The following is a 57,671-nucleotide window of genomic DNA, read 5'->3' on the forward strand; positions in this document are numbered from 1 at the left end:
GCTCCTACAGGGGGGGCTGTGTTTAGTCGGAAGGTTTTGCTCTTCGGGCCTTGAAGAACTCACTTAAAACAGCCCCGCACTCCTCCGCCAACACCCCACCCTCATGCAACACCCGGTGATTCAAAAAGCCCTGGGTAAAGAATTGCCCCTGGCTCTGTACAATCCCCGCCTTCGGCTCCAGCGCGCCATACACCACCCGCGTGATCCGCGAGTGCACGATCAGCCCGGCGCACATGCTGCACGGCTCCAGCGTCACATACAGCGTGCTGCCGGGCAGGCGGTAGTTGCTGACGGCCTCGGCGGCGGCGCGAATCGCGACCATCTCGGCGTGGGCACTGGGATCGCTGGTGCTGATCGGGCAATTGAAGCCACGCCCGATGATTTCACCGTCCTGCACCAGCACCGCGCCCACCGGCACTTCGCCCAGGGCCGCGCCTTGGGCGGCCAGGGCCAGGGCTTCACGCATGAATTCGCGATCACGGCTGCGATCGATGATGGCGGCGGGACGAATCTGACGCATCACGCCACCTCGATGGCGGCCATCAGGCCGGTTTCCATGTGATCGATCACATGGCAGTGGAACATCCAGACCCCGGGGTTATCCGCCACCAGCGCCACTTGCGCGCGCTCGTTCTTGCCCAGCAGATAAGTGTCGGTGAAGTACGGAATCACCTTGTGCCGGTTCGAGGCGATGACCTTGAAGCTCATGCCATGCAGGTGAATCGGGTGCTGATACTGGGTCATGTTCTTCAATTCGAAAATGTAGCTCTTGCCCTTTTCCAGCTTGGCAATCGGGCGGTCGGCGCAGGTCTTGTCAGTGATGTCCCAAGCCTTGCCGTTGATCTGCCACAGGCTCGGCGGCTTGCCGTTGTCGACGTTGACCGACACCGAGCCGACCCATTCGAAATTGAAGTTGAGTTTCTCGGCATTGGCCAGGTCCGGTTCGGCGATCGGGTTGGCCGGCAGTGCCGGTGGCCATTCGCTCGGTGCGTCGGTATTGGCCACTGAACGCAAGGTACCCAGGCGCACCGGACCGTTGCGCAAGGACAATTCTTCACCGGCCGCAGGCGCCTTGATTGCCAGGCAAATGCGCATGCCGGGGCCGAGCCAGTATTCCTTGCCCAGCGGGCGCGGTTCGATGGGGTTGCCGTCGAGCGCATAGATCTGCGCTTCGACGCCGGGAATGTTCAGGCGATAGGTCAGGGTGTTATCGAGATTGAGAATGCGCACCCGGGTGATCTGCCCGGCCGGCAAGTCGATCACCGCCTGCGGCACACCGTTGATGGTCGCCAGGCGTCCCGCCGTGCCGCCACGGGCCGCTTCCCGGGGGATGCTGAACTCGACGAAATTGCCGACCTCGTCGACATGCCAGCTCTTCAGGCTCAGGGTCTTTTCGTACTTGAAACCGGTGGGCTCGCGCTCTTCGATGATCAGCGGGCCGACCAGGCCACGGCCGAGTTCTTCGCTGCTGTTCACATGCGGGTGATACCAATAGCTGCCGGCATCCGGTACACGGAATTTGTAGTCGAAGTACTCGCCCGGCAGCACCGGCAATTGCGAGACGTAGGGTACGCCGTCCATTTCCAGCGGCAAACGGATACCGTGCCAGTGAATGGTGGTCGCCACCGGCAGGTGGTTGATGAAGCGCACCCGCAGCCATTCACCCTGGCGCACCCGCAACTCGGTGCCCGGCGCCGACGGACCGAAGGCCCAGGCCTGGGTCTTGTGCCCGGCCACCAACTCCACGTCCAACGGCGCCGCAATCAGCTCATAGTCGTGACCTGCATCCGCATCGGCCATCTTGCCCAGCCAGTAGCGTGACGCACCACCGGCTCCCACGCCAACCACCACAAGACCGGCCAGACCACCGAGTATTTGTCGACGGGAAAAGGACATTAACCAACCACCTCGCGAATCGGACAGGCCCCAGGGACCCGCAAAAGGCGAATACGATACACCTGCGATTGCGAAACAGTAAGGGCAACGCGGCGGATGGACGCAGATGGCCGTGTCTCTACACCCATTTCGCGGATAAAGAGACATAACTATGCAGCGCACCTTCATCGAACGAGGGCAGCATCCTCGGCATTCGAATTCTCAAGGAAAGAGAGTGCAATGAACACGACACACACCCGCCCGCTGCCCAATGCCGCCGACAAGACCGCCCTCAAGGCGATCGCCACCACCGTGATCCAGACCTGCCCGAGCCTGCAGGACACGGCCCACGAAGTCGCCAGCGATTTGCTGAAGAAGTACCACGTCACCGGCCTCGATCCGGACGAGGTCTATTTCCATCGTTTCGACGCTTCCCAAAGCAGCTCGAAAGCCTTCACCGGTTGGGAGCACGTGCACGCAACGCCCACGTCGACCATGACCCTGACGCAACTGGTGATCCAGCGTTTTCGGGTCGGCGACCAGGACAACGCCGACCTGCTCGACGTGTATGGCGGCTTCTACACCGCGGGGCCCCACGCAGAGATCTACAACGAAAGCAATGAAGTGCGCCTGCACGGCAACGACGTGCTGAAGGACTTCTGGAGCATCAATTTCAGCGCGCTGTACGAAGAACGCCTGACCACCTTCTGGACCCGATCCGGCGACGATTTCCGCACCCTGGCCAAATGCAACTTTCTCATCAAAGCCGTTAAAGCACGGGACAAAGGCCAGTTGAGTGACGAGGATTTCCAGTACGTCACTCAAGCCGTGATCGGCCCTGTCACCTGGCCCGTCAGCCTGCCGATGCTGCAAGCGCTGCACCCTTGCACCGGCAATGTTCGCAGCCTCGATGTCGCCGGCTACGTCGCCATCAATGCGCTGCGCATTGTCGCGCCCAAGGGTCGCCAGATCGTTTACCTGCCCGGTGAGATCAATGCGTTCACGGTATTGGAAACCGCGACGGACATGCACTTCTGGGTGTTGCAGCAGATGAACAAAAAACAAGTGCGCCGGCAGTTCATGACGCACTTTTCCCAGGCTGACCGGCAGGCAATCGACGAGAACATCACCGACCTCATGAACCGGCTGGTGAGCTCCTGGGGCCAGTACGATCATCACCTGATCAACCAGGAAGATCAGGTCATCAGCGGCGATGCCTTCACCTGGCTGCGCGACTCGACCAAGGACGCGATGTTCGCCGAAGCCGCGCTCTCGCTGACCTCCAATGGCGACCTGCGCAAAAAGCTCTGGCTCGGCTACCTCAGCGCCGGCGTGAAAGTCTTCGGCCCGATGGCGGTGGTCGGTTGGCCGGTCGCCCTGCCCGTGATCGGCGCCAGCATCGCCAGTATCGGTCTGAACATCGATCAGGCGGTGAATGGCAAAACCGCGCAGGAGCGCAAGGCCGGGATCCTCGGTGCGGTGCTCAGCGGCATTGATTTGCTGTTCAACCTGCTGGTCCTAAAGGGCCCGGGCTCGCTGGAGGAAATCGGCCCTGATATCGAAGCCGCCGAAGCCAAAGAGATGTCCGATCTGCTTGAATCGACCGAACCCGCGGTTAAACCAGCACCGAGGGAAACCGGTCTGCCCACCGAGCGCACGCCAACGGTGCCGGACAACTTCAGGATCGACGTGCCGTTGTCCGAGGACACGCTGATGCGAGAGCCCGGCAAGTTCCAGGGCATTCATCAGCTCGCGTCCAACCCTTCCACCGCGATCGAGCTCAATGACAGCGCGTACTTCGTGCGCTACGAAAGCGATCTCAACGGTCGCGGCCACTGGGCCATCATCGACCCGGCCAACCCCAATGCCTTTTCCGGTTCGATTCCCGTGCGTCTGGCCGCCGATGGCAAGTGGGAAGTCATCCCGCGCCTGGGGTTGCAGGGCGGTATGGACGTGCCACCTGTACCGGATGCAAGCGCAACGGGCGCGCCCGTCGTCGAAGAGTGGGCGCGATCGGAGGGCATTCATGTGCCCGGACTGGATGACCCCGAAATGCGCAGCTGGGCACTCGGCGGCGCCGAGGTGCGCACGGTATTCACCACCGAATCAGGGGCAACAGTGTCGGTGAGCGAGTTCGATCTGGCCCAGGATGTACCTCGCCGAAACCTGATCAGCGATGCCAACGCGTATTACCAGCTTCATCCACCGACGCTCCGCCTGCCGAGGCCTGCTGCCGAACTGATCGAAACCCCGGCGCAATTGCTCGACACTGCATTCGCAAGCAAGCCGGGGCTGGTCTTCGGCGAGAGCCGCGGCGCCATCGGCAGCAAACAGTTCCTGATCGAGAACATGCCCGAACTGGCTCGGCGTGGGGTCAAGACGCTGTACTTGCAGGAACTGCTGGCGAACGCCAATCAGCTCGACCTGGACGCCTTCGCCCGCAGCGCAGAGATGTCCGAAGAACTGGAGAACTACCTGAACAAACTCGACTTGAAGGCGGGCAACGATCCCGAAGGTCAATTCAATCTCAAACAGTTGGTGAAAACGGCCAATGCCCAGCGCATCCGGGTACAGGCCATCGACATGTCCACCACTTACAACGTCAATGACGACCCGTTCGACCCGGAACCGCAGAACCAGATGGTGCGAGGTTTTTTCGCCAGTGAAGTGATCAACTTCAACGAACAATTGAAGGAGTCGTCGAAATGGGTTGCCCTGGTCAATCAAGAAAACATGACGGCATTCAGAGGTTACCAAGGCATCAGCGAACAGACCGATGCATTGAGTGTGCGCATCGCTGACGTCACGCCGGGACAGGCGCAGCCCGTCAGTGCCGATCCCGGGATAGCGGTAGAGTTTGCCGACTATCCGGACTCCCCCGTTTTTGAAACGGACGGTGTGGCCGATCCCGACAGCCTCCAGGCCTGGATCAAAGGCGACTGGCGTGTGCAAGTGGAAACCCCGTGGGCCTACAGAACGCCACAAGACCTGCGGGCGCTGTTGCCGGAACCGGGGATGTTCACCTTCCAGCGCTACCGCAGCAGCGTGCTGGTGGTCTATCGCAACGCCGAGGGGCGCATGGCCGACAGTGTTATCCGTTTGACTCCCGGCGGCAGGATCAATCTGGATACCCCGCTCGCACCGACCTACGAGTCCATGACGGTGGATAGTTACGAGGAACTGAAACAGGCACTGATCGCAAAAGGCATGCGGCCAATGGGCTGGCCGGTACTTCAAGACGTGGCACAGGCGTTGCCTGACATCCCGCGCCCGACCATTCCCTCCAACTGGCAGGCCAACGAACTGCTTGAAGGTGAAACGATGGTTGATGAGCCCGGAAAATTCCAGGGCATCTATCGACTCAACTCCAATCCTTCAACCGCCATCATGCTCGACCACACGCCTTACTACGTGCGTTGGGAAGCGGACCTCAACGGCGGCGGGCACTGGGCCGTCATCGACCCGGAAAACCCTCACGCGTTCTCCAACTCGATCCCCGTGCGCCTGAACGCTCAGGGTGAATGGCAAACCATGCCGCGCGGCGGGCTCAACGGTGGTGGCAAGACACCCATGCTGCGCTTGCCCGCCTCGGAGTACGACATGCCCGAGCAGTTGAAGGCCGAACTGAAAGGTGGCGCGAACGGCCAGGACGACGAGTCGTTACGCGACTTCTACGACAGCCTCAACGAGCACGATCCCTACCGCGACTTCAAGGCGATCAGAAAACGCCTGCATCGCGATGCCGTGCGCTTTTACGCCGAGCTACAACTTCCCGCACGTCCGCCGATCCCGGCGCTTGCTCCCGAGGCCAGTGCCAAAGACATCATCGCGAAAAGCCTCGAACATGCCCGAGGCCTGGTCATCGGCGAAAGCCATAGCTCCATCGCCAGCAAGCAGTGGCTGATCGAGAACATGGAGCTGCTGGCCAACAAGAATGTGAAGACCCTGTACATGGAACATCTGCTGACCGACTTCCATCAAGCGGCGCTGGATACGTATTTCGAAACCGGGACGATGGCGAAAGACCTGGAGAGCTACCTCAACGCACTCGATGTCGGCAACATGACCGACCCGCTGGGGCGCGACACGTTTCTGCAACTGGTCAAACAGGCCCGTCGTTTCAAGATTCGGGTGCAGGCCATCGATTGCATGGCGAGCTACCGGCTCAACGGCATGGAGAAGGTCGGTTCGCTGGAGCCTGCGGTTGAGCCCACGGCGCGACAGAAAATGATGAACTACTTCGCCCGCTCGATCATCCGCAGCGACCAGGCCCTGCGTGGCGCGCACAAATGGGTGGCGCTGATGGGCAACTCCCACTCCAACACCTTCGAAGGCGTGGCGGGCGTCAGCGAACTGGAAGAAGCCATCGGCATACGCGTTGAAGATGTCGCCGAAGGCGCCCCGGTGGGCATCGAGGCCGACCCGGGAAGAATCCTGCCGTTGGGCGGAACCGCGTTCGATCGCAGCGCCTTGGTCAAAGGTGATTTGCTCTTGCGAATGGCAACGCCATGGAAAGCGCAGACCATGCCGGAAATCGAAGCGGCCTTGCCCCACCGCGGGATGTACACCTTGAAACTGCAACCGCGCATGACCTTCCTGGTGCACCGCAGCCGCAGCAATGCAGTCGTGCGTACGCTCATCGAGAACGATAACGGCCGCTTCTACATCGAACGCCCCGAATGGCCTTCGATCAATGGCAAGCGCTTTGGCAGCATGAAAGCGCTATTGAATGGGCTGGATCAGATGGGCATGACACTGGCCGGCTGGTCGCAACCGCTGTAACCGGCGCACAAAAAAACCGTGTGAAATCGGATTTCACACGGTTTTTGTGTTCCAGCCTTCAGAACATCAAGGCTGGCGCGGGATCATTCCCACTCAATGGTCGCCGGCGGCTTGCTCGACACGTCGTAGGTGACGCGGGAGATGCCTTCGATTTCATTGATGATGCGGCCGGATACGGTTTCCAGCAGTTCGTAGGGCAGATGAGCCCAACGCGCGGTCATGAAGTCGATGGTTTCCACCGCACGCAGGGCCACGACCCAGGCGTAACGACGGCCATCGCCGACCACGCCAACCGATTTCACCGGCTGGAACACCACGAACGCCTGGCTGACCTTGTGGTACCAGTCGGCCTTGCGCAGTTCTTCGATGAAAATGTGGTCGGCACGACGCAGCAGGTCGGCGTATTCCTTCTTCACTTCACCGAGGATGCGCACGCCCAGGCCCGGGCCCGGGAACGGGTGACGGTAGACCATGTCGTACGGCAGGCCCAGTTCCAGGCCCAGACGACGGACTTCGTCTTTGAACAGTTCGCGCAGTGGCTCGACCAGTTTCAGGTTCATTTCTTCCGGCAGGCCGCCCACGTTGTGGTGCGACTTGATCACGTGGGCCTTGCCGCTTTTCGCGCCAGCCGACTCGATCACGTCCGGGTAGATGGTGCCCTGGGCCAGGTACTTGATGTTGTCCAGCTTGCAGGATTCGGCATCGAACACGTCGATGAAGGTGCGGCCGATGATCTTGCGCTTCTTCTCCGGGTCGGCTTCGCCGGCCAGGTTGTTGAGGAACTGGTCCTCGGCGTTGGCGCGGATCACCTTGACGCCCATGTTCTCGGCGAACATGGCCATCACCTGCTCGCCTTCGTGCAGGCGCAGCAGGCCGTTGTCGACGAACACGCAGGTCAGCTGATCGCCGATGGCCTTGTGCAGCAGTGCGGCAACCACGGACGAGTCAACACCGCCGGACAGGCCGAGCAGGACGTTGTCGGTGCCGACCTGAGCGCGAACCTGAGCGATGGCGTCTTCAGCGATCTTCGACGGGGTCCACAGCGCTTCGCACTCGCAGATGTCGAGGATGAAGCGCGACAGGATGCGACCGCCCTGCTTGGTGTGGGTCACTTCCGGGTGGAACTGCACGCCGTAGTAACGGCGCTCGTCGCTGAACATGCCGGCGATCGGGCAGCTCGGGGTGCTGGCCAGGATGTGGAAGTCTTCCGGCATCCGGGTGACTTTGTCACCGTGGCTCATCCAGACGTCGAGGCCGAACAGGCCGTCGGCGTCGATGTGGTCTTCAATGCCGTCGAGCAGACGGCTCTTGCCGACCACGTCAACGCGGGCATAACCGAACTCACGCAGCTCGGAACCTTCAACCTTGCCGCCCAGTTGTTCGGCCATGGTCTGCATCCCGTAGCAGATACCGAAGACCGGCACGCCCAGGTCGAAAACGGCTTGCGGGCAGCGAGGGCTGTTGGCTTCGTGAACCGACTCCGGGCCACCGGCGAGGATGACGCCTTTAGGAGCGAATTCGCGGATCGCATCTTCGTCCATGTCGAACGGATGCAGTTCGCAGTACACACCGATTTCGCGCACGCGGCGGGCGATCAGCTGGGTGTACTGGGAACCGAAGTCGAGGATCAGGATGCGGTGAGCGTGAATGTCGAGGGCCATGATTCAGTCTCGTCTAAAAAATTCGGAAACAGTCGTGATTCAGAAACAACTCGGGGCTGAATAAAACAGCCCCGGTCGTTAACTTTTTGCTGGAAGGCTCAACCTACGCGGTAGTTTGGCGCTTCCTTGGTGATCTGCACGTCGTGGACGTGGGACTCGGCCATGCCGGCGCCGGTGATCCGCACGAACTCGGGCTTGGTGCGCATCTCTTCGATGTTGGCGCTACCGGTGTAGCCCATCGAGGAGCGCAGGCCGCCCATCAACTGGTGGATGATCGCGCTCAGGGTGCCCTTGTACGGAACACGCCCTTCGATGCCTTCCGGAACGAGCTTCTCGGCGCCTGCCGAGGAGTCCTGGAAGTAACGGTCGGAGGAACCCTGGGCCTGGGACATGGCGCCCAGCGAACCCATGCCGCGATAAGCCTTGTACGAACGGCCCTGGAACAGTTCGATCTCGCCCGGCGCTTCTTCGGTACCGGCGAACATCGAGCCCATCATCACGCAGGAAGCACCGGCTACGATGGCCTTGGACAGGTCACCGGAGAAACGGATACCGCCGTCGGCGATCAACGGTACGCCAGTGCCTTCGAGGGCAGCGGCGACGTTGGCGATGGCACTGATTTGCGGTACGCCGACACCGGCGACGATACGGGTGGTGCAGATCGAGCCAGGGCCGATACCGACCTTGACCGCGTCAGCGCCGGCTTCGGCCAGGGCCTTGGCGGCAGCGCCGGTGGCGATGTTGCCGCCGATGACCTGCACCTCAGGGAAGTTCTGCTTGACCCAGCGAACGCGATCGATCACGCCCTTGGAGTGACCGTGAGCGGTGTCGACCACCACCACGTCAACGCCGGCGTTGACCAGGGCAGCGACGCGGTCACCGGTGTCTTTACCGGTACCGACGGCAGCACCAACGCGCAGACGACCTTGATCGTCCTTGCTGGCCAGCGGGTAAGCCTTGGCTTTTTCGATGTCGTTGACGGTCATCATGCCTTTGAGGGCGAACTTGTCGTCGACGATCAGCACGCGCTCGATGCGGTGCTTGTGCAGCAGCTCACGCACATCGTTCTTGTCGGCGCCTTCCTTGACCGTGACCAGACGCTCTTTAGGCGTCATCACTTCACGGACAGTGGCTTCCAGACGGTTCTCGAAACGCACGTCACGGGAGGTGACAATGCCGACCAGGTCGCCATTGTGCAGTACCGGAACGCCGGAGATGTTGTGCAGGCGGGTCAGTTCGAACAGGTCGCGCACCGTGGCATCAGCCTCGATGGTGATCGGGTCTTTTACGACACCGGCTTCGAACTTCTTGACCTTGCGGACTTCGGCAGCTTGCTGCTCGATGGTCATGTTCTTGTGGATGATGCCGATACCACCTTCCTGAGCCATGGCAATTGCCAGACGGGCTTCAGTGACGGTGTCCATGGCGGCGGAGACCAGTGGAATATTCAGCTCGATGCCACGGGTAAGGCGGGTCTTGAGACTGACTTCGTTAGGAAGCACCTCGGAATAACCGGGCACTAGGAGAATGTCGTCGAATGTCAGAGCTTCTTGGCTGATACGCAGCATCGCGGGGGCTCCCGAGCGGGAAAATGGAAGCGCGCCATTATAGTCAGACACCCCCTCGGGTTCAATGTAAAACTCTGACTATTATTGGCATTACTGACATACGGGAATTAATGCCCGAATCTACGGTATTCACCACGTTCCTGTAGGAGCTGCCGAAGGCTGCGATCTTTTGATCTTGATCTTGAAAAATCAAAGTCAAAAGATCGCAGCCTTCGGCAGCTCCTACCGTCAGAGTTCGACTTTCACCCAGCTGACCGGCTGATCGAGCCAATCGGCGAATTCGTCGAGAAAGCTTTGCTTGAACCCGGCTTCGGCCCAGTTGTTGAAAATGAACCCGAGGTTGGAGAAGCCGCATTCCTGCAAGAACAGAAAGCCGTTGATGTCGTCTTCATGCCCGCATTCCGGGCAGGTGAAGTTATCGGTGCGCCCCGGCATCCAGTCTTCCAGGCTTTCGAACAGCGCTTCACCGACTTCCTTGCGACACTCGGCGCAACCTGCTTCTTCTAGGAACCCCTTGGCCGGCGTATAGATGCAGCGTTTGGTAATGATCTCCAGGCCATTGACCGGCTCGCCGAACGGCAGGGCTTCGGGGTGCAGGACCACTGCGCGGGCACCGTCAGCGATGGCATGGGCCATGCGATTGCCGGTGCGACCACAGGTGGTCAGCTCTTCCTGGATGATGTTCTTGCGCACCAGCCAGCGCACAACGGCCCGGGCCCGGGGCTCGTGCACCGGCAGGGTGGAGATTTTCGGGACGATGATGCTTTGGGAATTCATGGGTACAGGCCTGGAGCATTGATGAAGGGTCTTGGGCATCCACAAATTATAGGTCGACCCCGACCTGATGCCTGGTACCGATCCTGTGGGAGCGGGCTTGCCCGCGAAGACGGTGGGTCAGTCAACACCTATGTTGGCTGTGCCGACGCCTTCGCGGGCAAGCCCGCTCCCACAGGGATTGCAGACTTGCCCGAGAAGTTTTACAGCTCTACCACAACCGCCTGCGAAGCACGGGTCGCCTTGGCGCGGGCGGCTTCGATCGACTCGTCGCGCGCCAGGGCCACGCCCATGCGGCGCTGGCCTTTGACTTCAGGCTTGCCGAACAGGCGCAGCGCGGTATCCGGCTCGCTCAAGGCGGCACCGAGGTTGGCGAAAGCGGTCTGGGTCGACTGCCCTTCCACCAGAATCACCGCCGAAGCCGATGGCCCGAACTGACGGATCAACGGGATCGGCAGGCCGAGAATGGCCCGTGCATGCAGGGCGAACTGCGACAGGTCCTGAGAGATCAGCGTGACCAGACCGGTGTCGTGCGGGCGCGGCGAGACTTCGCTGAACCACACCTGATCACCCTTGATGAACAACTCGACGCCGAACAGACCACGACCACCCAGGGCTTCGGTCACGGCTTTGGCGACGCGTTCGGATTCAGCCAGGGCAATCGGGCTCATGGCCTGCGGCTGCCAGGACTCCTGGTAGTCGCCCTTCTCCTGACGATGGCCGACCGGCGCGCAGAAGGTGGTGCCGCCGACATGGCGCACGGTCAGCAGGGTGATTTCGTAGTCGAAATCGATGAAGCCTTCGATGATCACCCGACCTTTACCGGCACGGCCACCTTCCTGGGCGTAATCCCAGGCTTTCTGCACGTCATCGACGCTGCGCAGCAGGCTCTGGCCTTTGCCCGAGGAACTCATGACCGGCTTGACCACGCATGGGAAGCCGAGGTCCTCAACGGCTTTGCTGTAGTCCTCGAAGGTGTCGGCGAAGTGGTACGGCGAGGTCGGCAGGTCCAGCTCTTCAGCGGCCAGGCGACGGATGCCTTCGCGGTTCATGGTCAGTTGCGCGGCGCGGGCGGTCGGGATCACGGTGAAACCTTCGGCCTCCAGCTCCACCAGGGTCGCGGTGGCGATGGCTTCGATTTCCGGAACGATGAAGTGCGGCTTCTCGGCCTCGATCACGGCACGCAGGGCAGCGCCATCGAGCATGTTGATCACGTGGCTGCGGTGCGCCACCTGCATGGCCGGCGCGTTGGCGTAGCGATCCACGGCAATCACTTCAACGCCCAGGCGTTGCAGCTCGATCACCACTTCCTTGCCCAACTCGCCACAGCCACACATCAATACGCGGGTCGCGGTGGGCGACAATGGAGTTCCGATACGGGTCATCTGAAGGTCCTCAAGAAGCGGATCATCGAGGGAAGCACGCTTCCCATGGGGAGAAAGCGCGGCATTTTACATGAACTTCAGCTGACGACAGCCTGTTTGCGCAGGCGCCAGGCCATGATCAGCCACACGGCGGTGACCCCGGCGAATTTCGAACCCAGGGCGGTGAGGATCACCCCCGGCGTCAGGGCGTCGATCATGCCGAAAAAGATAAAGGTATCGAGGGGAATGCTCAGGGCCGAACTTATCCACAGGCGATCATGCAGCGGGCGCTTGGTGATGCTGAACACCAGCCAGTCGATGCACTCGGAAACCGCGAACGCCGTGGCGCTGGCCAGGGCGATGGACGGATCGGAGGTGGCGTAGGACAACACCAGCGCCACCAGCATCGCCATGAGGGCGCCATGCCCGAAACGGGTTTGCACCATGTCGCGCAGGATAAACACCAGCCCGCCCCAGGCCGACCAGATGATGTCCAGGTGGGGGGCGGTGGAGAAGGCGAAGTTGATCAGCACGACGCTGCTGATGTAGGTGATCAGGAAGAGCATGGGAGCAGTAGTACCTGTCAATTTTGTGCACAGGGTACTTCATCTTCGGTACACAAATAACCTGTGGCGAAGCGCTTTTGTGGCGAGGGGGCTTGCCCCCGTTCGACTGCGCAGCAGTCGTAAATTCAGCGGGCCAGGTTGGTCAGACAGAATGTGATTGCAGGATTTGGCGCTGCTGCGCAGCGCAACGGGGGCAAGCCCCCTCGCCACAAAAGCGCGACCGACTTAGTTATTGGATTTGGTGGGTAACATCCACACCAGCCCACTGGCCTTGGCCCGCTCATGACACAACCCCAGCACCGTGCGCCGTTCGTCGTTGGTCATGCGGCTCCAGCGGGTGATTTCCTCAACCGTACGCTGGCAACCGGTGCAGATATCATCGTCATCCAGCGCACAAATGCTCACGCAGGGCGATGCCACCGGGCGTTCGGGCGTGCTCATTCTTCCTGCTCGACCAGATCGCGGGCATAACGCTGCGAGTTGTGCACATAGTGGGCAGCGCTGGCTTCCAGCATCCTGATTTGCGGCTCGGTCAATTCGCGCACCACTTTGCCGGGCGACCCCATGACCAGCGACCCGTCCGGAATCTCCTTGCCTTCGCCGATCAGCGAATTGGCGCCGATGATGCAGTTCTTGCCGATCTTCGCGCCATTGAGAATCACCGCGTTGATGCCGATCAGGCTGTTGTCGCCGACGGTGCAGCCGTGAAGCATGGCGTTGTGGCCGATGGTCACGCCGGTGCCGATGGTCAGCGGATAGCCCATGTCGGTGTGCATCACGGTGCCGTCCTGGACGTTGCTGTTCTTGCCGATCAGGATCAACTCGTTGTCGCCGCGCAGCACGGCGTTGAACCAGACGTTGGCGCCCTCCTCCAGCTTGACCTTGCCCACCAGCACGGCATTGGGGGCGACCCAGCTCTGTGGATGGGTTTCGACACGGGCGTCGCCCAGGCGGTATTTCATTGTTGTATTCCTCAGGGCTCGGGCAGTGCCATTCGAACGATGGCTTCAGGTATTGATAAAGCTTTTGGGAGGTTGATGCAGGCTGATTTTGGCGTCATACAGCAGGTTGATCAACTCGACGATCATGATCGCCGTCAGCCCCCAGATCTTGTATTCGCCAAAGCGATAGCTCGGCACGTACCAGCTGCGGCCCTGATAGTCGATGCGATGGGTATGTTCGCGAGGGTCTTTGCGGAAGAATTCCAGGGGCACGCTGAACACCGCGGCGATCTCGGCATCGTTGGCCCGGTATTCGACAAAATCCGGGATCACCCCGACATAGGGCGTGACCATGATGCCATGCAGGCTGATCAGCGGGCTGAGCGGGCCGATCACCTCGACCAGCCCCGGCGGCAGGCCTATTTCTTCTTCGGCTTCACGCAGGGCGGTGAAAATCAGGTCGGAGTCTTCGGGGTCGCGGCGACCACCGGGGAAGGCGACTTCGCCGCCATGGGTCGACAGGCCGCTGGCACGCAGGGTCAAAACCAGCTCGGGCTCGTCACTGCGGGTGATGGGCACCAGCACTGCGGCCTCGGGAAAACGACGATCGGTCTCCAGCGTGCGTGGAGTGTGGTTACTAACCCGATGCAGTAGCTCGTCCAGCATGAGTGTTCTCGATTTGTGCCTTACCCGGCATCATGCACCAATCGCTGCGGTCGCCCAACCCCCGCAACCGCCCCATGTCGCGAAACGACAACTTGCCGACCGGCACCGCAGCACGCCAAGATAGGCGCAGCATTCAGGAACCCCAGCATGAAATTTTGCAGCCAGTGCGGTAACCCGGTGACCCAGCGCATTCCCGAGGGCGATTCACGCCTGCGTTTTGTCTGCGACAGCTGTCAGGCCATCCACTACCAGAACCCCAATATAGTCGCCGGCTGCGTGGCGACCTGGGGCAGCAAGGTGTTGCTGTGCCGGCGGGCCATCGAGCCGCGCCGCGGCTACTGGACCCTGCCCGCCGGTTTCATGGAGAACGGCGAGACAATCGAACAGGCCGCCATTCGCGAAACCGCCGAGGAAGCCTGCGCCCGGGTGCGCAACCTGAGCATCTATACCCTGATCGATGTGCCACACATCAGCCAGGTGCATGTGTTCTTCCGTGCCACGCTTGCGGACCTGGATTTTTCTGCCGGCCCCGAGAGCCTGGAAGTGCAACTATTCGACGAAGCGGACATTCCTTGGGATGAGCTGGCTTTCCGCACGGTGGGCCGTACCTTAGAATGCTTCTTCGCTGACCGGCGGACCGAGGTCTATCCCGTACGGTCTGAATCGATTCCGCCGCTTGCTCAACCTGCCATAATCTGATGCCATATTGGTATCATTCGTAGTCGCTGAAAAATCGTCCGAACGCGGCCCGAGCCTTCGACAGCTCCTACATAAAACATCTATAAATAAATAGTCGCGACACCTCCTGGGGAATCGTTTCAATGCGCTGGTTGCTTGCCCTGTTCTGTTTGTCTTTCGTCGCGGTGTCCCAGGCTTCTGCCTTGGAACCCCTGGACGGCAAGGTCATCGAGAAAATCCTGGTTCTCAAGTCGTCCCATCAATTGCAATTGATCAATGACGGCAAGCCGCTCAAGACTTATCGCATCTCCCTGGGCAAGCGTCCCAAGGGGCCGAAACTGATGGAAGGCGACAAGCGCACCCCGGAAGGCCTCTACTGGGTCGACTGGCGCAAGGTCAGTGATAAATTCAACCTGGCGATGCACATTTCCTACCCGAACATCAGCGATTCGGCCCGCGCCCGTCGTGAAGGCGTCGAGCCCGGCGGCATGATCATGATCCACGGCACCCCGGACACCGAAGACACCCCGGAAGACCTGTTCCACACCCTGGACTGGACCGACGGCTGCATCGCCATGCGCAACATGGACATGCGTGAAGTCTGGAACCTGGTGCCGGACGGCACGATGATCGAGATTCGTCCGTAATTCCCTCGACCATTGGTCGGCATCAAAAAATAAAATCAAAAGATCGCAGCCTGCGGCGGCGCCTACAGGGTGAATACCATTTCGCTCTGTAGGAGCTGCCGCAGGCTGCGATCTTTGTCGTTTTAAAGCCCACCGCTAATACCACTTCAAACCACCACACCTCCAGCCGGCCACAATCAGGCAATTCTTGTAAAACACCCGCGTTGACATGGTATTCAAGTGGTATTAGTTTCGCCTCACAACCGGGCGACAACAATCCTATATCCGCATCGGACAATGCCTACATGAACGACCTACAGGCCCTGCGCCCCGACGACACTCAACCCACGCCGTTGTACCTGCAACTGGCACGCAATCTGGAAGCGGCGATCCATGCCGGCCAGTGGAAAGCCGAACAGGCCATGCCGTCGGAGCGCCATCTGAGCGAGACCCTGGGCATCTCCCGCGTCACCGCCCGCAAGGCGCTGGAAGTGTTGTTCGAACAAGGCCTGATCCGCCGTAACCAGGGCTCCGGCACCTTCATCACGCCGCGCCTCGAACAACCGCTATCGCGACTGTCCGGTTTCAGTGAAATGCTCCGTCTCAAGGGTTTCGTGCCCGGTTCGCAATGGCTGGAGCGGGAAATCACCCTGCCGACCCACGAAGAGCTGATCCGCCTCGGCCTGTCGCCCAACGACAAGGTCGCGCGGCTCAAACGCCTGCGCAAGGCCGACGACACCGTGATGGCCATCGAGATGAGCACCCTGCCCGCCTCGATCATTCCCAAGCCGCAATCGGTGGGCGACTCCCTCTACGAATTCCTCGACGGCATCGGCAAGCCGGTGGTGCGCGCCTTGCAGCACATCCAGGCGATCAACGCCTCGGACGAGTTCGCCGCGCTGGTCGGCATCGCCCCCGGCACCGCCATGCTGCTGATGACCCGGGTCGGCTACCTGGAAGACAACACGCCCATCGAAGTCACCGACACCTATTGCCGCAACGACTACTACGACTTTGTGGCCGAACTGCGTCGCTGACAAAACAGCCGGTCGCTAAAAACCGAGATCCCGACATGTCCGAAGACAACATCCTCACCGCCCGCGGCTGGGTTCGCGGCCGACTGGTCCACGCCCACGGCAAGGTCGTGTCCATCGAAGGCGTCCCTTGCGATCCGGCGGACAACGACCTGCCTTATCTGCTGCCGGGTTTCATCGACCTGCACGTTCACGGCGGTGGCGGCAAAGACATCATGGAAGGCAGGCCCGCCTTCGAAACCATCACCCGCACTCACGTGCGCTTCGGCACCACGTCGCTGCTGGCCACCACCATGACGGCGCCGAGCGAAGAGATCAGCAGCGTGCTCGAAGCCGTCGGCGAATTCTGTGAGCAGCGGCCACAAGGTTGCGCCCGGGTGCTCGGCGTGCACCTCGAAGGCCCCTACATCAACCCCGGCAAGCTCGGCGCGCAACCCAACTTCGCCCATACCGCATTGATGGCCGAGGTCGAAGCGTACCTGGCACTGGCGCCGATCCGGGTGATCACCATTGCCCCGGAAATCGCCGGTCACGACGCCTTGATCCGCGACCTCAGCCGCCGCGGCATCCGCATGCAGATCGGCCACACCCTGGGCAGTTACGAGGAAGGCGTCGCGGCGCTGGAGGCCGGCGCCAGCAGCTTCACCCACCTCTACAACGCCATGAGTCCGCTGCATCACCGCGAGCCGGGGATCGTCGGCGCCGCACTGGCCCACGCCAAATACGCCGAACTGATTCCCGACCTGCTGCACGTGCACCCCGGCGCCATCCGCGTCGCGCTGCGCTCGATCCCGGGCCTGTACTGCGTCACCGACTCGACCGCCGCCGCCGGCATGCCCGACGGCGAGTACAAACTCGGCAGCCACACCGTGACCAAGTGCCTGGGCGGCGTGCGCCTGCCCGACGGCACCTTGGCCGGCAGCACCCTGACCATGGATCAGGCGTTGCGCAACCTGGTGAAAATCGGCCTGCCCATCGCCGAAGCCTCGCAGCGCCTGTCGCAATTCCCCGCCGACTACCTCGGCCTCACCGAACGCGGGCGCCTGCAACCGGGGGCCTGGGCCGACTGCGTGCGGCTGGATCGCTCACTGAAACTGACCGCCGTCATGGTCGAAGGAGAAGACATTGACTTCAAAAATGCTTGAAGAGGCGCTGTCCTCGTTCGAGGCCGTGCAAGCCCAATTGCAAAAACTTGACCCGCAGATGATCGAGATCGCCGGACGCCTGCGTCGTCAGCCGCCGCAAGTGGCCATGACCGTGGCGCGCGGCAGCTCCGACCACGCCGCCAGCTACTTCGCCTACCTGACCATGCAGCTGCTGGGCATCCCGGTGGCGTCGCTGCCGATGTCGGTGGTGACCATGCAGCAGGCACCGCTGAAGGTCAGCGGCCAGGTGGCATTCGCCTTCTCGCAATCGGGGCAAAGCCCGGACCTGGTCAACAGCCTGCGCCTGTTGCGCAAGCGCGGCGCCTTGAGCATTTCGCTGGTCAATGCCGAGGACTCGCCGCTGGAAGCCGCCTGTGAGTTCAGCCTGCCGCTGTGTGCCGGCACTGAAAGCAGCGTCGCCGCGACCAAGAGTTTCATCGCCACCCTGAGCGCCAGCGCGCGGTTGATCGGGCACTGGAAGGACGACGCCGAACTGCTCGAGGCTGGTTTGGCCTTGCCCGACGGCCTGCGCAACGCCGCGCAGCAGGACTGGAGCCCGGCCATCGAGGCCTTGCGCGATTGCCAGCGGCTGATGGTGATCGGCCGGGGCGCCGGTTTCGCCATCGCCCAGGAAGCAGCGCTCAAATTCAAAGAGACCTCGGCCATCCAGGCCGAAGCCTTCAGCAGCGCCGAAGTCCGCCACGGCCCGATGGCCCTGATCGGCGACAACTACCCGCTGCTGGTGTTTGCCCCACGGGGCGCCGAACAGGCCGGCCTGCTGAGCCTGGCCGCCGACATGCGCCAGCGCGGCGCCCGTGTCCTGCTGGCCGCACCGGATGACGTGCTCGAGCGCGACCTGACCCTGACCCGCGCCGAACACCCGGCCCTCGACCCGATTCTGGCGATCCAGAGTTTCTACGTGATGGCCGCCGGCCTGGCCGTGGCCCGCGGCATGGACCCGGACCAGCCGCGGCACTTGAGCAAAGTCACCCGTACGCACTAAATCGAATGGCGATTGATGGACCTGTAGGAGCGAGCCTGCTCGCGATGGACGTGAACGATGACGCGTTCTTCCTGAATGAACGCGTTGTTCTCAGGTTCTTCGCGAGCAAGCTCGCTCCTACAGAGAAGCGCGTTGATCCGAACTGTATTTTTTGATGAGACCGAGCCATGCATAACAACAATAAAGAGCTGACTTTAAGCGCCCCGCTCAGCGGCCCGGTGCTCACGCTCGCCAAAGTCCCGGACCCGGTGTTTGCCAGCGGCGCCATGGGCGACGGTATCGCCATCGATCCGCTCAACGACACGCTCCACGCCCCCTGCGCGGGTGTGGTGGTGCATGTCGCGCGCACCGGTCACGCGCTGACCTTGCGTGCCGACAACGGCGCGGAATTGCTCCTGCACCTGGGCCTCGACACGGTCGAGCTGCAGGGCCAAGGCTTCTCGATGCTGGTCAAGGAAGGCGCGCGCGTCGCCAACGGCCAGCCCCTGCTGCGCTACGACCTGGACAAGGTCGCGCAACAGTGCAAAAGCCTGGTCAGCCTGCTGATCCTCACCAACAGCCAGGACTTTCAGGCGCGGCCCATCACCCTCAAATCGGTGAAAGTCGGTGAGCCGCTGCTGCACATCATTCGTCGACAGACATCGACCGCAGAAGTCGATGTCGAGTTTGCCGGCGCAGAGATTGTCGGCCTCGTACGCATTGCTCACCGTGGCGGCCTGCACGCCCGGCCGGCCGCGTTGATCCGCCAGACCGCGCAAGGTTTCAAAAGCAAATCGCAGCTGCACTTCGCCGGCAAGTCGGCCACCTGCGACAGCCTGATCGGCCTGATGGGGCTGGCCATCGGCGAGCAGGCAGAAGTCCAGGTCAGTTGCCAGGGCCCGGACGCCGAAGCCGCGCTGCAAGCCTTGCTCACCGCGTTATCCACAGCCCTGGCTGAAGACAGTCACACCGCCGCCCCACCGACGATCGCCCAACGCAATCGCCCCGCCGAAGCCGGTGTGTTGCACGGCGTCTGCGCGGCGCCCGGCCTGGTCGGCGGGCCGCTGTTTCGCCTGAATGCGATCAGCCTGCCAGTGGACGCCGGCCATCATGATCCGCAACAGCAACGCCAGGTTCTGGACGCGGCACTGAGCCAGGTGCGCAGCGAAATCGACCACACCCTGGCCCAGGCAAAAAAACACAAGGACAGCGCTGAAGAGGCGATCTTCGCCGCACACCTGGCGCTGCTCGAAGACCCGGCCTTGCTCGACGCTGCCAGCCAATCCGTCGACCAGGGCACGGCCGCGACCCACGCCTGGAGCCAGGCCATCGACACGCAATGCGAAGTGCTCCAGCAAACCGGCAGCACATTGCTCGCCGAACGCGCCAACGACCTGCGCGATCTCAAGCAACGGGTGCTGCGCGTATTGCTCGGCGATACCTGGCATTACGACGTGCCGGCCGGCGCCATCGTTGCGGCCCATGAACTGACGCCCTCCGACTTGTTGCAACTGAGCCAGCAAGGCGTCGCCGGGCTGTGCATGGCCGAGGGCGGTGCGACCTCCCACGTGGCGATTCTGGCCCGGGGCAAAGGCCTGCCGTGCATGGTCGCACTGGGCTCGACGCTGCTCGATCAGCAACAGGGACAACCGGTGGTGCTGGACGCCGACGGCGGTCGCCTCGAACTGACACCCGGCACACAGCGCCTGGCCGACGTGCGCCAGCTGCAACAGCAACAGCAACAACGCCGGGCCGAACAACAGGCCCAGGCGCACACACCGGCGCTGACCACCGATGGCCTGCGCATCGAAGTCGCCGCCAACGTGGCGTCCAGCACGGAAGCGGCAGACGCATTGGCCAATGGCGCCGACGGCGTCGGCTTGCTGCGCACCGAATTTCTCTTTGTCGACCGCCACACCGCCCCGGACGAACAGGAACAACACCAGGCCTATCAAGCCGTGCTCGATGCCATGGGCGACAAGTCGGTGATCATCCGCACCATCGACGTCGGTGGCGACAAGCAACTCGATTACCTGCCACTGCCCGCCGAGGCCAACCCGGTGCTCGGCCTGCGCGGCATTCGCCTGGCCCAGGTCCGCCCGGAACTGCTCGACCAGCAACTGCGCGCGCTGCTGCACCTGCACCCGTTGTCACGCTGCCGGATCCTGCTACCGATGATCACTGAGGTCGATGAACTGCTGCACATCCGCCAGCGCCTCGACGCCTTGTCCACCGAACTGGGCCTGGCGCAGCGCCCGGAGCTGGGGGTGATGATTGAAGTGCCGGCCGCCGCGCTGCTGGCCGAGCAACTGGCGGAGCACGCGGACTTCCTGTCCATCGGCACCAATGACCTGTCGCAATACACCCTGGCCATGGACCGCGACCACGCCGGGCTCGCCGCGCGCGTCGATGCGCTGCACCCGGCCCTGCTGCGGTTGATCGCCCAGACCTGCGCCGGTGCGGCGCAGCACAAGCGTTGGGTCGGTGTGTGCGGTGCACTGGCGTCCGATCCGCTGGCCACGCCGGTGTTGATCGGCCTGGGGGTTAGCGAGCTGTCGGTGAGCCCGGTACAGATCGGTGAAATCAAGGACCGCGTGCGTCATCTCGACGCCAGCGAATGCCGGCGCATCAGCCAGGGCCTGCTCAAGCTGAGCAGCGCCAGCGCCGTGCGTCATGCCTGCCACCAGCATTGGCCTCTGAGCTGAGCTCTTTACAAAAGAAGAACAAAAATCCAGGGAGATCCGCCATGTACCAACTTTTCATCGAAGGCCTGCAACGCCTCGGCCGCGCACTGATGCTGCCGATCGCGATCCTGCCGATTGCCGGCCTGCTGCTGCGCCTGGGCGATACCGACCTGCTGAACATCGCGATCATCCACGACGCCGGCCAGGTGATCTTTGCCAACCTGGCGATGATCTTCGCCATCGGCATCGCGGTCGGTTTCGCCAAGGACAACAACGGTACGGCGGGACTTGCCGGGGTAATCGGCTATCTGGTGATGATCGCCACCCTCAAGGTGCTCGACCCGAGCATCAACATGGGCATGCTCGCCGGGATCGTCAGCGGCCTGATGGCCGGCGCGCTGTACAACCGCTTCAAGGACATCAAGCTGCCGGAGTACCTGGCCTTCTTCGGTGGCCGACGGTTCGTGCCGATTGTCACCGGGTTCGCCGCCGTGGGCCTGGGCGTGGTGTTCGGCTATATCTGGCCGCCGATCCAGCACGGCATCAACAGCTTCGGCACGCTGATGATGGAGAGTGGCAGCATTGGTGCGTTCGTCTTCGGCGTGTTCAACCGCCTGCTGATCGTCACCGGCCTGCACCACATCCTCAACAACATGGCGTGGTTCGTGTTCGGCAACTTCACTGACCCCACCACCGGTGCGCTGGTCACCGGCGACCTGTCGCGCTATTTCGCCGGCGACCCGAAAGGCGGCCAGTTCATGACCGGCATGTTCCCGGTGATGATCTTCGGCCTGCCCGCCGCGTGCCTGGCGATGTACCGCAACGCCCTGCCGGAACGGCGCAAGGTGATGGGCGGGATTTTCCTGTCGATGGCCCTGACCGCGTTCCTGACCGGCGTGACCGAGCCGATCGAATTCGCCTTCATGTTCCTCGCGCCACTGCTGTTTCTGCTGCATGCGCTGCTGACCGGTCTGTCGATGGCCATCACCAATGCGCTGAACATTCACCTGGGCTTCACGTTCTCCGGTGGCTTCATCGACATGGTGCTGGGCTGGGGAAAATCCACCAACGGCTGGCTGGTGTTCCCGGTGGGCCTGGCGTATGCCGTGATCTATTACGTGGTGTTCGATTACTGCATCCGTCGTTTCGACCTGAAGACGCCGGGACGCGAAACCAGCGCTGCCGCCCCGCAGGTAGCGGTGGCCGACAATGAACGCGCCGGGGCTTACATCAAGGCCTTGGGCGGCGCGGAGAACCTGATCACCGTCGGCGCCTGCACCACGCGATTGCGCCTGGACATGGTGGATCGCAACAAGGCCTCGGATACCGATCTGAAGGCGCTCGGCGCCATGGCCGTGGTGCGTCCGGGCAAGGGCGGGAGTTTGCAGGTAGTGGTGGGGCCGATGGCCGATGCGATTGCCGACGAAATTCGCCTGGCGATGCCGGCGCTGGGGCGTGCCATGGTGTCGTCACCGGCAGCAGAAATCGACGCGCCTCCACCTGCCGCCGTGGCAACACCCGAGGCGCAGCAATGGCTCAATGCGCTGGGGGGTGGCGACAATGTGCTGCAACTCGACTGCATCGCCATGACGCGCATCCGCTTGCAACTGGCCAATGGCAAGGCGTTGTCGGAGTGTGATTTGAAAGCGCTGGGTTGCCAGGGCGTGAGTCAGCTGGAAGGCGGTATCTGGCATCTGTTGGTTGGCGACAAGGCGCCGAGTTTGAGTGATGCGCTGGAAGCGTTGGTCAATCGCAGCGAGGTCAGTGCCAAGGTTTAGATCCTCGGTGCCTTATAGGCCGCCATCGCGAGCAAGCTCGCTCCCACATTGGATCGGCAAACACTGGACCATTGTGGGAGCGAGCTTGCTCGCGATGAGGCCATCACTAACACCACAAAAACCCGGTCAACAAAAAACCCGCTGAAATCACTTTCAGCGGGTTTTTCATTTCAGCGGCACGAGAATCAGAAATCCTCCAACCGCCACACTTCATAAGCCGGTGTCTCGTAGGGATGGCTCTGTTTCAGAGCCGCCACCACCGAGCGAATCAACTCATCGGCCACTACAAGCTCGACTTTCCATTCGTCGACCTGTTCGACCTGCCCTGCCTCGCCAATGAACGGCTGACTGCCGTCCAGTGGGCGAAACTGGCCGAGGCCCAACACTTGCCATGCACAGTGGTCGTAAGCGCCGATCCGTCCACCACCGGCGGCGAATACGGCACTTTTGACCTGTTCCACATGACTGGTCGGAACAAAGAAGCTGAGCTTGTACATCGCTATCAGTTAACCCACACGCGAGCATTACGGAACATGCGCATCAACGGTGCATCTTCGTTCCAGTCATCGGAACGCCACGAGTTCTGCACGGCGCGGAACACACGCTCCGGGTGCGGCATCATGATGGTCACGCGGCCGTCGCGGCTGGTCAAACCGGTGATCCCGCGCGGCGAGCCGTTCGGGTTGGCCGGGTAGCTTTCGGTGACCTTGCCGTGGTTGTCGACGAAACGCATCGCCACGCAACCGGACAGATCGGCTTCCAGCAGTGCTTCTTCGCTGGCGAACTCGGCATGACCTTCGCCGTGGGCGATGGCGATCGGCATGCGCGAACCGGCCATGCCCTGCAGGAAGATCGAGTTCGACTCCTGGATCTGCACCATGGCAACACGGGCTTCGAACTGCTCGGAACGGTTGCGCACGAAGTGCGGCCAGAACTCGCTGCCCGGGATCAGCTCGTGCAGGTTGGACATCATCTGGCAACCGTTGCACACGCCGAGGGTGAAGCTGTCGCTGCGCTCGAAGAAGCCCTGGAACGCATCGCGGGCACGGCTGTTGAACAGCGCGGATTTCGCCCAGCCTTCACCGGCACCCAATACGTCGCCGTAGGAGAAGCCGCCGCAAGCGACCATGCCCTTGAACTCGTTCAGGTCGACACGGCCGGCCAGAATGTCGCTCATGTGCACGTCGATCGCGTTGAAACCGGCGCGGTCGAACGCCGCCGCCATTTCCACCTGACCGTTGACGCCCTGCTCACGCAGCACGGCAACCTGTGGGCGAATGCCTTTCTTGATGTAAGGCGCGGCGATGTCCTGGTTGATGTCGTAGCTCAGCTTGACGCTCAGGCCAGGGTTGTCTTCTTCCAGCAGCACGTCGAACTCTTGCTCGGCGCAGTCGGCGTTGTCACGCAGGCGCTGGATCTGGTAGCTGGTCTCGGCCCACTGACGCTGCAGCAGACGACGCTGGCCTTCGAACACGGTGTCACCGTTGAAGGTGATGCTGATCTCGCCGTTGTTCATCGGCTGACCGATCACCGACACGCAATCACCCAGGCCGGCAGCGCTGAACTGCGCGAGGATGTCCGGGGTGGCGTCCTGCCGAACCTGGATCACGGCACCCAGTTCTTCGTTGAACAGGATGGCAGCGATATCGGCGGAGGTTTCCGCCAGACCGTCCAGGTTCAGGCTCAGGCCGCAGTGACCGGCGAACGCCATTTCGACGACGGAGGTCAGCAGACCACCGTCGGAACGGTCGTGGTAAGCCAGCAGGTGACCGTCGGCGTTGAGGCCCTGGATCACGGCGAAGAAGGCCTTCAGGTCTTCTGCGTCGTCGACGTCCGGCGCCTGCTTGCCGAGCTTGCCGTGGACCTGTGCCAGGATCGAGGCGCCCATGCGGTTCTGGCCGCGGCCCAGGTCGATCAGGATCAGGTCGGTGGTGCCCTTGTCCATGCGCAGTTGCGGGGTCAGGGTCTGACGGATGTCAGTCACTGGCGCGAAACCGGTCACGATCAGGGACATCGGCGACGTGACGGACTTGTCCACGCCTTCATCGTTCCAGCGCGTGGCCATGGACATCGAGTCCTTGCCCACCGGAATGGTGATGCCCAGCTCAGGGCACAGTTCCATGCCGACCGCTTTCACGGTGTCGTACAGACGCGCGTCTTCGCCCGGGTGACCGGCAGCGGACATCCAGTTCGCCGACAGCTTGATGTCGGAGATCTTGCCGATGCGTGAGGCCGCGATGTTGGTCAGGGTTTCGCCGATGGCCATGCGGCCCGACGCCGGAGCGTCCAGCAGTGCCAGCGGAGTGCGCTCGCCCATGGCCATGGCTTCACCGGTGTAGACGTCGAAGCTGGTGGCGGTGACGGCAACGTCGGCCACCGGAACCTGCCACGGGCCGACCATCTGGTCACGGGCCACGAGGCCGGTGATGGTGCGGTCGCCGATGGTGATCAGGAAGCTCTTGCTCGCCACGGCCGGGTGATGCAGGACGCGCTCGACGCAGTCGGCAATGTTCAGGGTCGACGGATTGAAGTCGTCGCCCAGCTCGGCTTCACGCACCACCGAACGGTGCATGCGCGGCGCCTTGCCCAGCAACACTTCCAGTGGCATGTCCACCGGGCTGTTGCCGAAGTGGCTGTCGGTGACGGTCAGCTGCGGCTCGGCGGTGGCTTCGCCGACCACGGCAAACGGGCAACGCTCACGTTCGCAGATCGCCTTGAAACGTTCGAAGTCAGCCGGGCCGACCGCCAGAACGTAGCGTTCCTGGGATTCGTTGGACCAGATTTCGTGCGGGGCCATGCCCGGCTCGTCGTTCGGAATGTTGCGCAGTTCGAAACGGCCACCGCGGTCGCCGTCGTTGACCAGTTCCGGGAAGGCGTTGGACAGACCGCCCGCACCCACGTCGTGGATGAAGCTGATCGGGTTCTTGTCGCCCAGTTGCCAGCAACGGTCGATGACTTCCTGGCAGCGACGTTCCATTTCCGGGTTTTCGCGCTGAACCGAAGCGAAGTCCAGGTCCGCCGAGCTGGTGCCGGTGGCCATGGAGGAAGCTGCGCCGCCGCCCAGGCCGATCAGCATCGCCGGGCCACCGAGCACGATCAGCTTGGAGCCGACGACGATCTCGCCTTTCTTGACGTGTTCTTCGCGGATGTTGCCCATGCCGCCTGCCAGCATGATCGGCTTGTGGTAGCCGCGAACTTCGTCACCGTGTGGCGTGGTAATCGATTGCTCGAAGGTACGGAAGTAACCGGTCAGTGCCGGACGGCCGAATTCGTTGTTGAACGCGGCGCCGCCCAATGGGCCTTCGATCATGATGTCCAGCGCGGTAACGATGCGCTCAGGCTTGCCGTACGGCACTTCCCACGGCTGTTCGAAGCCCGGGATCTGCAGGTTGGACACCGTGAAACCGGTCAGGCCGGCCTTTGGCTTGGCGCCACGACCAGTCGCGCCTTCGTCACGGATCTCGCCACCGGAACCGGTGGATGCGCCTGGGAACGGGGCAATCGCGGTCGGGTGGTTGTGGGTCTCGACCTTCATCAGGATGTGCACCGGTTCCTGCACCGCACCGTACTGGCGGGTTTCAGGGTCCGGGAAGAAACGACCGGCCACGGAGCCGACGATCACCGAAGCGTTGTCCTTATAAGCCGACAGGACACCTTCGTTGTGCATCTGGTAGGTGTTCTTGATCATGCCGAACAGGCTTTTTTCCTGGCTCTGGCCATCAATGTCCCAACTGGCGTTGAAGATCTTGTGACGGCAGTGCTCGGAGTTCGCCTGGGCGAACATCATCAGTTCGATGTCATGCGGGTTGCGCTTCAAGCCGACGAAGGCGTTGACCAGGTAGTCGATCTCGTCTTCGGCCAGGGCCAGGCCCAGCTCGGTGTTGGCTTTTTCCAGCGCGGCGCGGCCGCCACCCAGCACGTCGATGGCGGTCAGGGGTTTCGGTTCGGCGTGGCTGAACAGGCCGGCGGCCTGTTCGAGGTTGCCCAGCACGATCTGGGTCATGCGGTCGTGCAGACCGTCAGCGATCAACTGGGCTTCAGCATCGCTGAACTGGCCGGCCACATAGAACGCGATGCCGCGCTCCAGGCGCTGGATTTTCGCCAGGCCGCAGTTGCGGGCGATGTCGCTGGCCTTGCTCGACCATGGCGAGATGGTGCCGAAACGCGGCAGCACCAGAAACAGACGACCGGTCGGTTCTTGTACCGGAACGCTTGGACCGTACTTCAGAAGGCGCGCGAGCACCTGCTGTTCGTCGCCGGTCAGGACGCCGGTAACTTCGGCGAAGTGAGCGAATTCAGCATACAGGCCGCTGACAGCCGGAACCTTCTGGCTCAGTTGCTCAAGGAGCTTGCTGTGGCGAAAGGCGGAAAGGGCAGGAGCGCCGCGCAGGATCAACATCTTCGGGACAGCCTCGGGAAGGGGTGTGCTTTGAGGCCGTGCATTCTAGCCTAAACAGCCAGCGACATCACCCGAAACGCTACGCACGGTTGCACTCGGGTGTCGATCTGTGTTTCTGCCCCGAAAGTCAGGTTAACCGGGCGTATGACGACAGCTTATTTTTACTGTAACAAAACCCAGACAAGGCCCGTTCCTGCGGGGTTTCGGCCGAATTTGTGATCTCTAGCAGACTCGCCCTTCACTGTCGAGATATGGCGCCCGTGGTCCTTTGCGTATACTGCGCAGATGTTTTTCCCAATGGCTTTGCGTCCGCGGTACGCCAAATGGCTGATCGCAACCGGACTCTTCCTGATGCTCGGTGCCTGTGTTGATAAACCCAACACCCTCGAGCGCGTAAAGGAGGATGGCGTGCTGCGGGTGGTTACCCGAAACAGCCCCGCCACCTACTTTCAGGATCGCAACGGTGAAACCGGCTTCGAATACGAGCTGGTGAAGCGCTTCGCCGACGATCTGGGGGTCGAGCTCAAGATCGAGACCGCCGACAACCTCGATGACCTGTTCAATCAGGTCGGCAAGCCCAACGGCCCGGTGCTGGCGGCGGCCGGCCTGGTCAGCAGCGAAGAACGCAAGAAGCAGGTGCGCTTCTCGCACTCCTATCTGGAAGTCACCCCGCAGGTCATCTACCGCAACGGCCAGTCACGGCCGACCGACGCCAAGGACCTGGTGGGCAAGAAGATCATGGTGCTCAAGGGCAGCACCCACGCCGAACAGCTGGCGCAGCTGAAACAGAAATTTCCCGGCATCGAATACGAAGAGTCTGACGCAGTCGAGGTCGTCGATCTCCTGCGCATGGTCGACGAAGGCCAGATCGACCTGACGCTGGTCGACTCCAACGAAGTCGCGATGAACCAGGTGTACTTCACCAACATCCGGGTCGCCTTCGACCTCGGTGACGCCAGCAACCAGAGCTGGGCCGTAGGGCTGGGCGACGACAACAGCCTGCTCAACGAAATCAATGACTACCTCGACAAGGTCAAGAAAAACGGCACCCTGCAACGCCTCAAGGATCGTTACTACGGGCACGTCGACGTGCTCGGCTACATGGGCGCCACCACCTTTGCCCAACACTTGCAGCAACGCCTGCCCAAGTACGAACAGCACTTCAAGTCGTACGCCAAGAAAGAGAAAGTCGACTGGCGCCTGCTGGCGGCCATCGGCTATCAGGAATCCCTGTGGCAACCGGCCGTCACGTCCAAGACCGGAGTGCGCGGCCTGATGATGCTGACCCAGAACACCGCGCAGGCCATGGGCGTGTCCAACCGCCTCGATCCGAAACAAAGCATCATGGGCGGCGCCAAGTACCTGGCCTACATGAAGGACCAGCTCGACGACTCGATCCAGGAACCGGACCGCACCTGGTTTGCCCTGGCCGCCTACAACGTCGGCAGCGGTCATCTGGACGACGCACGCAAACTGGCGGCCAAGGAAGGATTGAACCCGGACAAATGGCTGGACGTGAAGAAGATCCTGCCGCGCCTGTCCGAGAAGAAGTGGTACAGCAAGACCCGTTACGGCTACGCCCGTGGCGGCGAACCGGTGCATTTCGTGGCGAACATCCGTCGCTACTACGACATCCTGACCTGGGTAACCCAGCCGCAGCTTGAAGGCGACCAGGTCGCCGAGGGCAAACTGCTTGTGCCGGGGATCGACAAGAGCAAGCCGGCTCAAGAGCCGGCGCCGCTCTGACAGCCACCACCAAACAAATGTGGGAGCGAGCTTGCTCGCGATGAGGCCCTTTCAGTCACATCGATTGTGTCTGTCAGACCGCTATCGCGAGCAAGCTCGCTCCCACAGGGTTTTGTGTTGGATTTAAGCCTTGGCAGCCGCCGCCAGAATCAGCGCCTTCATCTCCGACACCGCCGACTTGAAGCCAACGAACAACGCATGGGCCACCAGCGCATGCCCGATGTTCAGCTCGTTGATGCCCTTGATCGCCGCCACGGCTTCAACGTTGTGATAATGCAGGCCATGCCCGGCATTGACGATCAACCCCTGGGCCAGGCCGAAGGCCACGCCATCGGCGACACGCTTGAGTTCTTCGGCGACTTCGGTCGGTGTCTCGGCATCGGCATAACGCCCGGTGTGCAGTTCGATGGCCGGGGCGCCAACACGGCGCGAGGCTTCGATCTGACGCTCGTCGGCGTCGATGAACAGCGACACTTCGGAGCCGATCTTCGACAGGCGTTCAACCGCCGCCTTGATCCGCGCTTCCTGCCCCGCCACATCCAGTCCGCCTTCGGTGGTCAGCTCCTGACGGGTTTCCGGCACCAGGCAAATGTGCGCCGGGCGTATGCGTTCGGCGAACTGCATCATTTCTTCGGTAATGCCCATTTCGAAGTTCATGCGGGTTTGCAGCACGTCCTTGAGCACCAGAACGTCGCGTTCCTGAATGTGCCGGCGGTCTTCGCGCAGGTGCACGGTGATGCCGTCAGCGCCCGCCTCTTCCGCGTCCAGCGCTGCCTTGACCGGATCCGGATAACGGGTGCCCCGGGCCTGACGCAGGGTGGCAACGTGGTCGATGTTCACGCCAAGAAGAATACGGGTGCTGGTGGTCACGGAAAGCGCTCCAGAAGAAGAGAAAGTTCGGTGCACAGCATACGGTGTGATCAGGGCTTGCGAAACAGCTCGCGACTGACAAGTGGACGGCCACCCAGGTGTACGGCCAACGCCTGGCGCATCAAGCGCTTGGCGGCAGACAGAGCGCCAGGGGCAGACCAGTCGGCCTCAGCCATGGCCAGCAGTTCGGTGCCGTTGAACAGACCCGGTTGCAGCAGGTAGACCCGCTCCAGTCCCGCATCCACTTGCAAACGGTAGAGGCCGTCCGGTGCGATGGGCTGATCGTGAATATCAGTCGTCAGGGAAAACCCGTAGCCGAGGTCATCGAGCAAACGCCATTCGAAGGAGCGCAGCAAGGGCTCCAGGGGTCGACCTTCAGCCAGGGCCAGCAAGGTGGCGGCGTAATGATCGAACACCGAGGGGAGCGGATCTTCAGCGGGCAACAGGCGAATCAGCAGTTCATTGAGGTAAAGACCGCTGAACAGCGCCTCGCCATTGAGCCAGGTAGAAACACCGGCACTTTCCATGCGCCCGACGTTCTTCAGCTCACCCTTGCCCCGGAACTCGACTTCCAATGGCACGAATGGCCGCGCCAGCGTCCCGGCCTTGCCCCGCGCACTGCGCAACACCGCCCGCAGCCGGCCTTGCGGCGTCAGGAAATCCACCAGCGCGCTGTTTTCACGGTAGGCGCGGGAGTGGAGGACGTAGGCAGGTTGGGCGATGGGTTGGGACATGGAAATCGCAGATCTCAATGAAGAAACGCAGTTTTACAAACAGCCCAAAAACAATGTGGGAGCGGGCTTGCTCGCGAAGGCGGCGTAACAGCCAACATCACTGCTGAATGTTACATCCTCTTCGCGAGCAAGCCCGCTCCCACAGGGGATCGTTGTTGATCCGAAAAACGTATTACAGGTCGCCGTAACCCAACGAACGCAGCGCACGCTCGTCATCGGACCAGCCGCCCTTAACCTTAACCCACAGGTTGAGCATGATCTTGGAGTCGAACAGCAGCTCCATGTCCTTGCGCGCTTCGGTGCCGATACGCTTGATGCGCTCGCCCTTGTCGCCAATGATGATTTTCTTCTGGCCATCGCGCTCGACGAGGATCAAGGCATGGATGTGCAGGGTCTTGCCCTGCTGCTTGAACTCTTCGATTTCAACGGTGATCTGGTACGGCAGCTCGGCGCCCATCTGGCGCATGATTTTCTCGCGCACAAGCTCGGCGGCGAGGAAACGGCTGCTGCGGTCCGTGATCTGGTCTTCCGGGAAGAAGTGATCGTTTTCCGGCAAGTGCTCGGCAATCACCCGCTCCAGTGCATCGAGGTTGTGCCCGTGCTGCGCGGAAATCGGGATGATCTGCGCATTCGGCAGCTGCTCCTGCAACCAGCTCAGGTGCGGCATCAGCTCGGCCTTGTCTTCGATGCGATCGGTCTTGTTCAGGGCCACGATCAGCGGGCCGGTCACGTACTGGACGCGCTCGAGCACCATCTGGTCTTCTTCGGTCCACTTGGTGCGGTCGACCACGAAGATCACCACGTCGACGTCTTTCAACGCCGCCGAAGCAGTCTTGTTCATATAGCGGTTCAGGGCCTTCTCGCCACCCTTGTGCATACCGGGGGTGTCGACGTAGATCGCCTGCACGTCCCCCTCGGTCTTGATACCGAGCATGTTGTGACGGGTGGTTTGCGGCTTGCGCGAGGTGATCGCCAGCTTCTGACCCAGGATGTGGTTCAGCAGCGTGGACTTGCCCACGTTCGGACGGCCGACGATGGCAACATAGCCACAGCGCGTTGCGTTTGTATCAGTCATTGCCATTCTCCACACCCAGGGCAATCAGTGCTGCGGCGGCCGCTACCTGTTCGGCAATACGACGGCTCACACCCTGACCTCGGCTTTTTTCATTCAGTAAGATGATTTCGCATTCGACGAAGAACGTCCGGCAATGCGGCTCACCCTGGATATCCACCACTTCGTAACGCGGCAGCTCACAACCACGGGACTGCAGGAACTCTTGCAGGCGGGTCTTTGGATCTTTGTTGGTGTCGACCAGCGTCAGGCCTTCGAACTCTCCGGCCAGCCAGGCGAGCACACGCTCGCGGGCCACTTCCATGCCGGCATCGAGGTAGATCGCACCGATCAGCGCTTCCAGGGCATCGGCCAGAATCGACTCGCGACGGAAACCGCCGCTTTTCAGCTCGCCCGAGCCCAGACGCAGGTACTCACCCAGATCGAAACCACGGGCCAGTACGGCCAGGGTCTCACCTTTCACCAGGCGTGCGCGCAAACGCGACAACTGGCCTTCGCGGGCCAGCGGGAAACGCTCGAACAACGCCTCGCCGGCGACGAAGTTGAGGATGGCATCACCGAGGAATTCCAGGCGCTCGTTGTTACGCCCGGCAAAGCTGCGGTGAGTCAGGGCCAGGACCATCAGTTCCTGATCCTTGAAGGTGTAGCCGAGCTGACGCTCAAGACGGCTTAAGGAGACGCTCACGGTTTACCCACGCTGAGTTCGTGGTTCGATTGCACTGCCATCGCCGTGAGGCGGCGCAGGCTTGGGACAATTAACGCTGTGTTCAAAAATAACGTCCTGAATATCATTGGCTTCATGCTTTTTCCGTCACCTTCTTCAGGTTCCAGAAATGCATTCGGCGCTGTGTTCAACAGCGCCGTGTTTGATTACTTGATCAGGCCAACCCGCGAGAAATTCGGCAGGTGACTGAGTTTGGGTTCCGGCCAGCTCATCCAGACCGCGAAGGCCTTGCCGACGATATTCTTGTCAGGAACCATGCCCAGCAGATCCTTGGGAATGCTCGGGTCATCCCAGTAGCGACTGTCGTTCGAGTTGTCGCGGTTGTCGCCCATCATGAAGTAGTGCCCGGCCGGCACGGTCCACGAATGGTCCGGCATGGCGCGGTAGCGACTCATCTCCTTACGGATCATGTGCTCGGCGGCGCCGAGTTTTTCCTTGTAGAGCTCGGCGCTGCCCAGCGTGCCCGGCTCGGAGCCCACCAGTTGCTCGGCAATCGATTGACCGTTGACGAACAGACGCTTGTCGGCGGTGTAGCGAACCGTGTCGCCCGGCAAGCCAACCACACGCTTGATGTAGTTGACGTTCGGATCGCTCGGGTAGCGGAATACCATCACATCGCCGCGCTGCGGATCACCGACTTCGATAACTTTCTTGTCGATCACCGGCAAGCGGATCCCGTAGGAAAACTTGCTCACCAGGATGAAGTCGCCGACATCCAGGGTTGGCTTCATCGAACCGGAAGGAATCTGGAACGGTTCCACCAGGAACGAACGCAGCACCAGCACGATGAACAACACCGGGAAGAACGACTTGCCGTATTCGACCAGCAGCGGCTCTTTGTTCAGCTTCTCGACCACGACCATGTCAGGCTGGCTGACGCTGCCCTGATAGGAAGCGATGGCGGCACGCCGACGCGGGGCCAGGATCAACAGATCGAGCAACGCCAACAGGCCGCAGACAAATACGGCGATGACCAGCAACAGCGGGAAATTTAGTGACATAGGACCTAACTATCCAACCTGAGCACTGCAAGGAAGGCTTCCTGTGGAATTTCCACGTTGCCGACCTGCTTCATGCGTTTCTTACCGGCCTTTTGCTTTTCCAGCAGCTTTTTCTTACGGCTGACGTCACCACCGTAGCATTTGGCCAATACGTTCTTTCTGAGCGCCTTGACGGTTGTCCGCGCCACAATCTGCCCGCCAATGGCGGCCTGGATTGCCACATCGAACATCTGCCGCGGAATCAGATCCTTCATTTTCTCGGTCAACTGGCGACCTTTGTAGTGCGAATTGTCACGGTGCACGATCAGCGCCAGGGCGTCGACCTTGTCACCGTTGATCAGCACGTCCAGTTTCACCAGGCTGGCCGATTGGTAACGATCGAAATGGTAGTCCAGAGAAGCATAGCCGCGACTGGTGGACTTCAGACGATCGAAGAAGTCCAGCACCACTTCGTTCATCGGCAAGTCGTAGGTCACTTGTACCTGAGAGCCGAGGAACAGCATGTCGACCTGTACACCGCGTTTTTCGATGCACAGGGTAATGACGTTGCCCAGGTGCTCTTGCGGCACAAGAATATTGGCACGCACGATCGGCTCGCGCATGTCTTCGATGGCAGACAGGTCCGGCAGCTTCGACGGGTTATCGACGTAGATCGTCTCGCCAGTCTTGAGCAGCAGCTCGAAGATTACCGTCGGCGCCGTGGTGATCAGGTCCAGGTTGTACTCGCGCTCCAGGCGCTCCTGGATGATTTCCATGTGCAGCATGCCGAGGAAGCCGCAACGGAAGCCGAAGCCCAGGGCGTCGGAGCTTTCCGGCGTGTATTGCAGCGACGAATCGTTGAGGGTGAGCTTTTGCAGCGCCTCGCGGAAGTCTTCGAAGTCGTCGGAGCTGACCGGGAACAGGCCGGCGTACACCTGCGGCTGAATGCGCTTGAAGCCCGGCAGCACGTCGACGTCCGGCGTCGAGCTCAAGGTCAGGGTATCGCCCACTGGCGCACCGTGAATGTCCTTGATGCTGGCGATGATGAAGCCCACTTCGCCGGCCTTCAGGTCAACGGTCGGGGTGTGTTTCGGGTTGAAGACACCGACGCTGTCCACCAGGTGGATCTTGCCGGTGGACTTGACCAGGATCTTGTCGCCCTTCTTCACGCGGCCGTGGCGTACGCGCACCAGGGAGACAACGCCCAGGTAGTTGTCGAACCAGGAGTCGATGATCAACGCTTGCAGCGGATCTTCGATGTTGCCGGTCGGCGCCGGAATGGTGGTCACCAGGCGCTCGAGCACTTCATCGACGCCCAGGCCGGTCTTGGCAGAGCAAGTGACCGCGTCGGTGGCATCGATACCGATGATCTTTTCGATTTCTTCCTTGACGCGCTCCGGGTCGGCCTGTGGCAGGTCGATCTTGTTCAGCACCGGCATCACTTCCAGGCCCTGTTCGATCGCCGTGTAGCAGTTGGCAACCGACTGCGCTTCAACGCCCTGACCGGCGTCGACCACCAGCAGCGCGCCTTCACAGGCCGCCAGCGAACGGCTGACTTCGTAGGTGAAGTCAACGTGGCCGGGGGTGTCAATGAAGTTCAGCTGGTAGTTGATACCGTCTTTGGCTTTGTAATACAGAGTAACGCTGTGCGCCTTGATGGTGATCCCGCGCTCGCGCTCGAGGTCCATGGAGTCCAGGACCTGGGCTTCCATTTCGCGCTCGGCCAGGCCGCCACACATCTGGATGAAGCGATCGGCCAGCGTCGACTTGCCATGGTCAATGTGGGCGATGATGGAGAAATTGCGGATATGACTCAAATCACTCACGGATCAACACTCAAAAAGGCTGCAGGCATAGCCCGCCGAAAAATAGCCGGGAATTGTACCTGATCCACGGCACAAGCGTCACGTTCGCAGGTCAGACGGCACCTACAAAAACGCCCCGGTCTTGCGACAAGGGCGTTTTTTATCGTCAAAGCGCTCGGAAAAAGCCCGCCATCAACCGGCCCGGCGCAACAGCCAGAGCCCGGCCACGGCACAAATACCCGCCGGCACCAACACCGAAAGCAATGGTGGGAAGCCGAACACCTGGCTCGAAGGGCCCAGCAGATCCTGAACGATGCGGAAGGTGAAGCCCACCAGCACACCGGTGAACACCCGTTGCCCCAGGGTTACCGACCGCAGCGGACCAAAGATGAAGGAAATCGCCATCAACACCAGGGCGGCGGTCACCAGCGGTTGCAACACCTTGACCCAAAATGCCAGCCAGTAACGGCTGTTGTTCAACCCCTGGTCTGCCAGGTAGTGGATATAACCCCACAGACCGCTGATCGACAGCGACTCTGGCACCATGATAACCGTGCTCAGCAATTGCGGACTCAAGGCCACGCCCCAACGCTCGACCGGGGTCGACACCACTTCAGTGCTGCGCTCGTGGAACAGCGTGGTCGTGACGTCCGTCAACTGCCAGTGATCCGTGTCGAACTCGGCGCGCTTGGCGAAACTCGCCGACAGCATGTGCCGCTCGTTGTCGAAACGGTAGCGGGTCACGCCATACAGGATGCCGTTAGGCTGCACCGAGTTGACGTGAATGAACTCATCGCCCTGGCGGTGCCACAAACCGTGCTTGGCGCTTTGTGCATCGCCGCTGCCCTGGGCCAGCGAGCGATTGGCCTGCGCAGTGGTTTCAGCGGGCGGAGCGACGTACTCGCCGATCAGCAAGCCGGCCAGCATCAATACCAGCATCGGCTTCATGACCGCCCAGACGATCCGGCCGATCGACACGCCAGCGGCGCGCATGATCGTCAATTCACTGTTGCTGGCCAGACTGCCCAGGCCGATCAGGCAACCGATCAGCGCGGCCATTGGCAGCATTTCGTACATCCGGCGCGGAGCGGTCAACAACACATAACTCAGCGCATCGACCAGGGTGTAGGTGTCGCTGACTTCACTCATCTCGTCGATGAAGGCAAACAGCGTCGCCAGACCAAGAATGATCCCGAGCACCGCCAGAATCGCCATGAACACGCTGCTACCAATGTAGCGATCCAGCTTAACCACGGGCCACCTCCAGCGCGCTGCGGCGACTCGCCCTCATCAAGCGCAAGGGTTCCCAATAGAGCAGGCCCAGCCCAATGGCCAGGAAAATCCCGTGCACCCACCACAAGCCCAACACTGCGGGGATCTTGCCCTTGTCGAGGGCACCACGGGCGGCAATCAGAATGGTCAGGTAAGCCATATAGAGAAGAATCGCCGGCAGCAATTTGAGGAATCGACCCTGACGCGGGTTGACCCGCGACAGTGGCACCGCCATCAAGGTCACGATGAACACCAGCAACGGCAGTGATATGCGCCATTGCAATTCGGCGCGCATGCGAATGTCTTCACTGCCGATCAACATACTGGTCGGCATCGCGTCACGGTCGGTGACTTCGTCGCTGACTTCCGGCTTTGGCAGCAATACACCGTACTCGTCGTACTTGATCGCCCGGTAGTCGGCCTGACCCGGACTGCCGTCATAACGATAGCCGTTGTCCAGGATCAGATAGCGGTTGCCGTCCGGACGAATTTCCTGACGCCCCTTTTCCGCCACCAGCACAGAAATTCCGCGATCCTTGTTGTTGGAACTGATGTTCTTTTGCGAGATGAACACACCGCCCAGGTTCACGCGATCATCCGACATGCGCTCGGTATAGGTGACCCGGGTGCCGTCACGCAGGGACTGGAAGCGCCCCGGCTCCAGGGTATCGAATTCGGTGAGGGCATCCTGCTTGTTCAGCAGCAACTGAAACTGATTGGCCCCTTGTGGCGCCAGGCTCAGGCTCAGCCACGCGACAACGAGTGCAACCAGGGTGGCAGGAAACATCGTCATCCAGACCAGCCGCTGCTGGCTCATGCCGGTAGCCGAGAGCACGGTCATTTCGCTTTCAAGGTACAGCCGCCCGTAGGACAACAGGATCCCGAGAAACAGCCCCAGCGGCAGGATCAACTGGAGGAACCCCGGCAGGCGAAAGCCCATGATCAGGAACAGCGACCCCGGATCCAGCAGGCCCGAGGCCGCCTGGGCGAGGTATTTGATGAAGCGACCGCTCATGATGATGACCAGCAGCACGGCGCTGACGGCGCTCAAGGTCAACAGGACTTCGCGGGACAGATAACGGAAGACGATCAAACCAGACACTCCAGGGTTGTCAGGCTAAGGCGGCCAAACAAGCAAACGTATCGAACGGCCCGCAAGACAGAGCCGCCGAAAAAAGATGGCGCATTATCCTGTGATTGGGTGCGCCTGTCACTGCGCAATGCGTTGGGGCGCAGGGTGTAGGGGCGTGACAGCTCCGGGCGGCGTTCCGACGATGGTCGTCAATGATAACGCGGGGAGCCTGAAGCCCCGCGGTGGTCTCGGGTTCTTCGCGAGCAGGCTCACTCCTACAACAGGGCCGTCAATTCCATGAAGATCGTACAACCGAGGGTTGTCAGCCGCCGGTAGCGAGGTTCAAACTGCGGCCTTTGTCGCCGGTCGATCCTGGCGCCTTTCTTTATATAAGCAATCGACGCACATAAGGTGTCGGGTGCATGCGTGATAACCATCAATTCAGGGACCCGGACATGGAACTGGTTGTAAAAAGCGTCAACCCGGAAACGTTGAAGACCGCCACTCTCGTGGTCTCCGTCGGCGAAGGCCGCAAGCTCGGTGCCGTTGCCAAACAACTCGACGAACTGAGCGGCGGCGCGATCAGCGCAGTGCTCAAGCGCGGCGACCTGGCCGGCAAGGTTGGCCAGAGCCTGTTGCTGCACAGCTTGCCGAACCTCAAGGCCGAGCGCGTGCTGCTGGTGGGCGTTGGCAAGGACGACGAACTGGGTGACCGCCCGTTCCGCAAGATCATCGCCGGCATCCTCAACACCCTGAAGGGCCTGGGCGGCAGCGACGCGGTACTGGCTCTCGACGAAATCGTGGTCAAAGGCCGCGACAGCTACGGCAAGACCCGCCTGCTGGCTGAAACCCTGGTGGACGGCGAATACAGCTTCGAGCAGTTCAAGAGCCAGAAAGCCGAACCCCGCGCCCTGAAGAAAATCACCCTGCTGACCATCAAGGCCGCCCAGGCCGAAGTGCAGCGCGCCGTGACCCACGCCACTGCCATCGCCAACGGCATGGCCTTCACCCGTAACCTGGGCAACCTGCCGCCGAACATCTGCCACCCGACTTTCCTCGGCGAGCAGGCGAAAGACCTGGGCAAGGAATTCAAGGATCTGAAAGTCGAAGTCCTCGACGAGAAGAAGATCAAGGCGCTGGGCATGGGTTCGTTCTACGCCGTAGGCCAGGGCAGCGCCCAGCCGCCACGCCTGATCGTCATGCAATACAACGGCGGCAAGAAATCCGAGAAGCCGTATGCGCTGGTCGGTAAAGGCATCACCTTCGACACCGGCGGCATCAGCCTCAAGCCAGGCGCCGGCATGGATGAAATGAAGTACGACATGGGCGGTGCCGCCAGCGTGTTCGGCACCCTGCGTGCCGTGCTGGAACTGAAGCTGCCGATCAACCTGGTGTGCATCCTGGCCTGCGCCGAGAACATGCCGAGCGGCAACGCTTCGCGTCCTGGCGATATCGTCACTACCATGAGCGGCCAGACCGTCGAAATCCTCAACACCGACGCCGAAGGCCGCCTGGTGCTGTGCGACGCACTGACCTACTCCGAGCGCTTCAAGCCACAAGCCGTGATCGACATCGCCACCCTGACAGGCGCCTGCATCGTTGCGCTGGGCTCCCACACCTCGGGCCTGCTGGGCAACAACGACGAACTGATCGGCCAACTGCTGAGCGCCGGCAAGGCTGCCGACGACCGCGCCTGGCAACTGCCGCTGTTCGATGAGTACCAGGAACAGCTGGACAGCCCGTTCGCCGACATCGCCAACATTGGCGGCCCGAAAGCCGGCACCATCACCGCCGCCTGCTTCCTGTCGCGCTTCACCAAGAACCTGAACTGGGCGCACCTGGACATTGCCGGCACCGCCTGGACCAGCGGCGGCAAGGACAAGGGCGCCACTGGCCGTCCGGTTCCTTTGCTGACCCAATACCTGCTGGACCGCGCCAAAGCCTGAAACCAATGACCCTGGGGGCATTGCTTTCGGGCAGTGCCCCCCCCAGGGCTCAGGAACCGCAATGACCAAAGTCGACTTCTATATCCTGCCCAGCGCCGATCCTTCGGCACGCCTGGATTTCGCCTGCAAGCTAACCGAAAAGGCCTGGCGCATGGGGCACCGTGTCTACCTGCATTGCAGCGACGCCGCCCAACGCAACGATCTCGACGCACGCCTCTGGACGTTCAAGGGTGAAAGCTTCGTGCCCCACGGCCCCGCCGAAAACGAACCGGATGGCCTTATTGTCCTGGGTGTGGGTGACGATTGCGGTCAGCATCAGGACTTGCTGGTCAATCTCGACCTGAAAGTCCCGGCCTTCGCCCAGCGTTTCGCCCGCGTGGCGGAAGTGGTGGTGGAAGACCCGACGATTCGCCAGGCCGCGCGGGAGAGTTTCCGTTTCTACCGCGAACAGGGCTATCCTCTGCAAGATCACCGTTTACAGCGACTCTGAGCCTTCCAATGGACACTCCAAAACCGCTGCAACAGTCCGCGCACCTGCTGGACGACCTTGAGTCGATCCGCCAATTGCTCGGCGATGACAACCTGCAACCGCCCCTGCTGACCGACACGGTCGAGGAAGGCGATCAGGAACAGATTCCCATGTTGTTCGACGCCGTCAGCGAGCCTTCGCCGCCCGTCGAACCGACACCCCCTGCCCCGATCGTTGAACCGGTCATCACGGCTGCGCCGGCGCCTGCCGTCAGCAAGAACCCGGATGACCTGTTGCACCTGGACAGCGAACTGCGCGCTGCCGCGCAGTTGATCATGCAAGACGTGATCGACGATTTCGCCCCGCACATCGAGACCGAAATCAAACGCCGCCTCAGTGCACGACTGGAGCGGTTGTTGAGCCAGTACAACGACTGAACAACTTGCGGCGAGGGCTCTTCTGTGGGAGCGAGCTTGCTCGCGATAGCGGTCGAACAGACACATCAATGTTGAATGTGACGCCCTCATCGCGAGCAAGCTCGCTCCCACAAAAAGCCCCCGCCACAGGTTGAATCTTCAGGTGCTGAGATAGCGCCCGATCAACGCAATCCCACTGGCCAGCACCAGCCACGTCACCAGGCGCACGAACGCCTCGCGAGACATCCGCATAGTCAGGCGCCGCCCGATCCACAACCCCAGCGCCATGGCCGGCAACAGACACACCGCCAACACCAGCAACGGCAAATCGGCATACACCCCGGCAATAGCAAACAGACTCAAACGGACCACCGTGCTGCAACTGATCAGCGCACTCTGGGTCGCCCTTGCCGCATCCTTGGGCAACCGACTGTTCAGATAAATCGCATAGAGAAAGCCGCCGCTGCCAAACAACGCGCCAAACATCCCGCCCACCGCCCCCATCGGCAGAGCCCACACGGCAGACAACTGCGCCGGGCGGGTTTTGACCCACAGGCTGTAGATCGCATAGGCGCTGATAAACAGCCCCATCAGCAGCAGCAACAGATCGGACTTGAGGTTCAGCAGGAAAATCACCCCCAGCGTGCAGCCCACCGCCATGCAGGGCAACAGCCGCAACAGCTCCGGCCGGGCGACATCCCGCCGCGAAGGCAACAGGTTGCCGAATGCCGCGACAAAATCGAGCAGCACCAGCAACGGCACGATCTTGGAGAGCGGCATGAACAGAATCAGAATCGGCCCGGCGATCAACGCCGTACCGAACCCGGCGATGCCGAACACAATGTAAGCCAGGGCGATGCCCGCGCCGATGACCAGCCAGTCCATGGCGCTGAAAGGCCATTGGTTCAACAACGTCAATACGCTCATTGCAGCGTTCCTCTACTTTAAGTTCGCTGACTTTAGCCATCGCCGAGCGTTGCGACTAATATCATCAAAGCCACTAACCCATCTCAAAAAGGCATGCCTTGTGCTTTCAACCCGGCAACTGCGTTACTTCGTTGAAATCGCTGAATGCGGCAGCTTCGGCGCCGCAGCCGAGCGCCTGTTCATCGCCCAATCGGCCCTGAGCCGGCAAATCAAGGACATGGAAGTCCACCTGCAAACCCCACTTTTCGAACGTACTGCGCGGCGGCCCCAGCTCACTCCAGCGGGTGAGGCTTTCTTACCCCGCGCCAAAAACCTGTTGAGCGAGCTGATCAAAGCCAGCGAGACGGCCACCAGGATCGGCAAAGGTCAGCACGGCACCTTACGTTTGAGCCATTCCAGCACTGTGCCCATGAGCGGCCGACTGCTGCGCAGCGTCGGCCGTTATCTCGAACATAATCCCGGCGTGTCCATGGACATCGCTCAGTTGTCTTCCGAGGCGCAGCTGCAAGAGTTGGCAGACGGCCGACTGGACATCGGCCTATTGCGCCTGCCAGTGCTGCGTCAGTGTGAAGAGGTGCAGATCGACCCGCTGTACGACGAACCTTTGCTGGTGGCAGTCCCACCCGATCACTGGCTGGCGAGGGACAAATCCGGGCAGAAGATCAACCTGGGGCAGCTACGCGACGAAGCGTTTATTTCCATCCCTCATCCCCAGCGAGGCGGTCTAAGCTACCTTTCTGCCGAGTTGTGCATGCGCCAAGGCTTCTTTCCCAAAGCAGCTCGGGTAATTTCGCGTAAAACCACGCAACTGCAACTGATCCAGGCGGGATTTGGTATCGCCCTCTTGCCGGAATCGATGCAAGACATTGCGCCGCCCAACGTTCATTTCCTGCCTTTGGCAGACCCCGGCAGCCATAGCTGCGTCGCTCTGGCGTACCGCAAACACCCCACAGCACTGGTTCAACAGTTCCTCGAGCATTTCGTCATATAGGGGTCGTGCATTCACTTGAAGAATGCCTTTAAACTGCGCCCCATGATTAAAGATCCCTTTGCAAGACTCGGCCTGGACCGCGAAGTCCTGACCGTCAGCCAGCTCAACGGCCGCGCGCGAGTGTTGCTCGAAGACGTGTTCAGCAACATCTGGGTAGAGGGCGAAATCTCCAACCTCGCCCGCCCGGCGTCCGGCCACGTGTATTTCACCCTCAAGGACAGCGGCGCCCAGGTGCGTTGCGCGCTGTTCCGGCAGAACGCAGCACGGGTTCGTCAGGCCTTGAAGGACGGGCTGGCGGTCAAAGTGCGCGGCAAGGTCTCGTTGTTCGAGGGGCGTGGTGACTATCAACTGATCCTCGACACCGTGGAGCCGGCCGGCGATGGCGCCTTGCGCCTGGCCTTCGATGCACTCAAGGATAAGCTCAGCGCCGAAGGCCTGTTCAGTGCCGAGCGCAAGGTCCCGCTACCGGCGCATCCGCAACGCATCGGCATCATCAGTTCGCCCACCGGGGCGGTGATCCGCGACATCATCAGCGTGTTCCGCCGTCGCGCACCGCAGGTGCAGTTGACGCTGATCCCCACCGCCGTACAGGGCCGCGAAGCCACCGCACAGATTGTTCGCGCGCTGAAACTGGCGGATGCCCGCGGTTTCGACGCCCTGATCCTGGCCCGGGGCGGCGGTTCGCTGGAAGACCTCTGGTGTTTCAACGAAGAAGCCGTGGCCCGCGCCGTGGACGCTTGCGTGACGCCGATTGTCAGCGCGGTCGGCCATGAAACCGACGTGTCGATCAGCGACTTCGTGGCCGATGTACGCGCGCCCACCCCTTCCGCTGCCGCCGAATTGCTGGCACCGGACTCCAGTGACCTGGTGCGTCGGGTCGAGAGCCTGCACCGTCGGCTGGTGATGCGCATGCGTGACCGCTTGATGCGCGACCGCCTGCGCCTGGAAGGTATCTCTCGCCGCCTGCGTCATCCCGGCGAGCGCCTGCGCCAGCAAGCGCAACGCCTGGATGACCTGGACATGCGCATGCGCCGCGCGTTCGAGCGTAGCCTCAACACCCGTCGCGAACGCTTGATCCGCCTGGAAACCCGCCTGGCTGCACAACATCCGGGCCGGCAACTGGCAATGTTGCGCCAGCGCCTCGACAGCCTGGCCGAACGCCTGCCGCGCGCCATCCGCGAAGGGCTGAAGAACCGTCGCCTGCAATTGCACAGCCAGATGCAGACCCTGCATGTGGTCAGCCCGCTGGCGACCCTCGGCCGTGGCTACAGCATCCTGCTGGACGAGCGCGGCAATGCGATCCGCAACGCCGCGCAAACCCACACCGGCCAGCGCCTGAAAGCCAAGCTGGGCGAAGGCGAACTGCAAGTACGGGTCGAAGACAACCACCTGACACCTGTCACCCTTTCTTTACTGGACTGATCCATGCCGCGTTTCCTGGCTCCATTGCTGTTGCTGCTCCTGACCTTCAACGCCCACGCCGACAGCTACATCACCCGCCTGTTGAACAAACCGGTGCCGGGCGGCGTGGCGGTGGTGGATCTGGGCCCGTCCGCCCAGGCGCCAAAAGCCAGTTATCAAGGCAAACCCGTGCTGGTCGTGAAGGAGCAGAACAACTGGCTGGCCATCGTCGGCGTGCCGCTGACGGTCAAGCCGGGGGCCCAATCGATCAGCAGCGGTGGTCGCAATCTGAACTTTACGGTTGGCAACAAGAAATACCCGGAACAGCGCATCACCCTGAAGAACACCCAGCAGGTCAATCCGGACCCGGAAAATCTCAAGCGCATCGAGCGTGAACTGGCCGAGCAGATTGCCGCTTACCGCACGTTCAGCCCCAGTACGCCAAGCAACCTGCTGCTGGACAAACCGGTGAACGGGCCGCTGTCGAGCAAGTTCGGCGTGCGCCGCTTCTTCAACGGTGAGGAGCGTAATCCTCATTCGGGCCTGGATTTCGCGGTGGGCGCCGGCACGCCGATCAAGACACCGGCCGCGGGCAAGGTGATCCTGATCGGCAACTACTTCTTCAATGGCAATACGGTGTTCGTCGACCATGGTCAGGGCTTTATCAGCATGTTCTGCCACATGTCGAAAATCGACGTGAAGGTGGGGCAACAGCTGGCCCGGGGTGGTGTGGTTGGCAAGGTCGGGGCGACTGGTCGGGCGACCGGACCGCATATGCACTGGAACGTCAGCCTGAACGATGCGCGAGTGGATCCGGCCATCTTCATTGGTGCGTTTCAACCTTGATTATTGCGTAAGGCAGCTGACGCCATCGCGAGCAAGCTCGCTCCCACAGTGTCCGTGTTCACGCAGATCCAATGTGGGAGCGAGCTTGCTCGCGATGGCAATTTCACAGGCACCGAAAGTCGTCCAGCCATGCCCCACACCAATTGCGCGCCGCCTGAACCTCGCGCAAAAAACAAGATCATCGCAACCATTTGAAGCAATAAAATCTCGATAAACACTCGCTCACGAGTATTCCTCTCAATTTTTTTCGACTGCTTGCCATCCTTCCCCCCCGCGGTTAGGGTTGAAGGCATGAAAACCTCTCACACCCTCATTCAGCTCCGTCAGCACAGCAGCCTGTGCCTTGTCAGTGCACGACTGCCGGGCTGAATCGTGGTGCCTCGTCCCAAGCGTTAGTCCAAGAACTTTTGATCCACCGGCAGGCCGCCTTTTTTCGGCCCACACAATAAGGATTTCCCGATGAGCATGCTCAAAGACCCGTCTTCGAAATACCGCGCGTTCCCGACCATCGACATTCCGGACCGCACCTGGCCATCGAAAACCATCACCGCCGCACCGATCTGGTGCAGTTCCGACCTGCGCGACGGCAACCAGTCGCTGATCGAGCCGATGGACGCCGTCAAGAAGCTGCGCTTCTGGAAAACCCTGGTGCAGGTCGGCGTGAAGGAAATCGAAGCATCGTTCCCGGCCGCTTCGCAAACCGACTTCGACTTCGTCCGTACCCTGATCGAAGGCAACCACATCCCGGACGACACCACCATCCAGGTGCTGACCCAGGGCCGTGAAGACCTGATCGAGCGCACCTTCGAATCCCTGCGCGGCGCGAAGAAAGCCATCGTTCACCTGTACAACGCGACCTCTCCTTCCTTCCGCCGCATTGTCTTCAACCAGGACAAGGACGGGATCAAGGCCATCGCCGTGAACGCCGCCAAGCTGTTCGTCAAATACGCAGCGATGCAGCCGGACACCGAGTGGACCTTCGAATACTCGCCGGAGACCTTCAGCGCCACCGAACTGGAGTTCGCCAAGGAAGTCTGCGACGCGGTCATCGAGGTCTGGAACCCGACGCCCGAGCACAAGATGATCCTCAACCTGCCGGCCACCGTCGAATGCGCGACCCCGAACATCTATGCCGACCAGATCGAATGGTTCGGCCGCCACATTAACCGTCGTGACAGCGTGATCATCAGCCTGCACACCCACAACGACCGTGGCACTGGCGTTGCTGCCACCGAACTGGGCCTGATGGCCGGCGCCGACCGTGTCGAAGGCTGCCTGTTCGGCAACGGCGAGCGTACCGGCAACGTCGACCTGGTGACCGTGGCCCTGAACCTCTACACCCAGGGCGTGAACCCTGAGCTGGACTTCTCCGACATCGACGGCGTGCGCAAAGTCGTCGAAGAGTGCAACCAGATCCAGGTACACCCGCGTCACCCGTACGTCGGCGACCTGGTGCATACCGCGTTCTCCGGCTCGCACCAGGACGCGATCCGCAAGGGCTTCGCCCAGCAGAAATCCGATGCCTTGTGGGAAGTGCCGTACCTGCCGATCGACCCGGCTGACATCGGCCGCAGCTACGAGGCGGTCATCCGCGTCAACAGCCAGTCGGGCAAGGGCGGTATCGCCTACCTCCTGGAGCAGGAATACGGCATCAGCCTGCCACGTCGCATGCAGATCGAATTCAGCCAGGTCGTGCAGCGTGAAACCGACCGCCTGGGCCTTGAGATGACCGCCCAGCAAATCCACGCACTGCTGCACAGCGAGTACTTGCAGGCCAACACCCCGTACGCGCTGGTCAGCCATCGCCTGCAGGAAGAAAACGGTCACAGCGCCGTCGAAGTGGAAGTGGCCAGCAAAGGCCAGGGCGAGACCAACCTGCACTGGCGCGGCAAGGGCAACGGAGCCCTGGAAGCACTGGTGGCCGGTCTGCCGATCCCGGTGGAGATCATGGACTACAACGAGCACGCCATTGGCGCGGGCACCAATGCCAAGGCCGCGGCCTACATTGAACTGCGCGTGAACGGCGAACGTGCGGTGCACGGCGTCGGCATCGATGAAAACATCACCACCGCCAGCTTCAAGGCCCTGTTCAGCGCGCTGAACCGTTCGCTGAGCCAGCCGGAAGCGAAAGCGGCGTAATCGGCCTTCGCTGAAATGCAAAAGGCCCCGGGGTTTGCACCTCGGGGCCTTTTGTTTGCCTGTCCGTTTTTGTGTTGTTTGTCCCGGCCCCATCGCGAGCAAGCTCGCTCCCACATTGTCCGTGTTCACACTAACCACTGTGGGAGCGAGCTTGCTCGCGATGGGGCCCCGTCAGACAGAAAAAATTTCAGGTGAACTCGAAGGTATCGGCATCCAGATTCGCCGGAAACCGCTGCCGATACGCGGCCAGCTCTGCCGCATCCAGCGTCACCTTGAACACCCCGTCAGCCTCCCCCGCACTGAGCAACGTCTCACCCTGGAAATCCAGCACCTGGCTGTCACCGGTATAGGCAAAGCCTTTGCCATCGGTGCCAACGCGATTGACTGCCGCCACATAGCACAGGTTCTCGATCGCCCGCGCCGGCAACAGGCGGTTCCAGTGCTGGCGCCGCGCACCCGGCCAGTTCGCGGTGTACAGCAGCAGATCCGTGTCCTGAGCATCACGACTCCACACCGGGAAGCGCAAGTCGTAGCAAATCAGCGGCCGCACGCGCCAGCCCTTTAACTCAAACTGCACCTGACGCTCGCCCGGGGTGTAGTGGTTATGCTCACCGGCCATGCGGAACAGGTGACGCTTGTCGTAATGCAGCACCTCGCCATCCGGGCGTGCCCACAACAGGCGATTGCGGTGACTGCCGTCGGCGGCCTGGATGATCACGCTGCCGGTAATCACGGCATCAAGTCTTGCCGCCTGAACCCGCAGCCACTTGCTGGTGGGGCCGTTTTCCGATTCCGCGAGGGTCTCGGACTCCATGGAAAAACCGGTGGTGAACATCTCCGGCAGAATGATCAGGTCAGCGCCGCGAGCCTGCTCCAGCAATGGCTCGAAATGCTCCAGGTTGGCCTGACGGTCGTGCCAGGCCAGGGATGTCTGGATCAGCGCCACGGTCAGGTTCGGCAATGCACTCAGATCACGCATAGTTTTTCCGCCGCTTCTCGCAGGGTCTCCTCACGCTTGGCAAAGCACAGCCGCACCAGGCGCTGCCCTTCAGGCGGTGTCTGGTAGAACACCGAGATCGGGATACTGGCCACACCATGCTCGCGAGTCATCCACAGGGCCATCTCGACATCATTGAGGTCCGGGCGGATCTGCGAGTAATCGACCAACTGGAAATAGGTGCCGGAAACCCGAGTGAAACTGAAACGCGACGGCGCCAGCAGATCGCAGAACAGATCACGCTTGGCCTGATAGAAGTCCGGCAGCTCTTCGACGTGCTCAGGGTGCTCGGCCATAAAATCGGCCAAGGCATATTGCAGCGGCGTCACACCACAGAAATTGACGTACTGGTGCACCTTGCGCAACTCCGCCGTCAGGGCCGGCGGTGCGACCACATAGCCGGTTTTCCAGCCGGTGACGTGGTAGGTCTTGCCGAACGAGCTGACCACGAAAGCACGCTGATACAGCTCTTCATGGGCCAGCACGCTGACATGGGGCACGCCGTCGTACACCAGGTGTTCGTAGACTTCGTCGCTGATCAGATAGATGTCGCGATCGCGGATCAAGGCGGCCAACTGATCGAGTTCGGCACGACTGATCAATGCGCCACTGGGGTTGTGCGGGGAGTTGAGAATGATCATCCGCGTGCGCGGGCTTAGTGCCTGGGCAAGCCTCTCGAAGTCGATACTGAAATCGTTCAAGCCCAGCTGTACGTGCACGCAACGACCGCCGGCCAGCTCTACCGAGGGCTCGTAGCTGTCGTATGCCGGGTCAAACACGATGACTTCGTCGCCGCTGTGGATAACCGCCTGAATGGCACAGAAAATCGCTTCGGTCGCGCCTGGGGTGACCGTCACTTCGGTATCCGCATCCACCTGCGTGCCGTAGCTGCGGGCGATCTTCACCGCAATCTGCTGACGCAACACCGGCAGCCCGGTCATCGGCGAATACTGGTTGTGGCCACTGGCGATATGCCGGCCAACCGCATCGCACAGGGCCTGCGGGGCCGCGAAATCGGGAAAGCCCTGGGACAGATTGAGCGCGCCGGTCTGTGCCGCGAGCTGAGACATCTGCGTGAAGATGGTGATGCCGACATTCGGCAGCTTGCTGGTGATCATCGGTGGTTCCCTGCTCTACACCCGGCTCTACGGCGGCGCGGGGGAGTCCGAGGATAGCCCAAACGGCAGGCATGAAAAAGGGCGCCTTAAAGACGCCCTTTTTCAATTGATCAACACCGTACCTTGTGGCGAGCGGGCTTGCCCGCGTTGGGTCGCGAAGCGACCCCAATCCTGCATTCTCGGTGTGTCTGGCAGACCGCACTTACAGGTATTGCGGCTGCTGCGCAACCGAACGGGGGCAAGCCCCCTCGCCACAACAAGCCCCCACACAAGACAGTATGGGGGCTTGGACTCAGCGCTTGTCGCGGCGCTTTTTGTCGGCTTTCTTGTGGTGCGACATCAAACGACGCTTCTTGTTGACCTGACGGTCGGTGAGCGTGTTCTTGTTGCCTTCGTACGGGTTCTCGCCACCCTTGAACTCGATGCGGATCGGCGTACCGACCAGCTTCAGGACACGGCGGTAAGTGTTTTCCAGGTAGCGCACGTAGGACTTCGGCACCTTCTCGATCTGGTTGCCGTGGATCACGATGATTGGCGGGTTTGCACCACCGAGGTGGGCATAACGCAGCTTGATCCGGCGGCTGTTGACCATCGGCGGCTGGTGCTCGCTGACCGCGTCTTCGAGGATCTGGGTCAGGCGGCTGGTCGGCCAACGGGTAACCGCGGACTTGAACGAGTTTTGTACCGACGCGTAGAGGTTGCCCACGCCGGTGCCGTGCAGGGCCGAGATGAAGTGGATATCGGCGTAGTCAACGAAGAACAGCCGACGTTGCAGCTCGACCTTCACGAAGTCGCGCTCGCTCGGCGTCATGCCGTCCCACTTGTTGATCGCGATGACCAGCGCACGACCCGATTCAATGGCGAAGCCCAACAGGTTGAGGTCGTGATCGACCACACCTTCGCGGGCGTCCATCACGAAGATCACCACGTTGGCGTCCTTGATCGCCTGCAGGGTTTTGACCACGGAGAACTTTTCGACTTCTTCGTGGATCTTGCCGCGCTTGCGCACACCGGCGGTGTCGATCAGCGTGTACTTCTCGTCGTTACGTTCGAACGGGATGTAGATACTGTCGCGGGTGGTGCCGGGTTGGTCATAGACGATGACCCGGTCTTCACCGAGCATGCGGTTGACCAGGGTCGACTTGCCGACGTTCGGACGGCCGATGATCGCGATCTTGATCCCGTCTTTTTCGCTTGGGCCAGGAATGCGCTTGGCTTCCTCGCCTTCGGCGACGACCTCTTCCTCTTCGCCTTCCTGCGGCTCGTCTTCGTCACGCGGGAATTCACTCAGTGCCGCTTCCAGCAACTGGGTGATACCACGGCCGTGGGCACCGGCGATCGGGATCGCATGGCCCATGCCCAACGGGGCGAATTCGGCGCGGGCCATTTCCGGGTCGATGTTGTCGACCTTGTTGGCGACCACGTGGGAACGCTTGTTACGTTTGCGCAAATGCTCGGCGATCATCTGGTCGGCGGCGGTAAAACCGGCCTTGGCATCTACCAGGAACAGAACGACATCGGCTTCTTCGATGGCCAGCAGCGACTGCTCGGCCATCTTTTCGTCCATACCATGCTCGTCACCGGAGATACCGCCGGTGTCGATCAGAATGTAGGAACGCCCTTGCCACTTGGCCTCACCGTACTGGCGATCACGGGTCAGACCGGACAAGTCGCCGACGATGGCGTCACGAGTCCTGGTCAGGCGGTTGAACAAGGTGGACTTGCCGACGTTCGGTCGGCCCACCAGGGCGATTACGGGAACCATGCGGCTCTCCACTTCGTTATTTCAGAAAATACAAAAGCCGCTGCGAGGCAGCGGCTGGTGCTCGGGGCAATCACGTTGTCATTTGTAGGAGCGAGCCTGCTCGCGAAAAACGCCAAGACACCGCGTTTATTCAGGCCGCCAACGTCATCGTTAACGTCCATCGCGAGCGAGCTCGCTCCTACAGTCCTACAAACGGTGAAGCCGCTTGGGGGTTAAAACCCAAGCATAGTCGTTACTTTATGGTCAGGGCTTCCAGTTTGCCGCTGTTGCCATACACATAAATCGTGTCACCCACCACCAGCGGACGGGCACGCAGGCCGTCGCTGTCGATGCGCTCGCGGCCGACGAATCGACCGTCCACCTGACTCAGCAGGTGCAGGTAACCTTCCAGGTCACCGACTGCAACGTAGCTGGAGAACACTTCCGGGGCCGACAGTTGACGACGGGCCAGCGAATCGTTGCTCCACAAGGCTGTGGTGGAACGCTCGTCGACGCCTTCAACGGTACCCGAAGACAGGCTTACATAAACGGTGCCAAAGCCCTGGGCGACACCGGCGTAGCTGGAAGCATCACGCTGCCAGAGCTGACGGCCGCTTTGCAGGTCCAGAGCGGCAACGCGCCCCTGATAGCTGGCGACATACAGCGTCTCGCCCGACAGCAGCAAGCCACCGTCGATATCGACCACGCGCTCCAGCTCCGAACGACCTTGCGGGATCGCTACGCGCTGTTCCCACACCGGTACGCCGTTGGTGATGTCCACGGCAACCACTTTACCGGTCGACAGGCCAGCCACCGCGAGGCGGTTGGTCACGATCGGCGCACTGGTGCCCCGCAGGGTCAGAACTGCAGGCGTGCTGTCATAGATCCAGCGACGATTACCGGTGGAGGCGTCCAGGCCGATCAGACGATCGTCCTGGGTCTGGACCACCACAACGTCACCGTTGTTGGCTGGCGGTGCCAGCACTTCGCTGGACACGCGAGCGCGCCATTTTTCTTCGCCGTTGATCGCGTCCAGGGCGACGATTTCACCCTTGATCGTACCGATCGTGACCAGACCGTAACCAACGCCGACAGCACCGGAAACAGGCAGCTCGAGGTCTTTCTTCCATTTGACGTCGCCCGTGTGGCGATCCATCGCCATCAACACGCCAGTGACGTCGGCGGCATAGATGGTATCGCCATCGATAGCCGGAACCAGCATGTTGTAGGTTTCGCCCTGACCGTCACCGATCGAACGACTCCACTGCTTGTGCAGAACCACTTCTTCCTTGAAGTCGACCAGTTCGGCCGGAGGCAGTTCTTTTTTGCTGTTGCTGCTGCAACCCGCGGCCAAAATGGCCAAGGCCAGCAATGCTGCATGTTTCCAACGAATCACGTCACGCATCCCCTTTGGCCAGGTCGTCCAGCTTGATTTGCAGGCCACCGACCGCCGCTTCATCCGACAGTGCCGCCTTGGCTTTTTGATACGCCGCGCTCGCCTCGTCGGTACGACCCAACTGCACCAGCAGGTCGCCCTTGAGTTCTTCGCGAGTGGCCAGGAATGCCTTGTCGGCATCGCCTTCGAGCAACTTCAGTGCTTCGTCGGCCTTGTTCTGCGCGCCGAGTACCTGGGCCAGACGCTGACGGGCGATTTCGCCCAGCGCCGGGTTGGCCGGTTTGGCGACGATGGCCTTGAGTTCGGTGGCGGCGTCGTCCAGCTTGCCGCTGTCGACCGCTACCTTGGCCACGAACAGGCTGCCGTACTGCGCGTAGGCGCTGCCGCCATACTCGCTGTTGAGCTTGCCGGCCAGGTCCGAAACACGGGCCGCATCAGGCTTGCCGTCAGGTGTCAGCGTGGTCTCGAGCAATTGCTGATAGAGAATCGAGGCGCCTTGCGACTGATTGCTCTGATACTTGTGGAACGCCTGCCAGCCGAACACGATGACCAGCGCCAACAGGCCGCCAGTAACCAGGGGCTTACCGTTGCGTGACCACCATTCCTTCAATTCCGCCACATGTTCGTCTTCGGTACTCGACACCCCAATACTCCTTAATCGCTAATTCGGCTGTTTAGACAGCTTCAACCCTGCACGACGCAGGTGGCCAGGTGCGCTGCAAGCGCATCCCAGGCAATGCTTTGTTGTTCGCCCTGGCCACGCAGGGGTTTGAAACCTACCACTTGCTGGGCCATTTCGTCGTCACCGAGGATCAGCGCGTACAACGCACCGCTCTTGTCGGCCTTCTTGAACTGGCTTTTGAAACTGCCGGCGCCAGCATTCACTTGCAGGCGCAGGTTGGGCAACTGGTCACGAACGCGCTCCGCCAGGGTCAGCCCGGCGAGTTCGGCGGCTTCACCGAAGGCGCAGAGGTAGACGTCAACCTGCCGGGAGATCTCCTCCGGAATCTGCTCCAGGGTTTCCAGCAACAGCACCAGGCGTTCGATGCCCATGGCAAAACCAACGCCGGCGGTTGGCTTGCCGCCCATTTGCTCCACCAGGCCGTCGTAACGGCCACCGGCACACACGGTGCCCTGGGCGCCGAGCTTGTCGGTGACCCATTCGAAAACGGTCTTGCTGTAGTAATCCAGCCCGCGAACCAGCTTCGGGTTGATCACGTAAGGAATGCCGGCGGCATCCAGGCGAGCCTTGAGGCCCTCGAAGTGCACGCGGGATTCTTCGTCGAGGTAGTCGGCCATCTTCGGCGCATCGACCAATACCGCCTGGGTGTCGGCGTTCTTGGTATCAAGAACCCGCAGCGGGTTGGTTTTCAGGCGACGCTGGCTGTCTTCGTCGAGCTTGTCCATGTGCGCCGAGAGGTATTCGACCAGCGCTTCGCGATAACGACCGCGGGATTCGCTGGTTCCCAGGCTGTTGAGCTCGAGTTTTACCGCATCGCGGATGCCCAGTTCGCCCCACAGGCGCCAGGTCAGCACGATCAGTTCGGCGTCGATGTCCGGACCGTCGAGGTTGAACACTTCGACACCGATCTGGTGGAACTGGCGATAACGACCTTTCTGCGGACGCTCGTGGCGGAACATCGGGCCGATGTACCAGAGTTTCTGAACCTGGCCACCACCGGTAATGCCGTGCTCCAGCACCGCGCGCACACAGGCCGCCGTGCCTTCGGGGCGCAGGGTCAGGGAGTCGCCGTTGCGGTCGTCGAAGGTGTACATCTCTTTTTCGACGATGTCGGTCACTTCACCGATGGAGCGCTTGAACAGCTCGGTGAACTCGACGATCGGCATGCGGATCTGCTTGTAACCGTAGTTATCCAGCAGGCGCGAAACGGTGCCTTCGAAATGACGCCACAGGGGGGTCTGTTCGGGCAGGATGTCGTTCATGCCACGAATGGCTTGCAGAGACTTGCTCACTTTAAATCCTTAAATTCGTTCGGCTCTTCGGTCAGGTTCAGCCGCGCGCAATTACGGCAGCGTCAGCTTCGACCTTTTCGGCCGCTTTCTGACGGATCAAGCGTTCAAGCTCATCCACCAGATTGTCATTCGTCAGTTTCTGTGACGGCTTGCCGTCGATGTAAATCAGGTTTGGCGTGCCGCCGGTCAAGCCAATATGGGCTTCCTTGGCTTCGCCCGGGCCGTTGACCACGCAACCGATGACCGCGACATCCAGCGGCACCAGCAAATCCTCGAGGCGCCCTTCCAGCTCGTTCATGGTCTTGACCACATCGAAGTTCTGCCGCGAGCAGCTCGGGCAGGCGATGAAGTTGATGCCACGGGAACGCAGGTGCAGGGATTTGAGAATGTCGTAGCCGACTTTCACTTCCTCGACCGGGTCGGCCGCCAACGAGATGCGGATAGTATCGCCAATCCCTTCGGCGAGCAGCATACCGAGGCCGACGGCAGATTTCACCGTGCCGGAACGCAAACCACCGGCTTCGGTGATGCCCAGGTGCAGTGGCTGGACGATTTCCTTGGCCAGCAGGCGGTACGCTTCGACGGCCATGAACACGTCGGAGGCTTTCACGCTGACCTTGAAGTCCTGGAAGTTCAGGCGTTCAAGGTGCTCGACGTGACGCAAGGCAGACTCGACCAGCGCAGCAGGCGTGGGCTCGCCGTATTTCTTCTGCAGGTCTTTTTCCAGGGAACCGGCGTTCACACCGATACGGATCGGGATCCCGCGGTCACGGGCGGCATCGACCACCGCGCGCACGCGGTCTTCGCGTCCGATGTTGCCCGGGTTGATCCGCAGGCAATCGACACCCAGCTCGGCGACGCGCAATGCGATGCGGTAGTCGAAGTGAATGTCGGCAACCAAGGGGACTTTGACCAGTTGCTTGATCTTGCCGAAGGCCTCGGCGGCGTCCATGTCCGGTACGGAAACCCGCACGATATCGACGCCGGCCGCTTCCAGGCGATTTATTTGCGCGACCGTGGCCGCGACATCGTTGGTGTCGCTGTTGGTCATGCTCTGCACAGCGATAGGCGCATCGCCGCCAACAGGCACGTTACCGACCCAGATTTTGCGGGATTCGCGACGTTTGATTGGAGATTCGCCGTGCATGACTTATTGACCCAACTTCAGGCGAGCAGTCTCGCCACTGGTGAACGGAGCGACATCGACTGGCTGGCCGTTGTAGCTGACCTGAGCGCCGCGGGCAAAGCCCAGGCGTACGGAAAACGGTGGTTTGCCATTGACTGCCAGGCTGTCGCCTTTGCGTTTGAGACCGCTGAACAGCACCTTGCCACTACCGTCGGTCACTTGCGTCCAGCAATCGGAGGTGAACTGCACCTGAACCTGGCCCTGACCGGCCACCGGTGCGGCTGGCGCTGGAGCAGGAGCCGCAGCGGCTACCGGTGCAGTCACCGCAGGGACCGGGGCGGCAGGCGCTGCCGGAGCCGGAGCTGCCGGGGTCACCGGCGCTGCGACAACGGGCGCAGGGGTATGCGCGGGTGCGGCTGGCGTGGTCGGCGCTGCCGGGGCAACTGGCGCAGTCACTTGAGCCTGTTCCGGTGCTTCAGCCGGAGCCTCGGCCTGTGGCAGCGCGAGAGCCGTGCCGCCTTCGGTCTGACCTTCCGCGACGGCCTGGTCTTCCGGCTCGTCCAGCGGATGAATCTGAGTGGTACCGTCGGCACCTTCGACTTCTACGTGTTCTGGTGCCAGACCGATCAGGTCCTTGGTGCGCATCGAGGTCTGATCCTGCCACCAGACGAAACCGCCACCGATCACCGCAACCAGCAACAGCAGGCTGACGATTCGCAAAATGGTGTGGGAAACCCGGACCGGCTCTTCAATACGACCCAGGCTGTGAACATTGCTGCCCTGGGAGTCGGTGCCGGTGGATTGATCGAATTGCTGGACCAGAACGGCCTGGTCCATACCGAGCAACTTGGCGTAGGCGCGAATGTAACCACGGGCAAAGGTATGCCCGGGCAGCTTGTCGAACGCGCCGGCTTCCAGATTGCTCAAGGAAGTGGTGGTGAGGTTGAGCTTGAGGGCCACTTCGGCCAGCGACCAGCCATTGCTTTCGCGGGCCTGGCGCAAAGTCTCACCAGGGTTAACGCGATTCGCTGCTACAACTTCGGGATGCGCCGCTTTCATCATTGCTCCGACAGGTATTGCTGATATTCCGGCGTACCGGGATAGAGTCTTTTTAGTTGCAGGCCTTTACTTGCAGCCTTGTCGCGATCTTCGAACACTTTTGCCAGCCGAACGCCGAGCAATAGACTACGTGCATTTTGCTCGGAGAGCTGGCTGAAACGGTCGTAATAATCTCGCGCGGGCACATAATGCCTGTCTTCGTAAGACAACTCAGCCATTTCCAGCAATGCACGAGGTTGTTGCCGGTTCAGGCGCAGGGCTTTTTCCAGTTGCTGCTGGGCCAGATCACGCTGGCCGAGCATCGCAGCGGTCATGCCCAGGTTCTCGAACACCCGCGAACGTTCAGGGTACAGCGTATCGGCAGCGGCTTGTTCAAAGCGCTCGTAGGCTTCCTTGTAACGTTTCTGCTCGAAAAGAAAACTGCCGTAATTATTGAGGATTCGTGCGTCGCCCGGACGGGAAGACAGTGCCTTGCGAAAATGCTCGTCGGCCAGCTCCGGCTCCATCTCGGCCTGGAACACCAGCCCCAGCGCCGCATTGGCATCCGGGTCGGAGCCATCGAGTTCCAGGGCTTTTCTCAGCGGAACCTTGGCGCGCTCGGTCATGCCTTGTTGCAAATACCCGATACCGAGCTGCACGTATGCCTCACGCGCTTGATCACGGCCCTTGCTGGTCTTCATCGGGTTGTAATCACCCGAAAGCACGCAGCCAGCACACAGGCTGGCCAACAGCAAAAGCAGCGCAAAGCGCAGGGACATAGAGATCCTCTCTTAATTGTTGTTCGCAGTGCTCGAAGCAACATCGCTGTCGGCGTTCAATTCACGCACGGCGATATAACGTTCGCTGCGACGGGTGCGATCCAGCACCTGCCCTACCAATTGACCACAGGCGGCGTCGATGTCTTCACCACGGGTGGTGCGGACGGTGACGTTGAAACCGGCATGATGAAGCTGATCCTGGAAACGACGAATGGCGTTGTTGCTCGGACGCTCGTACCCGGAATGCGGGAACGGGTTGAACGGGATCAGGTTGATCTTGCACGGGATGTTCTTGAGCAGCTCGATCATTTCCACGGCGTGCTCAAGCTTGTCGTTGACGTCCTTGAGCAAGGTGTACTCGATGGTCAGCACACGCTTTTCGCCCAGGGACGACATGTAGCGCTGGCACGACTCGAGCAGCATCTTAAGCGGATACTTCTTGTTGATCGGCACCAATTGGTTACGCAATGCGTCATTCGGTGCGTGCAGGGACAACGCCAGAGAGACGTCGATGTGCTTGGACAGCTCATCGATCATCGGTACCACGCCGGAGGTCGACAGGGTCA

General features: G+C 61.3%; 47 protein-coding genes (1 of these 47 running past the window's edge). 16 read left to right on the forward strand and 31 right to left on the reverse strand.

The window, feature by feature from the left end; genetic code table 11:
* Positions 1–22: 22 nt before the first annotated feature.
* Complete coding sequence (gene tadA, locus PMI26_RS17265) at positions 23–520, reverse strand: tRNA adenosine(34) deaminase TadA (protein WP_007973921.1); 498 nt, start codon at positions 518–520, stop codon at positions 23–25.
* Entirely contained in the window at positions 520–1,896 is a 1,377-nt protein-coding gene (locus tag PMI26_RS17260) for a multicopper oxidase family protein (protein WP_007973923.1), read from the reverse strand. The genes tadA and PMI26_RS17260 overlap by 1 nt, the downstream gene beginning before the upstream one ends.
* Before the next feature lie 219 nt (positions 1,897–2,115).
* Here PMI26_RS17260 and PMI26_RS17255 point away from each other — a divergent pair, with 219 nt between their 5' ends.
* Entirely contained in the window at positions 2,116–6,657 is a 4,542-nt protein-coding gene (locus PMI26_RS17255) for a membrane-targeted effector domain-containing toxin (RefSeq protein ID WP_007973925.1), read from the forward strand.
* 83 nt (positions 6,658–6,740) lie between these two features.
* Here the strand turns inward: PMI26_RS17255 and guaA are convergent, their stop codons facing one another.
* The 8 genes from guaA to PMI26_RS17215 form a co-directional block, all read right to left on the reverse strand.
* Positions 6,741–8,318 carry a glutamine-hydrolyzing GMP synthase gene (gene guaA / locus PMI26_RS17250; protein ID WP_007973927.1) on the reverse strand — a complete coding sequence of 526 codons (1,578 nt, stop codon included), beginning with the start codon at positions 8,316–8,318 and terminating at the stop codon, positions 6,741–6,743.
* A gap of 98 nt (positions 8,319–8,416) precedes the next feature.
* Positions 8,417–9,886, reverse strand: coding sequence for an IMP dehydrogenase (guaB, locus tag PMI26_RS17245; RefSeq protein WP_007973930.1), 1,470 nt, complete (start codon positions 9,884–9,886; stop codon positions 8,417–8,419).
* A 228-nt stretch (positions 9,887–10,114) separates the two neighbouring features.
* Positions 10,115–10,663: a hypothetical protein gene (locus PMI26_RS17240; RefSeq protein ID WP_007973932.1), complete on the reverse strand. Its 549-nt coding sequence runs from the start codon at positions 10,661–10,663 to the stop codon at positions 10,115–10,117.
* A gap of 200 nt (positions 10,664–10,863) precedes the next feature.
* On the reverse strand, positions 10,864–12,045 hold the full coding sequence (gene purT / locus PMI26_RS17235; RefSeq protein ID WP_007973934.1) for a formate-dependent phosphoribosylglycinamide formyltransferase: 1,182 nt from the start codon (positions 12,043–12,045) through the stop codon (positions 10,864–10,866).
* A gap of 77 nt (positions 12,046–12,122) precedes the next feature.
* On the reverse strand, positions 12,123–12,590 hold the full coding sequence (locus PMI26_RS17230) for a VUT family protein (protein WP_007973936.1): 468 nt from the start codon (positions 12,588–12,590) through the stop codon (positions 12,123–12,125).
* Positions 12,591–12,815: 225 nt separating this feature from the next.
* On the reverse strand, positions 12,816–13,031 hold the full coding sequence (locus PMI26_RS17225) for a DUF1289 domain-containing protein (protein ID WP_007973937.1): 216 nt from the start codon (positions 13,029–13,031) through the stop codon (positions 12,816–12,818).
* Positions 13,028–13,552 carry a gamma carbonic anhydrase family protein gene (locus tag PMI26_RS17220; protein ID WP_007973939.1) on the reverse strand — a complete coding sequence of 175 codons (525 nt, stop codon included), beginning with the start codon at positions 13,550–13,552 and terminating at the stop codon, positions 13,028–13,030. Before PMI26_RS17220 ends, PMI26_RS17225 begins: the two co-directional genes overlap by 4 nt.
* 45 nt (positions 13,553–13,597) lie before the next feature.
* Positions 13,598–14,197 carry a CoA pyrophosphatase gene (locus tag PMI26_RS17215; protein WP_007973942.1) on the reverse strand — a complete coding sequence of 200 codons (600 nt, stop codon included), beginning with the start codon at positions 14,195–14,197 and terminating at the stop codon, positions 13,598–13,600.
* Between the two features lie 147 nt (positions 14,198–14,344).
* Between PMI26_RS17215 and PMI26_RS17210 the strand changes: the two genes are divergently transcribed.
* The 7 genes from PMI26_RS17210 (at position 14,345) to nagE (ending at position 23,124) form a co-directional block, all read left to right on the forward strand.
* Positions 14,345–14,896 carry an NUDIX hydrolase gene (locus tag PMI26_RS17210; RefSeq protein WP_007973944.1) on the forward strand — a complete coding sequence of 184 codons (552 nt, stop codon included), beginning with the start codon at positions 14,345–14,347 and terminating at the stop codon, positions 14,894–14,896.
* 122 nt (positions 14,897–15,018) lie between these two features.
* The gene (locus PMI26_RS17205) at positions 15,019–15,522 is read left to right on the forward strand and encodes a L,D-transpeptidase family protein (RefSeq protein ID WP_007973946.1); all 504 of its coding nucleotides are present in this window, start codon (positions 15,019–15,021) and stop codon (positions 15,520–15,522) included.
* Positions 15,523–15,806: 284 nt separating this feature from the next.
* Complete coding sequence (locus PMI26_RS17200; RefSeq protein ID WP_007973947.1) at positions 15,807–16,538, forward strand: GntR family transcriptional regulator; 732 nt, start codon at positions 15,807–15,809, stop codon at positions 16,536–16,538.
* 35 nt (positions 16,539–16,573) lie between these two features.
* Positions 16,574–17,680, forward strand: a complete 1,107-nt coding sequence (nagA, locus tag PMI26_RS17195) for an N-acetylglucosamine-6-phosphate deacetylase (RefSeq protein ID WP_007973948.1) — start codon at positions 16,574–16,576, stop codon at positions 17,678–17,680.
* Positions 17,661–18,683, forward strand: coding sequence for an SIS domain-containing protein (locus PMI26_RS17190; RefSeq protein WP_007973949.1), 1,023 nt, complete (start codon positions 17,661–17,663; stop codon positions 18,681–18,683). The genes nagA and PMI26_RS17190 overlap by 20 nt, the downstream gene beginning before the upstream one ends.
* Positions 18,684–18,850: 167 nt before the next feature.
* Positions 18,851–21,367 carry a phosphoenolpyruvate--protein phosphotransferase gene (gene ptsP, locus PMI26_RS17185; protein ID WP_007973951.1) on the forward strand — a complete coding sequence of 839 codons (2,517 nt, stop codon included), beginning with the start codon at positions 18,851–18,853 and terminating at the stop codon, positions 21,365–21,367.
* A 41-nt stretch (positions 21,368–21,408) separates the two neighbouring features.
* On the forward strand, positions 21,409–23,124 hold the full coding sequence (gene nagE / locus PMI26_RS17180) for an N-acetylglucosamine-specific PTS transporter subunit IIBC (RefSeq protein ID WP_007973952.1): 1,716 nt from the start codon (positions 21,409–21,411) through the stop codon (positions 23,122–23,124).
* A gap of 185 nt (positions 23,125–23,309) precedes the next feature.
* Here nagE and PMI26_RS17175 read toward each other — a convergent pair whose 3' ends face one another.
* A complete protein-coding gene (locus PMI26_RS17175) occupies positions 23,310–23,621 on the reverse strand; it encodes a Nif3-like dinuclear metal center hexameric protein (protein ID WP_007973953.1) in 312 nt (103 codons plus the stop codon).
* Positions 23,622–23,626: 5 nt separating this feature from the next.
* Positions 23,627–27,523: a phosphoribosylformylglycinamidine synthase gene (purL, locus tag PMI26_RS17170; protein WP_007973954.1), complete on the reverse strand. Its 3,897-nt coding sequence runs from the start codon at positions 27,521–27,523 to the stop codon at positions 23,627–23,629.
* A gap of 285 nt (positions 27,524–27,808) precedes the next feature.
* On the opposite strand from purL, the gene mltF reads away from it, so the two are divergent.
* A complete protein-coding gene (gene mltF, locus PMI26_RS17165) occupies positions 27,809–29,269 on the forward strand; it encodes a membrane-bound lytic murein transglycosylase MltF (protein ID WP_033047785.1) in 1,461 nt (486 codons plus the stop codon).
* A gap of 123 nt (positions 29,270–29,392) precedes the next feature.
* Here the strand turns inward: mltF and pdxJ are convergent, their stop codons facing one another.
* From pdxJ to lptF, 8 genes are all read right to left on the reverse strand, one after another.
* Positions 29,393–30,139 carry a pyridoxine 5'-phosphate synthase gene (gene pdxJ / locus PMI26_RS17160; protein WP_007973957.1) on the reverse strand — a complete coding sequence of 249 codons (747 nt, stop codon included), beginning with the start codon at positions 30,137–30,139 and terminating at the stop codon, positions 29,393–29,395.
* Positions 30,140–30,189: 50 nt separating this feature from the next.
* The gene (gene recO, locus PMI26_RS17155) at positions 30,190–30,873 is read right to left on the reverse strand and encodes a DNA repair protein RecO (protein ID WP_007973958.1); all 684 of its coding nucleotides are present in this window, start codon (positions 30,871–30,873) and stop codon (positions 30,190–30,192) included.
* Between the two features lie 172 nt (positions 30,874–31,045).
* The gene (gene era, locus PMI26_RS17150; RefSeq protein WP_007973959.1) at positions 31,046–31,948 is read right to left on the reverse strand and encodes a GTPase Era; all 903 of its coding nucleotides are present in this window, start codon (positions 31,946–31,948) and stop codon (positions 31,046–31,048) included.
* Entirely contained in the window at positions 31,941–32,630 is a 690-nt protein-coding gene (gene rnc, locus PMI26_RS17145; protein WP_007973960.1) for a ribonuclease III, read from the reverse strand. Before rnc ends, era begins: the two co-directional genes overlap by 8 nt.
* 185 nt (positions 32,631–32,815) lie before the next feature.
* Positions 32,816–33,670, reverse strand: coding sequence for a signal peptidase I (gene lepB / locus PMI26_RS17140; protein ID WP_007973961.1), 855 nt, complete (start codon positions 33,668–33,670; stop codon positions 32,816–32,818).
* Between the two features lie 5 nt (positions 33,671–33,675).
* Positions 33,676–35,475: a translation elongation factor 4 gene (gene lepA, locus PMI26_RS17135; RefSeq protein WP_007973962.1), complete on the reverse strand. Its 1,800-nt coding sequence runs from the start codon at positions 35,473–35,475 to the stop codon at positions 33,676–33,678.
* Between the two features lie 171 nt (positions 35,476–35,646).
* A complete protein-coding gene (lptG, locus tag PMI26_RS17130; RefSeq protein ID WP_007973964.1) occupies positions 35,647–36,708 on the reverse strand; it encodes an LPS export ABC transporter permease LptG in 1,062 nt (353 codons plus the stop codon).
* A complete protein-coding gene (lptF, locus tag PMI26_RS17125; protein WP_007973965.1) occupies positions 36,701–37,819 on the reverse strand; it encodes an LPS export ABC transporter permease LptF in 1,119 nt (372 codons plus the stop codon). The genes lptG and lptF overlap by 8 nt, the downstream gene beginning before the upstream one ends.
* 434 nt (positions 37,820–38,253) lie before the next feature.
* Between lptF and PMI26_RS17120 the strand changes: the two genes are divergently transcribed.
* The 3 genes from PMI26_RS17120 (at position 38,254) to PMI26_RS17110 (ending at position 40,650) form a co-directional block, all read left to right on the forward strand.
* Positions 38,254–39,744: a leucyl aminopeptidase gene (locus tag PMI26_RS17120; RefSeq protein ID WP_033047791.1), complete on the forward strand. Its 1,491-nt coding sequence runs from the start codon at positions 38,254–38,256 to the stop codon at positions 39,742–39,744.
* Positions 39,745–39,805: 61 nt separating this feature from the next.
* The gene (locus PMI26_RS17115; RefSeq protein WP_007973969.1) at positions 39,806–40,234 is read left to right on the forward strand and encodes a DNA polymerase III subunit chi; all 429 of its coding nucleotides are present in this window, start codon (positions 39,806–39,808) and stop codon (positions 40,232–40,234) included.
* Positions 40,235–40,242: 8 nt separating this feature from the next.
* Entirely contained in the window at positions 40,243–40,650 is a 408-nt protein-coding gene (locus PMI26_RS17110) for a hypothetical protein (protein WP_007973972.1), read from the forward strand.
* A gap of 138 nt (positions 40,651–40,788) precedes the next feature.
* Here PMI26_RS17110 and PMI26_RS17105 read toward each other — a convergent pair whose 3' ends face one another.
* Entirely contained in the window at positions 40,789–41,556 is a 768-nt protein-coding gene (locus PMI26_RS17105) for a sulfite exporter TauE/SafE family protein (protein ID WP_007973974.1), read from the reverse strand.
* Positions 41,557–41,656: 100 nt separating this feature from the next.
* Here PMI26_RS17105 and PMI26_RS17100 point away from each other — a divergent pair, with 100 nt between their 5' ends.
* The 4 genes from PMI26_RS17100 to leuA all read left to right on the forward strand — a co-directional run bounded on the left by PMI26_RS17100 (position 41,657) and on the right by leuA (position 46,933).
* The gene (locus PMI26_RS17100) at positions 41,657–42,547 is read left to right on the forward strand and encodes a LysR family transcriptional regulator (protein WP_007973975.1); all 891 of its coding nucleotides are present in this window, start codon (positions 41,657–41,659) and stop codon (positions 42,545–42,547) included.
* Between the two features lie 42 nt (positions 42,548–42,589).
* A complete protein-coding gene (gene xseA, locus PMI26_RS17095) occupies positions 42,590–43,969 on the forward strand; it encodes an exodeoxyribonuclease VII large subunit (RefSeq protein WP_033047786.1) in 1,380 nt (459 codons plus the stop codon).
* Between the two features lie 3 nt (positions 43,970–43,972).
* A complete protein-coding gene (locus tag PMI26_RS17090) occupies positions 43,973–44,794 on the forward strand; it encodes a M23 family metallopeptidase (RefSeq protein WP_007973978.1) in 822 nt (273 codons plus the stop codon).
* Between the two features lie 459 nt (positions 44,795–45,253).
* Positions 45,254–46,933: a 2-isopropylmalate synthase gene (gene leuA, locus PMI26_RS17085; protein WP_007973979.1), complete on the forward strand. Its 1,680-nt coding sequence runs from the start codon at positions 45,254–45,256 to the stop codon at positions 46,931–46,933.
* A gap of 187 nt (positions 46,934–47,120) precedes the next feature.
* Here leuA and PMI26_RS17080 read toward each other — a convergent pair whose 3' ends face one another.
* The 10 genes from PMI26_RS17080 to rlmN form a co-directional block, all read right to left on the reverse strand.
* Positions 47,121–47,912: an amidohydrolase gene (locus tag PMI26_RS17080; protein ID WP_007973982.1), complete on the reverse strand. Its 792-nt coding sequence runs from the start codon at positions 47,910–47,912 to the stop codon at positions 47,121–47,123.
* Complete coding sequence (locus PMI26_RS17075) at positions 47,900–49,048, reverse strand: pyridoxal phosphate-dependent aminotransferase (RefSeq protein WP_007973985.1); 1,149 nt, start codon at positions 49,046–49,048, stop codon at positions 47,900–47,902. Before PMI26_RS17075 ends, PMI26_RS17080 begins: the two co-directional genes overlap by 13 nt.
* Positions 49,049–49,340: 292 nt before the next feature.
* Positions 49,341–50,813 carry a ribosome biogenesis GTPase Der gene (der, locus tag PMI26_RS17070; protein ID WP_007973987.1) on the reverse strand — a complete coding sequence of 491 codons (1,473 nt, stop codon included), beginning with the start codon at positions 50,811–50,813 and terminating at the stop codon, positions 49,341–49,343.
* A 232-nt stretch (positions 50,814–51,045) separates the two neighbouring features.
* Entirely contained in the window at positions 51,046–52,197 is a 1,152-nt protein-coding gene (bamB, locus tag PMI26_RS17065; protein ID WP_033047789.1) for an outer membrane protein assembly factor BamB, read from the reverse strand.
* Positions 52,190–52,831, reverse strand: coding sequence for a tetratricopeptide repeat protein (locus tag PMI26_RS17060; RefSeq protein WP_007973992.1), 642 nt, complete (start codon positions 52,829–52,831; stop codon positions 52,190–52,192). Before PMI26_RS17060 ends, bamB begins: the two co-directional genes overlap by 8 nt.
* A 41-nt stretch (positions 52,832–52,872) precedes the next feature.
* The gene (hisS, locus tag PMI26_RS17055) at positions 52,873–54,162 is read right to left on the reverse strand and encodes a histidine--tRNA ligase (RefSeq protein ID WP_007973994.1); all 1,290 of its coding nucleotides are present in this window, start codon (positions 54,160–54,162) and stop codon (positions 52,873–52,875) included.
* A 37-nt stretch (positions 54,163–54,199) separates the two neighbouring features.
* Positions 54,200–55,309 carry a flavodoxin-dependent (E)-4-hydroxy-3-methylbut-2-enyl-diphosphate synthase gene (gene ispG / locus PMI26_RS17050; protein WP_003185136.1) on the reverse strand — a complete coding sequence of 370 codons (1,110 nt, stop codon included), beginning with the start codon at positions 55,307–55,309 and terminating at the stop codon, positions 54,200–54,202.
* 3 nt (positions 55,310–55,312) lie between these two features.
* Positions 55,313–56,347 carry a RodZ domain-containing protein gene (locus PMI26_RS17045; RefSeq protein ID WP_007973995.1) on the reverse strand — a complete coding sequence of 345 codons (1,035 nt, stop codon included), beginning with the start codon at positions 56,345–56,347 and terminating at the stop codon, positions 55,313–55,315.
* Positions 56,347–57,105, reverse strand: coding sequence for a type IV pilus biogenesis/stability protein PilW (gene pilW, locus PMI26_RS17040; RefSeq protein ID WP_007973996.1), 759 nt, complete (start codon positions 57,103–57,105; stop codon positions 56,347–56,349). The genes PMI26_RS17045 and pilW overlap by 1 nt, the downstream gene beginning before the upstream one ends.
* Before the next feature lie 12 nt (positions 57,106–57,117).
* Positions 57,118–57,671 carry the end of a 23S rRNA (adenine(2503)-C(2))-methyltransferase RlmN gene (gene rlmN, locus PMI26_RS17035; RefSeq protein WP_007973997.1) on the reverse strand. 595 nt of this gene lie beyond the right edge of the window, so only the last 554 of its 1,149 coding nucleotides appear in the window; its start codon lies off the right edge, out of view — the gene reads right to left on this strand; the stop codon is at positions 57,118–57,120.

This window comes from Pseudomonas sp. GM33, assembly GCF_000282295.1.
In the GTDB taxonomy this organism is placed as follows: Bacteria; Pseudomonadota; Gammaproteobacteria; order Pseudomonadales; family Pseudomonadaceae; genus Aquipseudomonas; species Aquipseudomonas laurylsulfatiphila.

Coding starts and splice junctions, on each gene's coding strand:
- tadA (WP_007973921.1), bottom strand. CDS start 520: ATGCGTCAGATTCGTCCCGCCGCCATCATCGATCGCAGCCGTGATCGC.
- PMI26_RS17260 (WP_007973923.1), bottom strand. CDS start 1,896: ATGTCCTTTTCCCGTCGACAAATACTCGGTGGTCTGGCCGGTCTTGTG.
- PMI26_RS17255 (WP_007973925.1), top strand. CDS start 2,116: ATGAACACGACACACACCCGCCCGCTGCCCAATGCCGCCGACAAGACC.
- guaA (WP_007973927.1), bottom strand. CDS start 8,318: ATGGCCCTCGACATTCACGCTCACCGCATCCTGATCCTCGACTTCGGT.
- guaB (WP_007973930.1), bottom strand. CDS start 9,886: ATGCTGCGTATCAGCCAAGAAGCTCTGACATTCGACGACATTCTCCTA.
- PMI26_RS17240 (WP_007973932.1), bottom strand. CDS start 10,663: ATGAATTCCCAAAGCATCATCGTCCCGAAAATCTCCACCCTGCCGGTG.
- purT (WP_007973934.1), bottom strand. CDS start 12,045: ATGACCCGTATCGGAACTCCATTGTCGCCCACCGCGACCCGCGTATTG.
- PMI26_RS17230 (WP_007973936.1), bottom strand. CDS start 12,590: ATGCTCTTCCTGATCACCTACATCAGCAGCGTCGTGCTGATCAACTTC.
- PMI26_RS17225 (WP_007973937.1), bottom strand. CDS start 13,031: ATGAGCACGCCCGAACGCCCGGTGGCATCGCCCTGCGTGAGCATTTGT.
- PMI26_RS17220 (WP_007973939.1), bottom strand. CDS start 13,552: ATGAAATACCGCCTGGGCGACGCCCGTGTCGAAACCCATCCACAGAGC.
- PMI26_RS17215 (WP_007973942.1), bottom strand. CDS start 14,197: ATGCTGGACGAGCTACTGCATCGGGTTAGTAACCACACTCCACGCACG.
- PMI26_RS17210 (WP_007973944.1), top strand. CDS start 14,345: ATGAAATTTTGCAGCCAGTGCGGTAACCCGGTGACCCAGCGCATTCCC.
- PMI26_RS17205 (WP_007973946.1), top strand. CDS start 15,019: ATGCGCTGGTTGCTTGCCCTGTTCTGTTTGTCTTTCGTCGCGGTGTCC.
- PMI26_RS17200 (WP_007973947.1), top strand. CDS start 15,807: ATGAACGACCTACAGGCCCTGCGCCCCGACGACACTCAACCCACGCCG.
- nagA (WP_007973948.1), top strand. CDS start 16,574: ATGTCCGAAGACAACATCCTCACCGCCCGCGGCTGGGTTCGCGGCCGA.
- ptsP (WP_007973951.1), top strand. CDS start 18,851: ATGCATAACAACAATAAAGAGCTGACTTTAAGCGCCCCGCTCAGCGGC.
- nagE (WP_007973952.1), top strand. CDS start 21,409: ATGTACCAACTTTTCATCGAAGGCCTGCAACGCCTCGGCCGCGCACTG.
- PMI26_RS17175 (WP_007973953.1), bottom strand. CDS start 23,621: ATGTACAAGCTCAGCTTCTTTGTTCCGACCAGTCATGTGGAACAGGTC.
- purL (WP_007973954.1), bottom strand. CDS start 27,523: ATGTTGATCCTGCGCGGCGCTCCTGCCCTTTCCGCCTTTCGCCACAGC.
- mltF (WP_033047785.1), top strand. CDS start 27,809: ATGTTTTTCCCAATGGCTTTGCGTCCGCGGTACGCCAAATGGCTGATC.
- recO (WP_007973958.1), bottom strand. CDS start 30,873: ATGTCCCAACCCATCGCCCAACCTGCCTACGTCCTCCACTCCCGCGCC.
- era (WP_007973959.1), bottom strand. CDS start 31,948: ATGACTGATACAAACGCAACGCGCTGTGGCTATGTTGCCATCGTCGGC.
- lepB (WP_007973961.1), bottom strand. CDS start 33,670: ATGTCACTAAATTTCCCGCTGTTGCTGGTCATCGCCGTATTTGTCTGC.
- PMI26_RS17120 (WP_033047791.1), top strand. CDS start 38,254: ATGGAACTGGTTGTAAAAAGCGTCAACCCGGAAACGTTGAAGACCGCC.
- PMI26_RS17115 (WP_007973969.1), top strand. CDS start 39,806: ATGACCAAAGTCGACTTCTATATCCTGCCCAGCGCCGATCCTTCGGCA.
- PMI26_RS17110 (WP_007973972.1), top strand. CDS start 40,243: ATGGACACTCCAAAACCGCTGCAACAGTCCGCGCACCTGCTGGACGAC.
- PMI26_RS17105 (WP_007973974.1), bottom strand. CDS start 41,556: ATGAGCGTATTGACGTTGTTGAACCAATGGCCTTTCAGCGCCATGGAC.
- xseA (WP_033047786.1), top strand. CDS start 42,590: ATGATTAAAGATCCCTTTGCAAGACTCGGCCTGGACCGCGAAGTCCTG.
- PMI26_RS17090 (WP_007973978.1), top strand. CDS start 43,973: ATGCCGCGTTTCCTGGCTCCATTGCTGTTGCTGCTCCTGACCTTCAAC.
- leuA (WP_007973979.1), top strand. CDS start 45,254: ATGAGCATGCTCAAAGACCCGTCTTCGAAATACCGCGCGTTCCCGACC.
- PMI26_RS17080 (WP_007973982.1), bottom strand. CDS start 47,912: ATGCGTGATCTGAGTGCATTGCCGAACCTGACCGTGGCGCTGATCCAG.
- PMI26_RS17075 (WP_007973985.1), bottom strand. CDS start 49,048: ATGATCACCAGCAAGCTGCCGAATGTCGGCATCACCATCTTCACGCAG.
- der (WP_007973987.1), bottom strand. CDS start 50,813: ATGGTTCCCGTAATCGCCCTGGTGGGCCGACCGAACGTCGGCAAGTCC.
- bamB (WP_033047789.1), bottom strand. CDS start 52,197: ATGCGTGACGTGATTCGTTGGAAACATGCAGCATTGCTGGCCTTGGCC.
- ispG (WP_003185136.1), bottom strand. CDS start 55,309: ATGCACGGCGAATCTCCAATCAAACGTCGCGAATCCCGCAAAATCTGG.
- PMI26_RS17045 (WP_007973995.1), bottom strand. CDS start 56,347: ATGAAAGCGGCGCATCCCGAAGTTGTAGCAGCGAATCGCGTTAACCCT.
- pilW (WP_007973996.1), bottom strand. CDS start 57,105: ATGTCCCTGCGCTTTGCGCTGCTTTTGCTGTTGGCCAGCCTGTGTGCT.